This window comes from Streptococcus sp. sy010 (assembly GCF_007859175.1).
Lineage (GTDB): Bacteria > Bacillota > Bacilli > Lactobacillales > Streptococcaceae > Streptococcus.
The window spans coordinates 3,338-61,008 of sequence record NZ_VOHO01000002.1 but is presented as its reverse complement, the minus strand read 5'-3'; the positions used below and the strand labels follow the sequence as shown (position 1 = coordinate 61,008).

The 57,671-nt window shown below is 39.8% G+C and carries 62 protein-coding genes; 8 read left to right on the top strand and 54 right to left on the bottom strand.

All coding sequences use genetic code 11. The features are described 5' to 3' along the window. Positions 1 to 151: 151 nt before the first annotated feature. Positions 152 to 1,357, bottom strand: coding sequence for a serine/threonine transporter SstT (gene sstT, locus FRX51_RS02720; protein WP_146495635.1), 1,206 nt, complete (start codon positions 1,355 to 1,357; stop codon positions 152 to 154). A 196-nt stretch (positions 1,358 to 1,553) separates the two neighbouring features. On the opposite strand from sstT, the gene brnQ reads away from it, so the two are divergent. Next, positions 1,554 to 2,930, top strand: a complete 1,377-nt coding sequence (gene brnQ, locus FRX51_RS02715) for a branched-chain amino acid transport system II carrier protein (RefSeq protein WP_146495634.1) — start codon at positions 1,554 to 1,556, stop codon at positions 2,928 to 2,930. Positions 2,931 to 2,975: 45 nt separating this feature from the next. Here the strand turns inward: brnQ and FRX51_RS02710 are convergent, their stop codons facing one another. The 26 genes from FRX51_RS02710 to FRX51_RS02585 form a co-directional block, all read right to left on the bottom strand. Continuing rightward, positions 2,976 to 3,668, bottom strand: a complete 693-nt coding sequence (locus tag FRX51_RS02710) for a methionine ABC transporter permease (protein ID WP_146495632.1) — start codon at positions 3,666 to 3,668, stop codon at positions 2,976 to 2,978. After that, positions 3,669 to 4,733, bottom strand: a complete 1,065-nt coding sequence (locus FRX51_RS02705) for a methionine ABC transporter ATP-binding protein (protein WP_146460910.1) — start codon at positions 4,731 to 4,733, stop codon at positions 3,669 to 3,671. Beyond that, a complete protein-coding gene (locus FRX51_RS02700; protein WP_398587242.1) occupies positions 4,723 to 6,093 on the bottom strand; it encodes a M20/M25/M40 family metallo-hydrolase in 1,371 nt (456 codons plus the stop codon). The genes FRX51_RS02705 and FRX51_RS02700 overlap by 11 nt, the downstream gene beginning before the upstream one ends. 87 nt (positions 6,094 to 6,180) lie before the next feature. Then, on the bottom strand, positions 6,181 to 7,038 hold the full coding sequence (locus FRX51_RS02695) for a MetQ/NlpA family ABC transporter substrate-binding protein (protein WP_146495628.1): 858 nt from the start codon (positions 7,036 to 7,038) through the stop codon (positions 6,181 to 6,183). A 150-nt stretch (positions 7,039 to 7,188) separates the two neighbouring features. Beyond that, positions 7,189 to 8,010 carry an amino acid ABC transporter substrate-binding protein gene (locus FRX51_RS02690; protein WP_146460901.1) on the bottom strand — a complete coding sequence of 274 codons (822 nt, stop codon included), beginning with the start codon at positions 8,008 to 8,010 and terminating at the stop codon, positions 7,189 to 7,191. A gap of 136 nt (positions 8,011 to 8,146) precedes the next feature. Then, positions 8,147 to 8,863 (bottom strand): YebC/PmpR family DNA-binding transcriptional regulator, encoded by a 717-nt coding sequence (locus tag FRX51_RS02685; protein ID WP_146495626.1) that lies wholly within the window; start codon positions 8,861 to 8,863, stop codon positions 8,147 to 8,149. A 47-nt stretch (positions 8,864 to 8,910) separates the two neighbouring features. After that, positions 8,911 to 10,647, bottom strand: coding sequence for a hypothetical protein (locus tag FRX51_RS02680; protein WP_146495624.1), 1,737 nt, complete (start codon positions 10,645 to 10,647; stop codon positions 8,911 to 8,913). 16 nt (positions 10,648 to 10,663) lie between these two features. Continuing rightward, positions 10,664 to 11,755, bottom strand: coding sequence for a nucleotidyltransferase (locus FRX51_RS02675; protein ID WP_146495622.1), 1,092 nt, complete (start codon positions 11,753 to 11,755; stop codon positions 10,664 to 10,666). Then, positions 11,752 to 12,486 carry a class I SAM-dependent methyltransferase gene (locus FRX51_RS02670; protein ID WP_146495620.1) on the bottom strand — a complete coding sequence of 245 codons (735 nt, stop codon included), beginning with the start codon at positions 12,484 to 12,486 and terminating at the stop codon, positions 11,752 to 11,754. Before FRX51_RS02670 ends, FRX51_RS02675 begins: the two co-directional genes overlap by 4 nt. Before the next feature lie 46 nt (positions 12,487 to 12,532). Beyond that, the gene (rsfS, locus tag FRX51_RS02665; protein ID WP_146460891.1) at positions 12,533 to 12,883 is read right to left on the bottom strand and encodes a ribosome silencing factor; all 351 of its coding nucleotides are present in this window, start codon (positions 12,881 to 12,883) and stop codon (positions 12,533 to 12,535) included. Between the two features lie 11 nt (positions 12,884 to 12,894). After that, positions 12,895 to 13,479 (bottom strand): bis(5'-nucleosyl)-tetraphosphatase (symmetrical) YqeK, encoded by a 585-nt coding sequence (gene yqeK, locus FRX51_RS02660; protein WP_146495618.1) that lies wholly within the window; start codon positions 13,477 to 13,479, stop codon positions 12,895 to 12,897. Continuing rightward, positions 13,476 to 14,108 carry a nicotinate-nucleotide adenylyltransferase gene (locus tag FRX51_RS02655; protein ID WP_146495616.1) on the bottom strand — a complete coding sequence of 211 codons (633 nt, stop codon included), beginning with the start codon at positions 14,106 to 14,108 and terminating at the stop codon, positions 13,476 to 13,478. Before FRX51_RS02655 ends, yqeK begins: the two co-directional genes overlap by 4 nt. 21 nt (positions 14,109 to 14,129) lie before the next feature. After that, entirely contained in the window at positions 14,130 to 14,438 is a 309-nt protein-coding gene (gene yhbY / locus FRX51_RS02650) for a ribosome assembly RNA-binding protein YhbY (RefSeq protein ID WP_146460885.1), read from the bottom strand. A gap of 16 nt (positions 14,439 to 14,454) precedes the next feature. Next, positions 14,455 to 15,561, bottom strand: coding sequence for a ribosome biogenesis GTPase YqeH (gene yqeH / locus FRX51_RS02645; protein WP_146495614.1), 1,107 nt, complete (start codon positions 15,559 to 15,561; stop codon positions 14,455 to 14,457). Next, positions 15,562 to 16,089, bottom strand: a complete 528-nt coding sequence (locus FRX51_RS02640; protein ID WP_146495612.1) for a YqeG family HAD IIIA-type phosphatase — start codon at positions 16,087 to 16,089, stop codon at positions 15,562 to 15,564. Positions 16,090 to 16,226: 137 nt separating this feature from the next. Continuing rightward, positions 16,227 to 17,663, bottom strand: coding sequence for an Asp-tRNA(Asn)/Glu-tRNA(Gln) amidotransferase subunit GatB (gene gatB / locus FRX51_RS02635; RefSeq protein ID WP_146495610.1), 1,437 nt, complete (start codon positions 17,661 to 17,663; stop codon positions 16,227 to 16,229). Next, a complete protein-coding gene (gene gatA / locus FRX51_RS02630) occupies positions 17,663 to 19,126 on the bottom strand; it encodes an Asp-tRNA(Asn)/Glu-tRNA(Gln) amidotransferase subunit GatA (protein WP_146495608.1) in 1,464 nt (487 codons plus the stop codon). The genes gatB and gatA overlap by 1 nt, the downstream gene beginning before the upstream one ends. Beyond that, positions 19,126 to 19,428, bottom strand: a complete 303-nt coding sequence (gatC, locus tag FRX51_RS02625) for an Asp-tRNA(Asn)/Glu-tRNA(Gln) amidotransferase subunit GatC (protein ID WP_146460874.1) — start codon at positions 19,426 to 19,428, stop codon at positions 19,126 to 19,128. The genes gatA and gatC overlap by 1 nt, the downstream gene beginning before the upstream one ends. 94 nt (positions 19,429 to 19,522) lie before the next feature. Beyond that, positions 19,523 to 20,158, bottom strand: coding sequence for an NAD(P)-dependent oxidoreductase (locus FRX51_RS02620; RefSeq protein WP_146495606.1), 636 nt, complete (start codon positions 20,156 to 20,158; stop codon positions 19,523 to 19,525). Positions 20,159 to 20,267: 109 nt separating this feature from the next. Then, complete coding sequence (locus tag FRX51_RS02615; protein ID WP_146495841.1) at positions 20,268 to 20,699, bottom strand: Rrf2 family transcriptional regulator; 432 nt, start codon at positions 20,697 to 20,699, stop codon at positions 20,268 to 20,270. An 88-nt stretch (positions 20,700 to 20,787) separates the two neighbouring features. Next, complete coding sequence (locus tag FRX51_RS02610) at positions 20,788 to 21,339, bottom strand: cysteine hydrolase family protein (protein ID WP_146495839.1); 552 nt, start codon at positions 21,337 to 21,339, stop codon at positions 20,788 to 20,790. A gap of 2 nt (positions 21,340 to 21,341) precedes the next feature. After that, on the bottom strand, positions 21,342 to 22,127 hold the full coding sequence (gene codY / locus FRX51_RS02605) for a GTP-sensing pleiotropic transcriptional regulator CodY (RefSeq protein WP_146460870.1): 786 nt from the start codon (positions 22,125 to 22,127) through the stop codon (positions 21,342 to 21,344). Positions 22,128 to 22,239: 112 nt separating this feature from the next. Further along, entirely contained in the window at positions 22,240 to 23,454 is a 1,215-nt protein-coding gene (locus tag FRX51_RS02600) for a pyridoxal phosphate-dependent aminotransferase (protein ID WP_146495604.1), read from the bottom strand. A 91-nt stretch (positions 23,455 to 23,545) separates the two neighbouring features. Further along, positions 23,546 to 23,860, bottom strand: coding sequence for a thioredoxin (gene trxA / locus FRX51_RS02595; RefSeq protein ID WP_146460866.1), 315 nt, complete (start codon positions 23,858 to 23,860; stop codon positions 23,546 to 23,548). A gap of 73 nt (positions 23,861 to 23,933) precedes the next feature. Continuing rightward, the gene (locus FRX51_RS02590; RefSeq protein ID WP_146495602.1) at positions 23,934 to 26,270 is read right to left on the bottom strand and encodes an endonuclease MutS2; all 2,337 of its coding nucleotides are present in this window, start codon (positions 26,268 to 26,270) and stop codon (positions 23,934 to 23,936) included. Positions 26,271 to 26,362: 92 nt separating this feature from the next. Beyond that, positions 26,363 to 27,244 (bottom strand): sulfite exporter TauE/SafE family protein, encoded by an 882-nt coding sequence (locus FRX51_RS02585; protein ID WP_146460862.1) that lies wholly within the window; start codon positions 27,242 to 27,244, stop codon positions 26,363 to 26,365. 109 nt (positions 27,245 to 27,353) lie between these two features. Here FRX51_RS02585 and FRX51_RS02580 point away from each other — a divergent pair, with 109 nt between their 5' ends. Together FRX51_RS02580 and FRX51_RS02575 are read left to right on the top strand one after the other, a co-directional pair. After that, positions 27,354 to 28,091: a CppA N-terminal domain-containing protein gene (locus tag FRX51_RS02580; protein WP_146495600.1), complete on the top strand. Its 738-nt coding sequence runs from the start codon at positions 27,354 to 27,356 to the stop codon at positions 28,089 to 28,091. After that, entirely contained in the window at positions 28,088 to 29,008 is a 921-nt protein-coding gene (locus FRX51_RS02575) for a serine hydrolase domain-containing protein (protein ID WP_146495598.1), read from the top strand. The genes FRX51_RS02580 and FRX51_RS02575 overlap by 4 nt, the downstream gene beginning before the upstream one ends. Before the next feature lie 30 nt (positions 29,009 to 29,038). On the opposite strand, the gene gla is transcribed toward FRX51_RS02575, so the two are convergent. The 5 genes from gla to tsaB all read right to left on the bottom strand — a co-directional run bounded on the left by gla (position 29,039) and on the right by tsaB (position 33,190). Further along, positions 29,039 to 29,887, bottom strand: a complete 849-nt coding sequence (gla, locus tag FRX51_RS02570) for an aquaglyceroporin Gla (protein WP_146495596.1) — start codon at positions 29,885 to 29,887, stop codon at positions 29,039 to 29,041. 161 nt (positions 29,888 to 30,048) lie between these two features. After that, entirely contained in the window at positions 30,049 to 31,074 is a 1,026-nt protein-coding gene (locus FRX51_RS02565; protein ID WP_146495594.1) for a low specificity L-threonine aldolase, read from the bottom strand. A 9-nt stretch (positions 31,075 to 31,083) separates the two neighbouring features. Further along, entirely contained in the window at positions 31,084 to 32,088 is a 1,005-nt protein-coding gene (gene tsaD, locus FRX51_RS02560) for a tRNA (adenosine(37)-N6)-threonylcarbamoyltransferase complex transferase subunit TsaD (protein WP_146495592.1), read from the bottom strand. Positions 32,089 to 32,097: 9 nt separating this feature from the next. Further along, entirely contained in the window at positions 32,098 to 32,538 is a 441-nt protein-coding gene (gene rimI / locus FRX51_RS02555; protein WP_146495590.1) for a ribosomal protein S18-alanine N-acetyltransferase, read from the bottom strand. Continuing rightward, the gene (gene tsaB, locus FRX51_RS02550) at positions 32,504 to 33,190 is read right to left on the bottom strand and encodes a tRNA (adenosine(37)-N6)-threonylcarbamoyltransferase complex dimerization subunit type 1 TsaB (RefSeq protein ID WP_146495588.1); all 687 of its coding nucleotides are present in this window, start codon (positions 33,188 to 33,190) and stop codon (positions 32,504 to 32,506) included. The genes rimI and tsaB overlap by 35 nt, the downstream gene beginning before the upstream one ends. A 188-nt stretch (positions 33,191 to 33,378) precedes the next feature. Here tsaB and FRX51_RS02545 point away from each other — a divergent pair, with 188 nt between their 5' ends. Then, positions 33,379 to 33,609 (top strand): DNA-directed RNA polymerase subunit epsilon, encoded by a 231-nt coding sequence (locus tag FRX51_RS02545; RefSeq protein WP_146460845.1) that lies wholly within the window; start codon positions 33,379 to 33,381, stop codon positions 33,607 to 33,609. Between the two features lies 1 nt (position 33,610). Then, complete coding sequence (gene rnjA / locus FRX51_RS02540) at positions 33,611 to 35,302, top strand: ribonuclease J1 (RefSeq protein ID WP_146495586.1); 1,692 nt, start codon at positions 33,611 to 33,613, stop codon at positions 35,300 to 35,302. 39 nt (positions 35,303 to 35,341) lie between these two features. Here the strand turns inward: rnjA and FRX51_RS02535 are convergent, their stop codons facing one another. The 14 genes from FRX51_RS02535 to gltX all read right to left on the bottom strand — a co-directional run bounded on the left by FRX51_RS02535 (position 35,342) and on the right by gltX (position 47,859). Continuing rightward, a complete protein-coding gene (locus FRX51_RS02535) occupies positions 35,342 to 36,523 on the bottom strand; it encodes a DUF6287 domain-containing protein (RefSeq protein ID WP_146495584.1) in 1,182 nt (393 codons plus the stop codon). A gap of 153 nt (positions 36,524 to 36,676) precedes the next feature. Then, positions 36,677 to 38,020 carry a type I glutamate--ammonia ligase gene (gene glnA / locus FRX51_RS02530; RefSeq protein WP_146460839.1) on the bottom strand — a complete coding sequence of 448 codons (1,344 nt, stop codon included), beginning with the start codon at positions 38,018 to 38,020 and terminating at the stop codon, positions 36,677 to 36,679. 22 nt (positions 38,021 to 38,042) lie between these two features. Beyond that, on the bottom strand, positions 38,043 to 38,426 hold the full coding sequence (locus FRX51_RS02525; RefSeq protein WP_146495582.1) for a MerR family transcriptional regulator: 384 nt from the start codon (positions 38,424 to 38,426) through the stop codon (positions 38,043 to 38,045). A 72-nt stretch (positions 38,427 to 38,498) separates the two neighbouring features. Further along, on the bottom strand, positions 38,499 to 39,023 hold the full coding sequence (locus FRX51_RS02520; RefSeq protein WP_146460832.1) for an aromatic acid exporter family protein: 525 nt from the start codon (positions 39,021 to 39,023) through the stop codon (positions 38,499 to 38,501). Between the two features lie 73 nt (positions 39,024 to 39,096). Continuing rightward, on the bottom strand, positions 39,097 to 40,296 hold the full coding sequence (locus FRX51_RS02515) for a phosphoglycerate kinase (RefSeq protein WP_146495580.1): 1,200 nt from the start codon (positions 40,294 to 40,296) through the stop codon (positions 39,097 to 39,099). A 129-nt stretch (positions 40,297 to 40,425) separates the two neighbouring features. Then, positions 40,426 to 41,433 carry a type I glyceraldehyde-3-phosphate dehydrogenase gene (gap, locus tag FRX51_RS02510; protein ID WP_146495578.1) on the bottom strand — a complete coding sequence of 336 codons (1,008 nt, stop codon included), beginning with the start codon at positions 41,431 to 41,433 and terminating at the stop codon, positions 40,426 to 40,428. 202 nt (positions 41,434 to 41,635) lie between these two features. Then, complete coding sequence (gene fusA / locus FRX51_RS02505; protein WP_146495576.1) at positions 41,636 to 43,717, bottom strand: elongation factor G; 2,082 nt, start codon at positions 43,715 to 43,717, stop codon at positions 41,636 to 41,638. Positions 43,718 to 43,952: 235 nt separating this feature from the next. Continuing rightward, the gene (gene rpsG, locus FRX51_RS02500; RefSeq protein WP_146460823.1) at positions 43,953 to 44,423 is read right to left on the bottom strand and encodes a 30S ribosomal protein S7; all 471 of its coding nucleotides are present in this window, start codon (positions 44,421 to 44,423) and stop codon (positions 43,953 to 43,955) included. A 20-nt stretch (positions 44,424 to 44,443) separates the two neighbouring features. Next, entirely contained in the window at positions 44,444 to 44,857 is a 414-nt protein-coding gene (gene rpsL / locus FRX51_RS02495) for a 30S ribosomal protein S12 (RefSeq protein ID WP_009854984.1), read from the bottom strand. Positions 44,858 to 45,077: 220 nt separating this feature from the next. Continuing rightward, positions 45,078 to 45,284, bottom strand: coding sequence for a hypothetical protein (locus tag FRX51_RS02490; RefSeq protein WP_146495574.1), 207 nt, complete (start codon positions 45,282 to 45,284; stop codon positions 45,078 to 45,080). A gap of 89 nt (positions 45,285 to 45,373) precedes the next feature. Then, positions 45,374 to 45,916: a transcription termination/antitermination protein NusG gene (nusG, locus tag FRX51_RS02485; protein ID WP_146460819.1), complete on the bottom strand. Its 543-nt coding sequence runs from the start codon at positions 45,914 to 45,916 to the stop codon at positions 45,374 to 45,376. A 52-nt stretch (positions 45,917 to 45,968) separates the two neighbouring features. Then, positions 45,969 to 46,139 (bottom strand): preprotein translocase subunit SecE, encoded by a 171-nt coding sequence (secE, locus tag FRX51_RS02480; RefSeq protein WP_146460817.1) that lies wholly within the window; start codon positions 46,137 to 46,139, stop codon positions 45,969 to 45,971. A gap of 12 nt (positions 46,140 to 46,151) precedes the next feature. Next, a complete protein-coding gene (rpmG, locus tag FRX51_RS02475; RefSeq protein ID WP_146460815.1) occupies positions 46,152 to 46,304 on the bottom strand; it encodes a 50S ribosomal protein L33 in 153 nt (50 codons plus the stop codon). Between the two features lie 97 nt (positions 46,305 to 46,401). After that, a complete protein-coding gene (gltX, locus tag FRX51_RS02470; protein WP_146495572.1) occupies positions 46,402 to 47,859 on the bottom strand; it encodes a glutamate--tRNA ligase in 1,458 nt (485 codons plus the stop codon). A 233-nt stretch (positions 47,860 to 48,092) separates the two neighbouring features. Here gltX and FRX51_RS02465 point away from each other — a divergent pair, with 233 nt between their 5' ends. After that, complete coding sequence (locus FRX51_RS02465; RefSeq protein ID WP_146495570.1) at positions 48,093 to 48,905, top strand: formate/nitrite transporter family protein; 813 nt, start codon at positions 48,093 to 48,095, stop codon at positions 48,903 to 48,905. Between the two features lie 35 nt (positions 48,906 to 48,940). On the opposite strand, the gene radA is transcribed toward FRX51_RS02465, so the two are convergent. Together radA and FRX51_RS02455 are read right to left on the bottom strand one after the other, a co-directional pair. Further along, the gene (gene radA / locus FRX51_RS02460; RefSeq protein WP_146495568.1) at positions 48,941 to 50,302 is read right to left on the bottom strand and encodes a DNA repair protein RadA; all 1,362 of its coding nucleotides are present in this window, start codon (positions 50,300 to 50,302) and stop codon (positions 48,941 to 48,943) included. 19 nt (positions 50,303 to 50,321) lie between these two features. Further along, the gene (locus tag FRX51_RS02455) at positions 50,322 to 50,768 is read right to left on the bottom strand and encodes a dUTP diphosphatase (protein ID WP_146495566.1); all 447 of its coding nucleotides are present in this window, start codon (positions 50,766 to 50,768) and stop codon (positions 50,322 to 50,324) included. A gap of 136 nt (positions 50,769 to 50,904) precedes the next feature. On the opposite strand from FRX51_RS02455, the gene FRX51_RS02450 reads away from it, so the two are divergent. Together FRX51_RS02450 and galU are read left to right on the top strand one after the other, a co-directional pair. Continuing rightward, positions 50,905 to 51,918: an NAD(P)H-dependent glycerol-3-phosphate dehydrogenase gene (locus FRX51_RS02450; protein WP_146495564.1), complete on the top strand. Its 1,014-nt coding sequence runs from the start codon at positions 50,905 to 50,907 to the stop codon at positions 51,916 to 51,918. Between the two features lie 21 nt (positions 51,919 to 51,939). Next, positions 51,940 to 52,848 (top strand): UTP--glucose-1-phosphate uridylyltransferase GalU, encoded by a 909-nt coding sequence (galU, locus tag FRX51_RS02445; RefSeq protein ID WP_146460803.1) that lies wholly within the window; start codon positions 51,940 to 51,942, stop codon positions 52,846 to 52,848. Positions 52,849 to 52,956: 108 nt separating this feature from the next. Here the strand turns inward: galU and FRX51_RS02440 are convergent, their stop codons facing one another. From FRX51_RS02440 to FRX51_RS05885, 6 genes are all read right to left on the bottom strand, one after another. Further along, entirely contained in the window at positions 52,957 to 53,622 is a 666-nt protein-coding gene (locus tag FRX51_RS02440; RefSeq protein ID WP_146495562.1) for a rhomboid family intramembrane serine protease, read from the bottom strand. Further along, on the bottom strand, positions 53,612 to 54,154 hold the full coding sequence (locus FRX51_RS02435; RefSeq protein WP_261379791.1) for a 5-formyltetrahydrofolate cyclo-ligase: 543 nt from the start codon (positions 54,152 to 54,154) through the stop codon (positions 53,612 to 53,614). The genes FRX51_RS02440 and FRX51_RS02435 overlap by 11 nt, the downstream gene beginning before the upstream one ends. 5 nt (positions 54,155 to 54,159) lie before the next feature. Further along, positions 54,160 to 55,158, bottom strand: a complete 999-nt coding sequence (gene plsX, locus FRX51_RS02430) for a phosphate acyltransferase PlsX (RefSeq protein WP_146495560.1) — start codon at positions 55,156 to 55,158, stop codon at positions 54,160 to 54,162. A gap of 66 nt (positions 55,159 to 55,224) precedes the next feature. Then, positions 55,225 to 55,995: a DNA repair protein RecO gene (recO, locus tag FRX51_RS02425; protein WP_146495558.1), complete on the bottom strand. Its 771-nt coding sequence runs from the start codon at positions 55,993 to 55,995 to the stop codon at positions 55,225 to 55,227. A 50-nt stretch (positions 55,996 to 56,045) separates the two neighbouring features. Beyond that, positions 56,046 to 57,014, bottom strand: a complete 969-nt coding sequence (locus tag FRX51_RS02420; protein WP_146460793.1) for a ribose-phosphate diphosphokinase — start codon at positions 57,012 to 57,014, stop codon at positions 56,046 to 56,048. A 126-nt stretch (positions 57,015 to 57,140) separates the two neighbouring features. Further along, the coding region (locus FRX51_RS05885; protein WP_261379790.1) for a CHAP domain-containing protein at positions 57,141 to 57,671 on the bottom strand (531 nt) is incomplete at its 5' end.

Here is a 57,671-nt window from a genome sequence, read left to right as displayed (position 1 = left end):
TAGTATTTATTTTACCATAAGTTACACTATTTTTGTAGGCTATACTTAACAAGGAATATCCATAGTTACAAACTATATCAAAAAGTATAAAAACAGGTTGAAACATGATCTGTTCAACCTGTTAATTTATGAAACAACAACTCTGATGTTCTTATTTTTTACCCCAGGCTGATTTTTCAGCTACAGCAGTAAAGAGAACGTCTGTTGATGAGTTGATGGCTGTCTCACATGAATCTTGAATCACACCAATGATGAACCCAACACCAACAACCTCAGCAGCAATGTTGCCATCAATTCCAAACAAGCTACAAGCTAAAGGAATCAAAAGTAAAGAACCACCTGCAACTCCTGACGCACCACATGCTGATAAGGCAGCAATCACACTAAGTAAGAAAGCCGTTGGGAAATCTACAGAAATTCCCAAGGTATTCACTGCAGCCAAGGTTAAAACAGTGATAGTAATCGCTGCACCACCCATGTTGATCGTTGCTCCTAGTGGAATTGATACTGAATACATATCTTCATTCAAGCCAAGTTCCTTACAAAGACGCATATTAACAGGAATATTTGCTGCTGAACTACGTGTAAAGAAGGCTGAGATGCCACTTTCTTTCAAACAACGGAAAACCAGTGGATAGGGATTTTTTTTCATCACAATAAAAGCAATCAATGGGTTAACAACCAATGCGACAACAGCCATAGTGCCAACCAATACAAGTAACAAACGACCGTATGTGGTTAGAATATCTAAACCATTTTGTGAGATTGTGGCAAATACTAAGCCCATAATCCCGAATGGTGCCATCTCAATGACCCATGTTACCACTTTTGAAGTCGCATCAGAAATTTGTCCTAGACCATCTTTAATCGAATCACTCGCTTGACGCAAAGCCAAACCAAAAAGAACTGCCCAAGATAAGACACCAATGTAGTTGGCATTGGCAATGGCATTAAGCGGGTTATCAACAATGTTGGTGATAAAAGTGTTGAAAACTTCCGCAATCCCTTGTGGAGCTGATGACGTATCTGTGGCTGCTCCTGATAGGTTCAGTGTGACAGGAAAAGCAAAACTAGCCAAGACAGCTACAAAAGCTGCTGCAAAGGTCACAAGCAAATAAAGGATAATGACACTTTTCATGTTGCTTTGTTGCCCTTGTTTAGATTGTGATAAGGCATGGACAACCAAAACAAATACCAATACAGGCGCAACACCTTTTAAGGCACCTACAAAGACGGTACCAAACAAGCCAATCACTGACCATGAGGGAACAACAAGACCTAAAATCGCTCCAATAACGACACCGATAATGATTCGCTGAATCAAACTCAGTCGTTTCCAAAATTGAATTTCTTTCATTTCTTTACTCCTTTAGAAAATAATAATATTACTATAGTACCTAAAAAAAAAAAAAAATTCAAGACTATTTATGTCAATTTTCACAAGATTTCCTTGATTTATACGGCTATTGACGAATGTTTAGGACTAGGGTACAATGGTTAATTAAGATAACTAACTTATCTTTTTATCTCAATTAACCGATAAGGAAAAATAAATGAAATCTACTCAAAATAAGTATTTAATTATTGGTTTGATGCTATTTGCCATGTTTTTTGGTGCTTCAAACCTAACCTATCCTGCTTTTCTAGGTATCTACTCTGGTAGCAACCTATGGCTTGCCATTCTTGGATTTTGCTTATCAGCAGTGACACTCCCGCTATTAGCCGTTATCGCCATTTCTTATTCTGGTAGCGATAATGCCCAAGACATGATTGAAAAACGTGTTTCCAAATGGTTTGCCGTCACCTTTATGACGGTGCTTAATCTGGCAATCGGCCCTCTCTTTTCTATTTCTAGAACAGGTGCTGTTTCCTTCTCTGTTGGTGTGGCTCCATTCTTCGGCAATGACCTCATCAGCAAACTTATCTATGGTCTGATTTTCTTTGGCTTAACCTACTTAATCGCTGTTAAACCAAGTAAAATCGCTGATAATATTGGTAAATACCTCACGCCAGCACTACTCTTGGTTATTGCAACTCTAATTATTGGGTCTTATATCAGTCCGGCAGCCACTTCTCCTAGTAATAGTTATAATGCAGCCAATGATTTATCAAACGCCTTTTCTGATGTACCATTTATCGCCGGACTCCTTCAAGGCTATGGAACACTGGACGCTCTAGCTGCTTTTATGTTTATCAATGTTGTGATTAGCTCAGCCAAACAATTTGGAGCTAAATCTAAACATGATGTTGCCATCATTTCACTCAAAGCTGGTGTCATCACAACCGCCTTTCTTGCCATTATTTATATCTTTATTGCTCGTTTAGGTTCGGTATCACAAGGCTTATTTAACATGCAAGATGGGCTCTTTGTCCTTAATGGAGCAGGTGTAGATGGTGGAACTGTTCTCAGTATCGCAGCTCGCAGTTATTTTGGAACCTTTGGGCAATTAACCCTTTCACTAGCTGTCTTTCTGGCTTGTTTGTCAACATCATCAGGTTTAGTGGTGGCTAGTGCAGATTATTTCCACACTTTGTTGCCAAAACTATCTCATGCTCGCTGGTCTGCTATAATGACCTTAATTGGTACTTTTCTTTACTTTAGTGGTCTAAATGGCATCATTAAAGCTTCTCTTGCCATGCTCTTCTTCCTTTATCCTATTGCGATTAGCTTGATTGTACTGACCTTAACAGGCAAATGGTTTAAAGATAAAAAAATCGTTTATGTTTCAACTCTGATTTGGACTTCTGTTGCTGCCCTTTACGATTCATTATCTACCCTAGCTAGTCAATTAAACATGGATTTTATCCCATCTAGTATCAGTCATTTCTTTACCCAAATCCTTCCCTTAGGACAATTTCAATTAGGTTGGATTTGTTTTGCACTGGTTGGCTTTATTCTAGGTCTTATTTTAGATAAAATCAAAGCATAATAAATACGCTTAGTCATCACTAAGCGTATTTTCTTTATCTAAAAACTATTTATGACTGACCTTTTTGGTTAAGAAATCCCCTAGGAACTGAATGGCAAAAATCAAAATCAAAATCATCAGAGTTGCCACCCAAGTCACATCATTATTATAACGATTATAACCGTAGGAAATGGCCACGTTACCTAGACCACCTGCTCCGATTGCGCCTGCCATGGCTGTTTCACCAACCAAGGAAATCAAGGTCACCGTTGACACACGAATCAAATCTGGCAAACCTTCCGTCAAATATACGCCCACAATATCCCATGTGGTCGCACCAGACGCTTGAGCTGCTTCAATAATTCCCTTGTCCAACTCAGACAGAACCACCTGTACTTGACGAGCAAAAAAAGGAAATACTGCCACAGAAAGCGACACATTGGCCGCATCAGGTCCAAGCATTGTACCAACTAAAAGGAGGGCAACAGGGAACATAATAGCTAACAAGAGAATAAAGGGAATGGCACGAAAGACCGATGTCACCTTATCCAAAACCCAAAAAACTAATTTATTTTCGATCACACCACCTGGTTTAGTCATTACCAATAATAAACCGGCAACCAAGCCCAAAATGCCACCGATAACAAAAGGAATTAAGGTCATATAAAGGGTGTTAAACAGGGCGGTTCCCCAACCTGCATCACCAGACCACCCCAACGCATAGACGTTAGGCAAATAGGTTTGAATCAATTCACTCATCTAGGCACCTCTTTTCAATACAACAACAGATACCCCAGCTTTTTCTAGGGCAGTTAATGCACTAGCCAAATTGTCCGTTTGACCAGATAGGATAACGACCAATTCACCAACCGGCACATGGTCTAGAATTTCAATATTGCCATAAAGGATATTGGCACTGACATCAAATTCTTTATAAATCTGATTAAGAATCGGCTCATCGGTTGACGTTCCCGCATATTTTAACTCAACTAAAATCGAATCATCCGCTAGATTAGCTACAATATCTTGCTTTTCAATCTTGAGAAGGGCTTCATCTAAGCCAGTAGCCGTTTGGATAAATTCCTGAGTTAAGACTTGTTGTGGGTTAGAGAAGATGTCAAGAACACTGCCTTCTTCAATCAGCACACCATTTTGCATAACCGCAACACGATTACAAATGTCTTTAACTATCTGCATTTCATGGGTAATCATGACAATGGTCAAACCTAATTTTTCATTCAGATTTTGTAAAAGACTCAAAATTTGCTTGGTGGTTTTTGGATCCAAGGCACTGGTTGATTCATCTGAAATCAAAATCTTAGGATCATTAGCAAGGGCACGAGCGATGGCGACACGTTGTTTTTGTCCACCAGATAGTTGTGAGGGGTAATTGTCAGCACGATCTGCCAAGCCAACCAGACCCAAGAGTTCTGTCACTTTTTTATCTTTTTCTTCCTTACTCAAGTCAGAATGTTTCAGAGCAAAAGCAACATTTTCTCGAGCAGTTTTTTGTGACATTAGGTTAAAGTGTTGGAAAATCATGCCAATATCACGACGTTTCTCTCGCAACTGGGTCGCCGTCAAAACAGGTTTGTCATTATCAAAAATCACATCACTATCAATGACCACACGACCCTTGGTCGGTTTTTGCAACAGGTTGATGACACGAACCAAGGTTGATTTCCCAGCACCAGAATAACCAACAATACCATAAATATCCCCTTGGTTAATTGTGATACTGACATCTTTGACGGCTTCAATCACTCGTTTCTTCTGATGAAAGGTAATATCAATATGTTCTAAGTTAATAATTTCATTTGCCATAACTTCTAATTAACTCCTCTATTAGTTTTACATGACGGTAGTAATCTGCTACCGTTACATTTTCATCTCCAGCATGGTCTCGACTGTTGGGATTTCCCATTCCAAAAGCAGCAATCGGCACGCCTAAGGCATCAAAAACCGTGTGCATAGGACCTGTACCTGCTGAAGTCGGCAAGATAGCCACACCTTCTTCATAGTGAGCCTTAGCCAGTTCTATTACTCTGATAATGGCAGCATGACTCATATCACTGCGATAGCTCTTTTCGCCCAAAGTATAGGTCAATTCCACTTGAGAAAAGCCATTTTTAACCAATTGTTTTTTGACCTTGTCAAAGACATCCTGCGGACTGAGATTAGGAACTAGACGAATCTCCAATTTTGCATGGGCTTGACCTGGCAAAATCGTCTTGACACCACTTCCTTGATAGCCCGACCACAAGCCTTCAATAGCAATCGACGGTTCAAAATAAAAACGTTTCAAGAAGACTTCACGCTCTTCAACCAAAATAGGTAACTCCAAGCCATAGATAGCCTGTAATTTTTCTGGACTTAGTTGGGCATGTTTCTGAATAAGAGCCATTTCTCGCTCATTTGGTTCAAGTAACTCATCTGTCAAGCCTTCAATTAACAAGGAACCATCTGCTTCTCGTAAACTATTAAGTGCCTGAATCAAGTACCAAATACTTGATTCCACAACACCACCATAGCTAGAATGAATATCCAAATCTGCACTCTTAACATGCGCATCAAAGGTCAAAATCCCCTTGTTACCACCATAGATTTCAAGCTGTCCTAGATTATTACGATTTCCCTGTTCCCAAATCAATAAATCTGCCTTAGACAACTTGGCACTATATTTAGCTAGATACTTATCCAAGTCAACAGAAGCTGATTCTTCAGCCCCTTCCATGATAAAAATGACATTAACTGGCAGGCCTTGTCCTTCTTGCAGAACCTTCATCATAGCTGTCAAGCGAGCTGTGATATGCCCCTTGTCATCATCAACACCCCGTCCATAGATAATATCATCTCGTATGGTCATGGTAAACGGATCGCTCGTCCAGATTTGGTCAGCGTCAGCTGGAACAGTGTCATAATGGTTGTAGAAAATGATGGTCTTGGCATCTGCTTGCTCACTCTTAAACTCGGCCATTACAAAAGGAGCGGTATAACTATCATCGAGTGTCACTTGAGCACCTGCTTTACGAAAAGTTTCTGCTAAAAAGTGGGCAACTTCTAAAAGACCAATACCTTGAGCATAGATTGATTTTTTGGCAATCAAATCGCGTAAAACCATCAAATAATCTTGAACAATTGGATCTGACCAAAAGGCCTGAATATCAGCTTTTTCACTTGTCATATCTATCTTTTCCTTATATTCGTAAAGAAAGGAGCAGGAAAACTAGCAACAACCTAGCTTTTCCTCACTCCTTAATCTCATATCATTCTACCAAACTGGAACATCGACACCATCTGAAGTTTCATCAATAACTTTTTTCACATCATCTGTATGATACACTTCAATGATTTTCTTAATGGCATCTGCCTTAGCTGAAGACTCCCAGTCTTTTTGACCAGCCAAGATGTTGATCCATTGTTTAGAGTTATCGTTTACTTCTTCTTTAAGCAATGATGTTGAGTAGTCAATACCTGCTGGGACAGCGTAGCTATTGTTTACAAAGGCGGCATCAACTGATGTCAATGAACGAGCCGTTTGTGACGCGTCAACTTCCTTGATTTGTAAGTTCTTTTTGTTTTCAGTAATATTAGCTACTGTCGCAAATTCCTTACCTGAAACGTTCAATTTAATCAAGCCTGCTGATTCAAGAACGTATAGGACACGGCTTTCGTTAGTGGCATCGTTTGGTACAGCAATCGTTGCATTGTCTGGTAGTTGGCTAAGTTCTGTGTATTTAGCCTTACCTGAACTGTCAGTTCCTGAGAAGAGATGAATTGGACTGATATAAGTTTCCGCAATCGCAACCAAATCTCCCTTGTTTTCTTCATTCCAATTATCTAAGAAGTTGTAATGTTGGAAGGCATTGATATCAACCTCACCGTTAGCCAAAGCCTTGTTAGGTTGTGAGTAGTCTGTAAATTCCTTATACTCCAAAGTGATACCATCTGCTTTAAGAAGTTCTTGAATTTTACTCCAACGTGCATCATCAGATTCTGTTTTTGTCATCACACCAACGGTAACTGTTTTAGCGTCATCTGAGCTAGTTGATTTTTGACCACAAGCAGCCAAGACAAAACCTGATACAAGTGCCAAACTGGCAATACCTAAAATCTTTTTCAATTTCATCAATAAATACCTCTTTTGTTTTGATGAATTTATTATCCCATAGCCTGTTATAAAAATCAAACTGTTAAAAACTTGTCTTATGTATAGTTTTTATCTATATGTCAAGCGATAAAAAACGACCTCTAATGAGATCGTTTATTGCTATATGAATTATTTCACATCAGCACTTGCTGGTAGGTAGCTACCTTCTAGATATTCTTGTGAGATTTTTTCAAGTGTGCCGTTGTCATAAAGTTCTTTAATACGTTTATTGACAAAGGTTTGCAGGTCTGTTTGATCTTGACCAAAAATCATATACACATAAGGTTGTTGATCGCTTGGCAATTCAATCACTTCAACATTGTCCAAACCTTGGCTCTTGACAATTGAGTTCACTGCGATTTTATCAAAAATCTTGAAATCAAATTTACCTTCATTCACATTACGAAGAATGGTTGTGATGTTTTCGTTTGTATAACTCAATTCAACTGGCTTGTCTTTGTTTTCTTCGTTGTAGGTTTCTAGCTGAGCAGCCGATGTAGTTCCTTGAACGACTTGGGTTGTACGACCTGCGATATCATCATAGCTTTTAATATCACTACCTTTTTGTACCACTAAAACACTTGGATTTGAGGCGATTGGATTTGAGTACAGGTACTTATTGGCACGCTCGGCAGTGTAGCTGATGTTGTTTGCTCCGATTTGGAACTTATCGCTATCTAAACCTGTAAAAATTGATGACCATTCTGTTTTTTGATAGGTCACTTCATACTTATCGCTGCCTTCAAAAACAGCTTTTGCAACTTCAATATCATAACCTGTCAAATTTCCCTTGTCATCTTCATAAGAGAACGGACGTGTTGTACCAACCGTTGCAAGAGTAATTTTTTCTTTACCTGATGTTTCTGAGGCACTATCACTTGTTTTAGAACCACATGCTGCCAAGGTAAGAGCAGAGGCTGCTAAAAGACCTAGTGTTAATAATTTTTTCATGCTTTTATTCTCCTTTTATCTGATAAATTTATTCTATCATGATTCAAATGATTTTCCTAATACTTGGTTTTTATCGTCTTGATAGTTTACTTCTATCAAGTTAGATAAATAGAAAAAACAGAGAAAAATTCTCTGTTTACATGTCTGCCACGTTATGATAAACCTTTTGTACGTCATCATCGCTTTCAAGAGCGTCAATAAGTTTTTCAAAAGTTGCCAAATCATCTCCTTCAAGGGTCACTTCTGATTGTGGAATCATTTCTAGCTCAGTGACTTGAAACTCGTTAATGCCTGCTTGACGAAGAGCTTCTAGGCCCTTATGTAGGTCAGTTGGTGCTGTATAAACAGTAACTGTTCCTTCTTCAGCTTCCACATCATCAACTTCGACATCTGCTTCTAAAAGCAATTCAAAAATCTTGTCTGCGTCGTCACCTACAAAAACAATAACACCTTTTTTATCAAACATGTAAGAAACAGAACCTGCTGCTCCCATGTTACCACCGTTTTTACCGTAAGCTGTACGCACATTGGCTGCTGTACGGTTGACATTACTGGTTAAAGTATCTACGATAATCATTGAACCATTTGGCCCAAAGCCTTCATAGCGACCTTCTACAAAGGTTTCATCAGTATTACCCTTAGCTTTGTCAATGGCTTTGTCAATAACGTGTTTTGGCACTTGAGCTTGTTTTGCTCGATCCAAGACAAATTTTAGGGCTGAGTTAGTTTCTGGATCTGGATCGCCTTGTTTAGCAGCAACATAAATCTCAACACCAAATTTAGCATAAACTTTTGAGTTAGCACCGTCTTTAGCGGTTTTTTTGGCAACGATATTTGCCCATTTGCGTCCCATAAATGTTCTCCTTTTTATTTATCAATCTTCTATATTATAGCATTTTGTTAGGAATTGGTAAATCTTATTTTTTTAAACTGCATCAGGATAAGCATAATGCAACTGCTACTGGATAATATTAAGCTTGCCCATAGCCACCATGGTTCTTGATAGCTGAGCAAGAGTTGATTCGTTCCTTTTTGAGACAAAACGGTTGGCGTCCCAATTACATTAAGTTGGTAATCTTTAGTAGCAAGTTTTTTGCCATTTAGGGTTAATTGCGTATCTCGATAAACAACCACAGGTAAATTAAGTGACTGTTGGTTATTGGTCTGCCAAGTCACTATCAGATTTTTTCCCTCTACTGCCTTATCAAATCTCAGGTTGTCTAATATGATAAATTTCTCATAAAGATCATAGCGACTTTCCTTAATATAACGAAGACCATTTGGTGTCATTGGTTTCTTAATTTTGGGTAAATAGTCTGGCGTTGAACGATTAACTAATTCTAATAATTTTTTCAAATTCTCATCATGATAGGCTCTACGAATAGCCTCACTCTCTCCAAATAAGGTGGTATGAACCTTGGTTTGAAGAAAAGTATCGCTGCGATAATTCTTGACGACATTATCCCAACTAGCTTTCCAAGTATAAGATAAGCCAATAACTAAACAAGCCAGTAAAAACATCCGATAAGTTTTGAAGTACTTTTGTGGACTTTGGCTTAATTGTAAACCAACAACCACTAATAATAAGGGGATGGCATAAAAGAAAAAGCGAGTGGGAAATTGAATCAAATCAACAATGGCAATCTGACGTCCTGCTAGTAAAAACCAAGGGAACAAACCTGACGACAGGATGAGAAAACTTAGGTAAATCCACATCAAAGCCTTAGTGATACTTGACCAACGCTTATAATAGCAAATAAAGTGAATCACTTGAGCAACCAACAGAACTAAAAGACTCCATGGAGAGACTAGCACTGCACGATCTAAACCAGTAATGGTCTGTTCTACCATTTTTTTATTGATATAGGGTTGAATAAGCTCATTGGCTAAATTAAGTTGAATAAGCGGTAGCCAAACATTAGCGGTCATCACTAAAAAGAGAAAAACAGATCCGATAACCGTTTTGATAAAATGCCATTTATTCTTAGTCACTAGCAGTATGTAAGTTCCAACCCCCATATAAATCACAGACAAAAAAAGGGTTGATAGCACATGAATCTGTAGCATTAACCCCATAGAAGAGGCAATCAAGACTAGGTTGGCCTTACGATGTTTAAAAAGATCCACAACTCCCAAAAGCCCCAAAGGAAAAAAGGCTGCTCCCCAACTTGAAAAACCTTGTAAAATGGTCCAATATTGGATGGCATAGGTGGTCATGAAAAATAAAGATAAAAGCAGCGCATAAGGTTTAGCAACTTGCAAACGCCTCATCAAGAGATAAAGAGAAGAGCCTGCAATAAAACCTAGTAAGGTTCGTGATAAAATGTGATAACCAAACCATGTTCGACCTAGTAAAACCAAGAACCCCTGAAAATAGGCAAAATAAGGACCATATAAGGCATTAACAATCCGTCCAGACTGCTGATAACCATACAAGCTAATAAAATAGGAAAAATTATGATTTTTAATCTGCATGGCCGCTTCATAAAAGCGATTATAATGAAAAATTGAATCTGCACCCATCGTCACTTCTCTAGTTAGGGCTTGAGGCAAACAAAGAAGAAAAGAAAAACTTGCCAAAATCACTACAATCAGTAATCTTTTTTGCCAGCTAGACCAATCTTTTCTTTCTAACATGACAACATTCATCCTCCTAATAATAATAAATCGGGATTTGTCCCCAGTTTTGTTCAACAATCTCAGCGTGACCAAGTTGGTAAATCTGATCCGCTTGTTGACTCAGTGGATCCCATTTGGTTTGACCAATGCGACTAATAAGTTTGATGTCTTTTTTTAATTGAGATAGATAATCTCGACCAGCCTGAGAAAATCCCAACAGCCGAAGACCATCTGGCAAGTTCGCTTCTCTCGCATTAACTAAAATATAAGTTAAAATGCGACGTAAGCGAGCTTTGGTGTAACGTTTTGTAGCCAGGTTTTCCAATAACTCTGTAAAATTATTAGCCTTTCGAACCCCCTTTTTCAACCGACTAGCCAACTCTTCATTAACTTGATAAATCTGGGTTAGATCGTCTTGCGTTAAAATCTGATAACGTAAGAGATTAAAATAATTATCCCAACTAACCTTGGCTGACTGGATAAACAAGGCTGGATCTGGCATGGCTTGATTAACAAAGTCCAAATCAGCTTGATGTTGACGAATGGCGGTCGCGGACGCCATAAAATCAGCCTTATGTTCATCATGAAAACCTGCGCCTAGTCGTTTTACTGGACACAATCTTATTTTTTTTCCAGCAACTGCCTTGGTATAAGCCAGAGCCAGAATATGATTCGGACTACTACCAGAAAAATCAATCTGAGCAAACGCTGACCACATGGCTTGTGCCTTTTGAGGATAGGATAAAGACTTGGGAAGTTGGCTGATAAACAAGTCCATCTCTGTCTTTTTTTCTTGATAAAGATTGGCTAAATGATTATAGTCTAACACGTCTTCTGTACCAAACGTCAAATGGTCAATCCCAACTTGTTCCAAAATGTCAATCGCTCCTTTGGCAAAATAATCGGCAGACTGGACAGCCACCAAAAATGGTAACTCAAGGACAATATCAGCGCCATGAGCCAAAGCCATTTGCGTTCTTGTCCATTTATCAATAATGGCAGGCTCGCCACGCTGCATAAAATTACCTGACATGACCACAACTTTTAGACCTTGTGCCTGACTAAGCAGATAGGCATGACCATGATGAAAGGGATTAAATTCTGCAATGATACCTGTCACTGTCATTTTTTAGCCACAAAAAACCAGCGAGCAGAGCTTTCATTAGGAGATTTATCTTCAAAATCCGCATAAACCTTGACATCTGTAAAACCGGCTTGCTCTAACAAAATATCATAAGTTAAGATTTCATAGGTTCTCTCTTCATGGATTTCATCAAATCGTGTGAAACGACCATCTTCATCCTGAACAAAAAAAGTCAACTCATGCACCACTGAATACGGTGCTTCGTCCGCATAAGTATCCCAAACAAATGCAAAATCTTCACGATTTTCATGGTAGGTGTAACCTGGAAAAACTTGCTCCATCTGATAGGTCGAATGTACATCAAAAATAAAGACCCCATCATCTGCTAAACAAGCTGAAACTTGTGCAAAAACATCCCCAACTTCAACTTCATCTGCCATATAGCAAATTGAGTCTGAATAACAAGTGACGAGGTCAAACTGCCCAACTTGTGATAAATCTAGCATATTACCTTGAATAAAGGTCACTGACTGTTTGGCTGATTGAGCACGCTTTTTTGCTAAATCAAGCATGTCTTGACTAAGATCTAATCCTGTCACCTCGTAACCTGCTTGAGCAAAACGTACTGACTGGGTTCCTGTTCCACAGGCTAATTCTAATAATTTCTTTTTCCCTTTTGGAAAATGACGCAAACTAAAATCAGTCCACTTGTCATAGAGGCTATCATCCATAATGGCATCATAGACTGATGCAAAGGTTTCATAAGTTGCCATGATTTCTCCTTTATGAAAACCTTGTTCGATGAACAAGGTCTTTTTCTTATGCTAAAAATTCTTCCACATCAAGCAAGGGTGCTTCATGCCAAAGTTTTTCCAAATTGTAGTGCAAGCGTTCATCTTCTGAGAAGACGTGTAAAATTACACTGTTTAAGTCTAGTAAGACCCAACCTGCCTTGCTGTCACCTTCAACATGACTAACAATTTCTTCTTCCTTCATTTTGTCACGCACATTGTCACAAATCGCTTCTAATTGACGGCTATTAGTGCTACTGGCGATCACAAAATAATCTGTCATGGTTGTTAGCTGACGCAAGTCCATAATGACTAGGTCTTCTGCCCGTTTTTCATCACAGGCTTTTACAATCAATTTTAATAAATCTTTTTCTGTCATCATCTTTCTCTTTACAAATAATTTACATAGGCATTATAGGTTGCCAAGGTTTGTGGATAAACGGCTAGGCCTTGTCGAATCAAATGGCTAATGGTTGACGCTGTTTCATAGGCTACGGCTTGGTCAAGCGATTGATAGGCCAGTTCTCGTGCTTTTTCCACACCTGGAAAATCACGTCCACATTCGATATAATCCGCCACATAGACGACCTTATCCAAATCAGACATATCTGCACTACCTACGGTGTGAATCTCAATAGCTCTTAAAATACTGGAGTCCGTCAAACCTAAATCTTCTTGAATTTTATAAATACCGACTAGGCCGTGCCAAACATTATTGTTCCACTGTTTAAGTTGGGAATCCAACTGATAGCGTTCAATTAGATCTAGAAATTCTTGATCAGATAATTCCTTGGCATAATCATGCAACAGACCTGCCAAACCTGCTTGCTCCTTGTCAACATCATATCGCTCTGCCAATTCAATGCTGGCCTTTTCTACACCTAGACAATGGGTGAAACGTTTAGAACTAAGCTGCTCTGCCATTTTTTCCAAAAGAGTGACACGCCCTCCTGAAATGTAACGCTCATAGGTCATTGGTAAAGCCCTTCTTTCTCAATATAAGACAGTACCGATTGTGGCAAGAGGAAATTAGGTTGACGCTGTTTCTTGATAAAATCTCTAACCATACTAGACGAAATATCCATCAAGGGCACATCAACCCAGATTACTGGGTAGCTAGTCCCTGCCTTATACTTGGGACGTTGAACACCGACAAACTGCACCAATTGAAGCAATTCATCAATGCGATGCCATTTCGGCAGATACTCTACCATGTCTGCTCCAATGATAAAATAATAATCAACATCTGGATTTTGTTCAGTCAACAGCTTCATACTGTCATAAGTATAACTGATGCCTTTACGATCCAATTCCAAGGTTTCAATGGCTAGGCCTTTTATTCCTTCAATGGCTAAATCAAGCATCTTTAAGCGATGCTTCTCATCAATGGTTTCTTTTTTATCAACATGGGGAGGCAAATATTCTGGCATTAACAAAACTTGATCTAGGCCTAACTGTTGTCTAACCTGATCCGCCACTACCAGATGAGCATTGTGTACAGGATTAAAATTCCCACCTAGAATACCAATCTGGCGACGATTACGATCTTTTTGCTCAACTTCTAATTCTACCTTGGTAAAAGGAGTTAGTAGTTCAATTGCCATAGTTCCTCCTTGAATTTACTCCTAGATAGCTTTAACCTTAGGAGATAATTTACGATTTTCTTTGCGACTCGATTCTTTATATAAGATTAAGATACGACCAATCTTTAGGACTGTATCCACACCAATTTCTTCTTCTAAAATCTCTGCGACCTCATGAATATCCTCGTCAGTGTTCTGTAACAGTGTCACCTTAATCAATTCCCTAGCATCTAGCGCATGACGGACACTCGTTTTGATCTGATCATTTAAACCATTTTTACCAATCTGAATAATTGGTTTTAAGCTATGAGCCTGACTTTTCAAAAAAGCACGTTGTTTACTGGTTAACATTTTCTCTTTCCTTTACTTAAATAATGGCTTTACGCGTCACAACTGCCACACCCTTAGGTGCCCAAGCAACTACCTTGGCTGGATGACCCACTCGAATCCATCCTAGACCTGAAAAAACAAGATCCGTTTTTTCAGTGATAGTAAATTCATGAGGCACAAGGTCTGGAAAACTAGCGATTTCCTCTTGATTCGGTGGATTGAGCAAGCCACCCTTATGCTTGGCATAAAAGTCATCTGCCCCCTCTAACTTGGTACGGTGAATACTTAAATTATTATCAAAAAATCCTGTAAACCCTTGTTTGTCACCTGACACATAGTCAAAACGTGCCAAGCCAGATAAAAAGAGAGTCTGACCACTATTTAGCTGATAGGTCTTGGGTTTGATTTCTTTTTTAGGACTGACATATTTGAGATTTTTAGCTGTCAAGTAGTGGGCCATTTGATGACGATGAATAATTCCTGGCGTGTCAAAAATATAAGACCCGTCGTCTAGGGGAATCTCAATCTTATCCAAGGTTGTTCCCGGAAAGCGTGACGTGGTAATTAGATCTTTATTGCCTGTAATCTCTTGGATAATGGCATTGATCAAAGTTGATTTACCAACGTTTGTCACACCAACCACATAGACATCTCGTCCGTTGCGATAATACTCAATTTTATCAATCAAGTCTTTAATGGCTTGTTGATTTTGGGCACTGGTCAAAACAACGTCTAAGGGACGCAAACCTTCTTCATGAGCTCGTTCCACTAACCATTGATTGATTTTATTGTCTTTAACGGACTTAGGTAGAATGTCTTTTTTATTGCCAACCAGTAAAATATCATTGCCTGCCACAAAGCGTGACAAACCTGGAATAACCGATCCATTAAAGTCAAAAATATCAACCACATTGACTACCAAGGCTTGACTGTCACCAACACTATGTAACAGACTCAAAAAATCATCATCTGAGATATTGACATCTGTGATTTCATTATAGTGTCGCAAGCGAAAGCAACGTTGACAGTAAATCTGACCTACCGCCATTCCCTTGTCCAAGGCTGCTTGAGGCGTAAAACCTGCTTTATCCTTATCTTGAGTTTGAATGGCAATACCACAACCAATACAATGTAAACTTTCCACTTAAATATCCTTCTGATAATCTAACTTGCCATATTTGGTTTCAATCTTCGCCAACATGCGACGTTCTCTAGCACGGTTAAATTTAGTATTCCAAGCATCAGAATTGACCAAGGGCTTAACCAAAATTGACCGAATACCTGCCCGATGACTGGCTCTGATGTCAGTCATCAACTGATCGCCAACCATGACCACTTCTTCACGATGAAAACCATAACGTTCAATCGCTTGGTCAATGCCTTTGGTAAAGGGCTTCATGGCACGACTAACAAAATCTACCCCAAATTTTTCAACCGCTCGCTTGACTCTGGCATGTTTGTTATTGGATACCACCACTACAGGAATATCAGCAGTGGTCATTTCATCTAACCAAGCACGCAATTCTGGCGTGCCATCAGGATTATTCCAAGCAATCAAGGTATTGTCCAAATCAACCAAAACCGCCTTAATGCCATTACGACGCAAACTCTCAGGGGTCAAATCATAAACAGCCTCAACCGCAAAGGTAGGCCTATAATCTTCGATACTCACATCATTCTCCACATCTACATAGTCTTTTTTATTATAGCACAATTTCAAAAAAATGCATGAAAAATAAGCAAAGTTCCCTAGACAGACTAAGGATAAAAAGAACCCCAAGGCAAGTAACTTGCTTTGGGGAATCAAAATCAATCTAACAACTTCTGCAATTCTTGGGCGAGGAGTTGTTGTGCAACCTGTGGATTGGCCTGTCCTTTGGTCGCTTTCATAAGGAAACCTGTAAAGGCCTTATCAGCATTACGCTTGCCTGACTTGAAGTCAAGAACGGCTGCTTTATGATCTGCAAAGACTTGATGGATAATTGGAATCAAAACGTCTGGATCAGAAATCTGTACCAACCCTGCTTTTTCCACATAAGCCTTAGCTGAACCACCATTTTTAGCCAGATGAACAAAGACTTTCTTGGCGATTTTAGATGAAATCGTTCCATCAGCAATCAAACCAATCATCTCAACTAAGTTTTCAGGGCTAAGGGCAATTTGATCCAAGGTTTTGCTTTCCGTATTGAGATACTGAGCCACCTCACCTTGCAACCAGTTAGACACTTGTTTGGCATCGCCACCTAGTGCAATAGCTGCCTCAAAGAAGTCTGACGTTACCTTACTAGCTGTTAATTGCCCTGCATCATAGTCTGTCAAGCCCATGCTAACATATTTAGCACGACGCTCTTTTGGAAATTCTGGCAATTCATTTCTAACAGCTTGAATCCAAGAGTCGTCAATTTCAAAGATTGGCAAATCTGGCTCTGGGAAGTAACGGTAATCACTAGCCCCTTCTTTGACACGCATCAAAATGGTTTCACCAGTTGCCTCATCATAACGACGGGTTTCTTGTTGAATACGACCACCAGAACGTAGGATGTCTGCTTGACGTTTTTGTTCATAAGCCAAGCCCTTACGGACATAATTGAACGAGTTAAGGTTTTTCAATTCTGTCTTAGTACCAAATGCTTCTTGACCATAAGGACGCAAAGAGATATTGGCATCGACACGCATCGAACCTTCTTCCATCTTCACGTCAGAAATACCTGTATATTGGATAATTTCTTTCAAGGCAGTGAGGTAAGCATAAGCTTCTTCTGGGCTACGCATGTCTGCTTCTGACACAATCTCAATCAAAGGCACCCCTTGACGATTCAAATCGACATAAGAGTAGCCATCCGTGCCATGAGTATTTTTACCAGCATCTTCTTCTAAGTGAGCGCGTTCAATACGGATGGTCTTAGTCGAACCATCTGGCAGTTCAATCTCAATCGAACCATTATAGCCAATCGGTTCATCAAATTGAGAAATTTGATAAGCCTTGGGATTGTCTGGATAAAAATAGTTCTTGCGATCAAAGTGCATGGTTTTATGAATGTCCATATTCAAGGCTAGGGCTGCCTTAATCCCTGCGTCAATCACACCCTTGTTAATCACTGGCAAGACCCCTGGGAAAGACCAGTCAATGACATTGGTGTTAGCATTGGCTTCTTCACCAAAGTGGGCTGGAGATGGCGAGAAAATTTTAGAATTCGTTTTTAATTCGACATGGACTTCCAAGCCAATAATGGTTTCAAAATTCATTACTTAGCACCTCCAAAAATCACCGGTTGTTGTTTATGATAATCTGTTGTCGCCTCAAAAGCTGCTGCCACTTGATAAATGGTCGCTTCGCTATATTTTGGACCAATCAATTGTAAACCGACTGGCAAACCTTGAACAAAACCTGATGGGATTGAGATAGCTGGCAAACCTGCCAAATTGACTGGAATGGTCAGCAAATCACTCAAATACATAGCCACAGGGTCATGATGTTTAGAATCAAGGTCATAGGCCACCGTTGTCGTTGTTGGCCCCAAAATCAAGTCATACTTGGCAAAGACCTTGGCAAAATCATCAATAATCAAGGTTCTAACCTGACCTGCTTTTTTGAAATAAGCATCATAGTAACCAGACGACAAGCTAAAGGTTCCTAGCATGATACGACGCTTAACTTCTTCACCGAAACCTTCACTGCGTGTGTTGACATAAACGTCCTCTAGGTTATTGACATTTTCGGTACGGTAGCCATAACGAATACCGTCAAAACGTTGCAGGTTAGATGAGGCTTCTGATGAGGCGATGATATAGTACACTGCAACACCATACTTGCTATGAGGCAGGCTCACTTCTTCAACGATTGCTCCCAAACTTTCAAGATGTTTAGCTGCCGCTAAAATATTATCCTTAATCTCTGGATCGATACCTTCACCCAAGTATTCTTTAGGTAAGGCAATTTTCATCCCCTTAATCTCTTGACCAATCTTACTTGTAAAGTCCAAGGGCTGATTGGCTGATGTTGAATCTTTGGCATCATAACCAGAAATCACATCTAGTAGTTGGGCATTTTCTTTGACAGTTGGGGCAAATGGCCCAATTTGATCCAAGGAACTACCAAAGGCAATCAAGCCATAACGTGAGACACGACCATAGCTTGGTTTCATCCCCACAATGCCATTGAAGGCTGCTGGTTGACGGATTGAACCACCTGTATCAGAACCAAGTGACAGACGCACTTGACCAGCCGCCACAGCTGAGGCAGAACCACCAGATGACCCACCTGGGACTTTGCTCTGATCCCAAGCATTTTTGGTTTTCTTGAAATAAGATGTTTCTGTTGATCCACCCATGGCAAATTCATCCATGTTGGTCTTACCAATCACAATCATGTCCTTGTCATAGGCCTTGCTGACACTGGTCGCATCAAAAATTGGTGTGTAGTTGTGAAGCATTTTTGAGGCAGCAGTTGTTAAAATCCCCTTAGTTGAAATGTTATCCTTAACAGCCAAAGGAATACCGCTCATGACATTTTCTGAATCAATCCCACGTTTATCAAGGGCTTCCGCTTGAGCTAGCGCTTCATTTTCAGCCAAACTAATGAAAGAGCCAACTGCCTCTTCACGCTCTTTAATAGCCTCCAAAGTCGCCTTGGTCAACTCAAGAGCAGAAATTTCCTTTTTAACAAGAAGATGATGCAACTCATCAATGGTTTTATGATTAAAAGTCATCAGGCATCTCCTCCATCTTCTAAGATAGCTGGTACTTTGATATAGTTATTTTCATGTTCAGGTACATTTTGGAACAAGAGCTTACGATCTTCTCCTTTTTCAGCCACGTCTTCACGCATGATATTGATGGTATCTGCCATCGTTGTTGTGACGGCAACACCTGTCGTATCTACTTCATTTAAGAGTTCAATCATATCGACAATCTTGGTCAAACTCTCTGCAAATTGACTGGTTTCTTCTTCTGAAAAAGACAATTTTGAGAGATTGGCGACATGACGCACTTCGGCTTCAGAAATCTTCATCAGTTTCTCCTTAAAATTTATAGTCCCTACTATTTTACCACATTTTATAAGACTTATTAAGAAAAAGAGATGGTCATTTAACCATCTCTTTTGTCTATTGACCTAATAGGCTCACACGTTTGCCGACATGCTGACCACTTTCTAAAATATCCACTAGACCAATCGCATAATCGGCATAGCTAATCTCGCTGACCCCTTTATCATTAAGGGTAAATTCCTCACCGGCTAGGATATAGTGACCAGTTTTTGGCAAATCCACTTCAAACTCCGCAGCTGGACTAACAAAAGTCCATGCCAAATTCTTGGTTTGACGTAGGCTATTAAGTGCTTGAGCTTGCGCCTTAGCTAATGGATAAAATTCTTCTGGAAAATCTGGGGTTTCAAATAATTGTTGTTGATGACTGGCATCAACATACAAACTACCTGCCCCACCAACAACCAACAGACGCGTCTGCGTTCCAGTCAAAAGATTAGCCAAATGTTCAACCACCTTAACATGTAAGTGTAAGGTTTCAGATGAAAATGTCCCAAAAGCATCCACAACTGCTTCAAAATCTCTCAAATCTTCCTTGGTCAAGTCAAACAAATCTTTTTGAATGTAGGTTTGAGCCAGTGATTGATTGTCAAGACCACGAGCAAATCCTGTCACCTCATGACCACGCGCCACCAATTCTGCTACAATATGTTGACCTGCTTGACCGTTAGAACTAATTACTGCAATCTTTGCCATTTCTTTTCTCCTTTTGTTGTAATTTTTATTATTACATTAAAAGAATACTGCATTTCTGATGTAATGTCAACCGTTACATTTTATTTTATAAAAAAATCTTAGCTTTTTGTCAGCTAAGATAAGCACGTCCGTCTGCTAAAATTTGAGCTAGACTAATTTGGGATAATTCCTTTTCCATGGCCGTTTGTACTCGTTGTAACTTATCATCTAAAAGTAAGTGAATATTCCGACCGACAGGGCAATCCTGACTAGGTTGTTGGTGAAAATGAAAAAGTTGGCTATCTTTCACACTTTCTACAGCTTGATACAAATCAAAAAGAGAAATGTGATCATAGGGTTTTAAAATGGTAACACCACCTTGACCACGCTTAACAGCAATCAATCCAGCTTTTTTTAATTGACTAAGGATATTACGAATAATCACTGGATTGACTTGAATACTGGTTGCCAAAACGTCACTGGTAATTTTTTCTTCTTTATGATAAGTGGCAACATAAATCAAAATATGACTGGCAATGGTAAAACGACTAGAAATCTGCATGGCTAGCTCCTTCCAATACTTAATCACACTATATCTTATTTCAACTACTCTGTCAATCAAAAGAAAAAGAGAACTGACAAGCAGTTCTCTAATCTAAAATAGTAGCTCCTAAAACCGTTTGAAAATGCTCTAAGGCCCATTTTTGTCTAGCTTCTGATAAGGTGGCAACAGCGAATTTTGGTATTTCAAGCTGATAACCTAGATGATAAGCATCAATCGCCGTATGCAAGACGCAAATATCTGTCAAAACCCCAGTCAAAATCAAGGAACGAATGCCTCGCTCACGCAGACGAGCATCCAAACTCGTGCCTGCAAAGGCAGAGTAATACCGTTTATCCAACCAAAGCACACGCTGATCATCTTTAATATCTTGATAAAGCTGATCTAGTTGCCCATAGAGTTTTCGGCCACTGCTTCCCAAAAGATTATGTGGGGGAAATAAGCGACTTTCTGGATGATAAATATCTTCTTTGTCATGCCCATCAATAGCAAAAACAATCACATGCCCATCATCGTAGGCCTTTTTAGTGAGCTTGGTCAAATCTGACTCAATGGCTTGGGCTGCTGCTCCTGCGGTCAAACGCCCCTCATCTGCCACAAAGTCAACTGTATAGTCAATAGAAATTAAAGCTTTGGTCATCATTATTTACGTTGATCAACCTCGGCAAACAAACCTTCATTTAAGACACGAATGTAGGTTCCCTTCATTCCCAATGAACGACTTTCAATCACACCTGCACTCTCAAGTTTACGAAGGGCATTAACAATGACAGAGCGAGTGATTCCAATCCGATCAGCAACTGATGACGCCGTCAAGCGTCCTTCATTGCCATCTAGTTCATTTAAGATCGCATCTACTGCTTTTAATTCAGAATAAGATAAGGCACTGACAGCCATGGTCACAGCTGTTTGCTGGCGAATGGCTTCTTCTAAATTCTCTGATTGATGATTAAGGAGCTGCAAGCCAACTACTGTCGATGAAATCTCAGCCAAAATCAAATCATCATCGTGGAAGGCTTCTTCATTTTTCCAAATAATAAAGGTTCCAAGACGCATACCACCACTATAAATAGGAACAATCGTGGTTACACCATTTGGATAAACTTCATGAGATTCATAGGGAAAAATGGTTAAGTCATGACTAATTGGCAAATTAGCTTCTGTATCAAACATACGATTGATACCACTAACATAATCGGCTGGAAACTGATGGGTATTGAATAGTTTTTCCGTGCGATCATTATGGGTTTTATGCTTCATTACATATCCTAAGAAGGCACCTTTTTCATCAACAATACAGACATTGCAATCAATGATATCTGCCAGTTGTGCTGCAATCATATTATAAGGTAACTCGTTTTCCAATCGCTCAACCGTCCGTTGTAAAATAGAGGTGATTTTGCGTGTTTTTGTTAATAAGTCAACCATAAGTCCACTCTTTCTATTTTTCTAATTTTGCACGTTCTTTACTATTATACCAAAAATATAAAGCGTTTGCACCTTATTTTTGAAAACTTTTATGAAACAAAGTATTTTTAGCTTAACGACGGTATTGGTGCAAAAAGCGAGTTAATTTTTCTTCAACTTCTGCTAACTCAGAAACCCTTGGCAAATACACGATACGGAAATGATCTGGCTCCTTCCAATTAAAGCCTCGTCCATGAACCAACATGATTTTTTCTTGCTTGAGAAACTCTAAGACAAACTGCTCATCGTCCGTGATATTATACATGGTCTGATCAATCTTAGGAAACACATATAATCCTGCCTTGGGCTTAACCACTGACAAACCCGGAATATTGTCAATCGCCTTAGTGATAAATTCACGTTGTTCATAAATACGACCACCTGGTAGAAGCAATTTATCAACAGACTGATAACCGCCTAGCGACGTCTGAACAACTTGTTGAGAGAGAACATTCGAACATAGACGCATATTAGCCAACATATCAAGCCCAGCAATGTAATCTTTAACATGGGCTTTTGGCCCTGACAAGACCATCCAACCTACTCGGAAACCGGCAATCCGATGAGACTTAGACAAGCCATTCATGGTAACAACAAACACATCTGGTGCAAGGCTTGCAATCGGAATATGAGTCAGGCCATCCATCACCAAACGGTCATAAATTTCGTCAGAATAGATAATCAACTCATGCTGGCGAGCAATTTCGACAATTTCTTCCAAAACTTCTTTGGGATAGAGTGCCCCTGTAGGATTATTGGGATTGATGATGACGATAGCCTTTGTTTTTGAGGTGATTTTAGACTTGATGTCGTCTAAGTCCGGATACCATTCGGCTGCTTCATCACAAATATAATGAACAGCATGACCACCTGCCAAACTAACAGCTGCCGTCCATAAAGGATAGTCTGGCATTGGCACCAATACTTCATCACCATTGTCTAGCAAACCTTGCATGGACATGGTAATCAATTCACTGACCCCATTGCCAATATAAATATCGTCAATGGTTACGTCAGGAAAATCTTTCAGCTGGCAATATTGCATAATTGCCTTTCTGGCACTGAAAATACCCTTACTGTCTGAGTAGCCCTCACTATTTCGAGCATTGACAATCAGGTCATGAATGACCTCATCAGGTGCGGTAAAACCAAAGGCTGCTGGATTTCCTGTATTAAGCCTTAAAATTTTCTCACCATTTGCTAGCATGCGATTGGCCTCATCCAAGACTGGACCACGAATATCATAAGCCACGTCCTCTAGCTTGCTTGATTTATTAAAAACTTTCATTGATTTAACCTCTCATTTCATAACCCCTATTATAGCTTAAAAGAAAGGTATCTGACAATAAAAAAAACATTGCCTAGCAATGCCTTTTAGTTTAGCTTAATTCTGCCACAATCGCTTTAATTTGGTCTTTAGTATGAACACCAGCGACTTGTTTGACGACTTGACCGTCTTTTTTGAAAAGTAGGGTTGGAATAGACATGATGCCAAATTGCTTAGCGGTTTCTGGATTTTCATCCACATCCATTTTCACAATTTTCAATTCGTCTTCATCAAATTCTTCAGCCAGTTGTTCCAAGATAGGTGCCTGCATCAAGCATGGACCACACCATGTTGCCCAAAAATCAACCAAGACTAAACCGTCTTTTGTTTCTGTTTCAAAGTTTGCATCTGTTAGACTTTGTACCATTTTCTCTCTCCTTTTTCAAATGATGATACTTATTGTACTCCGATTGATTTGATTTGTCTAATAAAAGAATTGGTCAACCTAGATTGGCAATGGTCGCTCCTGAACCACCTGCATTTTGTGGGGCATAGCCAAAGCTCTTAACATGCTTGTTACGACGCAGGTACTTGGTCACACCATCACGAATGACCCCTGTTCCAATCCCATGAATAATATCTACCTGAGCCATATTATTAAGCAAAGCTTGATCAATAAAGGCATCCAGCTCCTGCATGGCTTCTTCATAACGTTTGCCACGCAAATCTAAACGAGCTCGTGGCCCTGATGACGTCTTAGCTTTTTTAACCACATTCACACGCTTTTGAGCAGGCTTTTGCTCGGGTTCATTTAGGCGTTGCAAACTAAACTCATCTGCTTTCAAGGTCATTTTAATCAAGCCGACTTGAGCTTCCCAACGACCATCTTTCAACTGTTTGATCAAGGTACCACGCTGCCCATAACTGCTTACCAAAATATCATCGCCAACCCTAGCTGCTCGTGCTTTTTTCGCCTTTTTCAGCACCTTATTTTTAGACAAATCTACCTGTGGAGCTAATTGTTTCAGTTTCCCTTTAGCTTCAATAATTTCATGAGGTTTCAGTTGGGCTTTTTGATGAAGATTTTTTAGAATCGCATCACTTTCAGCCAAAGCCAAATCAACAATTTCTTGAGCTTGTGTTTGAGCCTTGAGCAACTCCTTATCCTTGGCATGAGAAAATTCATTATACAAGCGTTTCACAGCACGGTTAAATTTGAGATTTTCCGTTTCCACCTCTCGAATATGCTCCAAGCGTTTACGGCTTTCCAAGGTTTGACGCTCTAATTGCTCAATCATTTGTGTCACATCACCGTTAGTGTCCGTCATGCTTTCTGCTCGAGCCACTACCTCTTCAATCAAACCTAGTCGTCTAGCAATGTCAAAGGCATTGGAACGCCCTGGTACACCTTGCATAAAACGATAGGTCGGCGACAAACTTTGACTGTCAAAGGCCATACTGGCATTTTCCACACCAGTTGTTTCTAAGCCGTAAGCCTTGAGTTCAGGGTAGTGGGTGGTCGCCATTGTCTTAATCTTGTGCAGTCGCAAGTAATCCAAAATACTAATAGCCAAACTCGCTCCTTCTTGTGGATCCGTTCCTGCTCCCAATTCATCAAATAGCAAAAGACTGTCCTGATCTGCCTCTTCTAAAATAGACACAATATGAGTCATGTGGCTAGAAAATGTTGATAGACTCTGCTCAATAGACTGCTCATCGCCAATGTCGGCAAAGATTTCTTTGAAAATTGCCACTTGACTACCGGTATCAGCTAGGATGGGAAGCCCAGACTGAGCCATGAGTTGGGTCAAGCCCAAGGTTTTAAGCATAATGGTCTTACCACCTGTATTAGGACCGGTAATCACAATAACGGATAAGTCATCCACAAAATGCAAATCATTGGCAACTGGTTTTTCCAAAAGTGGGTGACGAACTTGCAAGAGCCTTAGACCTTGATTGCTTGTCAACTCAGGCACAACCGCCTGACGATCACGCATATACAAGTGCTTGGCACGAACCAAATCCAAGTGACCAATCAGCCAAGCATTATTACGCAAACTCGCCACATGAGGACGAATTAAGGCTGACAAATCATGTAAAATTTTAGCAATTTCATGACGCTCGGCTGCCTGTAACTGTGTGATGTCTTCGTTAAGAGAAACTACTGCTCGTGGCTCAACATAGACAGTTGCACCAGAACTAGAGATGTCATGAACGACACCTGCGACACGATTACGATGAGTGTTTTTGACAGGTAAGACACTCCGACCATTACGATTGGCAATCAAAGGTTCTGATAAATAGTCTGCCTGTTTTTTTAAAATATCTTGCAAAACCTGTCGCATCTCACGTTCATTGCTAGTGATTTGACGGCGAATTTTTTCCAAGGTAGGACTGGCAAACGGTTCAACAAAACCTGCATCGTTAATGACTTGTAAGGCTCCTTGTAAGTTGGGGAAACTTTCGATATGACCAAAAATGCGGTCAAGTGCCTTTAATGTCACATTTTCTAAATCTTGATAAAAACGATTCAAGGCCGCCGATACTTGTAATAGACGCTTAATTTCCACCAATTCTGCCGTATTCAAATCCGCGGATAACTCTAAACGAGTCAGACTTTCTGATAGATCTGGTAAACTCCCCAGATTAAACTGATGATATTCCTGAAAAATTTCTTGCATATCTCGCAATTCAGCAAAGGCTCGCTCGATTTTCTCTCTTGACGTCATCGGACCTAATTCTAATAATTCACGCTGGCCCAAAGCTGTTTGTATATAGACTTCAAATTGTTTTTTGACCTTGTTAAATTCCAAGGCTTCTAAAATTTTTGTGTTCATGCTTTTATTATAGCACAAACCCTAGTCATGATTGAAATAGAGGGTTGTAAAAAATCTCAGCCCTTTACTAAGAACTGAGATGATTATGTTTATTATGCTTTGGCTTGACGTGAAGCCTTAATCATGCTGATACCAGTATAGATAACAACAAAGACTACTAGCCATTTAAGTACGGTAATTGGAATATTAGTTAGGAAGAGTACTGCGATGATAACACCGATAACCCCACCGATCACCATACCTGCAAAGCCTGTCCAGTTAACACGATCTGCCTTGATGAAAGGGATGGTTGACGTTGTCATTACCACCGCCGCATTAAGCATCATAACTGGCATGGCAACTGTTGGATTAATACCTAACATCGAGAAGAAAATCAATTCTGGTGCATAGTTACCTAGACCAATAGTCATCAAGGCACCACATAGGAAGTTAAAGATAATACCAATAATCAACCAAATACCTGTCAAACCAGTAACATTGTCAGTCAAGCCTTCACCCGGATTAGTCAATAAGCGGTAAACGGTAAAGCAAGAGGCGATAATTAAGAGTGTCCCCAAAACTAATTGCACCGTTGATGTTTTCCAATTTCTCGTGATACGCGTCCCTGCAATTGCCCCGAAAATAGAAGCTACAGCCATTGACAAAAGGGTTGTCATATCAACCTTAACGGCCAAAATAAAGCAAAGTGCTTGAACAAGAGTTGGTATAAGATGCACGGCATTCATCGTTCCAGGAATCTTGCTATCATCATCCACCAACTTTGTCATCTTAAAGAAAGTTGTGGTTGTTGCAAAAGAACCAATACCAATCGCATCTAAACAGTCTGTAACCAGACCAATCCAAAAACCTGTGCCAAAACGTTCAAACATATTGATTTTATGACGACGTGTATGTTGGATAATATAGCCTGTTACAAAAATAATAGTGACTACAAGTAAAACTTGAATTGTTCGTAAAATAAGATTATTGTCCATGCCATCTAGTTTACCGTAATTTTCTAATCTTGTAAATAAGTCATATATAAATTCTTGCGAAATGACTGAAATTTATCTAGAATAAGAGGGATAACTAAAGGAGATAAAGATGACAATATTTGATCAAATCAATTTTCAAGGAGTTGCTCTACGCGTCAAAGATAAAGATGCCAACATCACTTTTTATCAAAAGACGCTTGGACTAACACTTTTGCGTGAGGAAAATGCCCTAGCCCTCTTTGGTTCACTAAAACAGAATCGCCCTCTTTTTACCCTTGAAGAATCCCCAGATTATCGCACAAGGGAGGCTAGAGGTCATAAAAAATTAGCCAAGCTCATGATTAAAGTTCTAGACCCTCGAGAGATTGAAAGCCTTTTGGCTCAATCTATTAAAACAGAACAGGTCTTCTTAGGGGAAAAAGGCTACGCTTTTGAAGCGCGTTCACCTCAAGGCGACTTGGTTCTACTGCATTCAGAAGATGACTTAGCCAAGTTGAGTCCCATCAGTCACAGAGATTACCAAAAACAAGCTGACTTTAAGGGGTTAACCGACTATCGTATTGATGGTTTAAGCCTTCATGTGACCAATCTAGAAAACACCCGTGCTTTTTATCAACAACTACCCCTGAAGCTTGATTTGAAACAAAGTCAAGATCAAGATTTGTCAGTCAATCCTAATGAAACATGGGATTTAGAAATCATTCACTTCGAGGTGGCAAAAGATTATGACCTTAACCACCTAGCTCAATTTTTCACTGATAAGGGAATTGACTTTTTCTTAGATAAGAAAGAAACGATTCTTGTCGTTTCAGATCCAAGTAACATTGAAGTATGGTTTCAAAAATGATAGACAACATCTTAATAAAAATTCAATCACAAATTAAAGAAAACATCTACCATGGTGCCAGTCTTTCACTCTATGACGGCAAATGGACACGTCATTATCTAGGTACTCTTGACGGTATAAATCCTGTCAAGAGTGATTTAATCTATGACCTCGCGAGTGTTTCCAAAGTTGTTGGCGTCGGTACCATCATGATTTTTTTATTGCAAACTGGCCAAGTCGAACTGGATAGACCACTCAAAGACTACTATCCCGCCTTTCACAGTAATCAAGTGACAATTAGAGAGCTGTTAACCCACCATTCTGGCATCAATCCTTTTATTGCTAATCGCGATCAGCTAAACGCTAAGGAGTTGATTGAGGCCATCAATCACATTACCGTATCAACCGATAAACCTTTCCTTTATACTGACATCAACTTTATTCTTCTTGGTTTCTTAATTGAAGAACTCTATGGTCAGGACTTGGCTACCATTTTCCAAAAGGAAATTTTTAGCCCTTGGCAGATGCCCAATACATCTTTTGGCCCTATTAGTCAGGCAGTGCCTACTGTCAAAAATGTGACAGACGGTTACGTTCATGACCCAAAAGCACGAGTGCTTAAAGAACACGCAGGCAGTGCTGGATTGTTTTCAAATCTTGCTGATCTTGAGCAATTTTTAGAGCATTATTTACAGGATGAGTTTGCCAAACAATTAGATCAAAATTATAGTTTAGGCGAAAAAGAACGCTCTCTTGCTTGGGATTTACAAGGCGACTGGCTTCTCCATACAGGTTACACAGGTACCTTTATTCTCTTTAACCGCAAGCAACACAAGGCTGCTATCTTCCTAACCAATCGTACCTATGAAAAGGATGAGCGTGAACAATGGATTTTAGACCGTAACGACTTAATTGCTGTAATTAAAGACTCCTTATAAACAAAAAAAAGAGGGAATCCCTCTTTTTTCTTATCCTAGATAAAGGTATTTGAACAAGGCAACTGCCAAGACACCTGCTAGAATTGGTGCTACAACACCAACCCAAGCGTACCACCATTTTGAATCACCCTTAGCTGAACCAAGAACTGATTTTGGCAAGAAATGGTGAACCAAACGAGGTCCCAAATCACGCGCTGGGTTAAGTCCTGCTCCTGTTGGGCCACCTAGACCAGCAATAAGAGCCATCAACAAGAAACCAATCGCCATGTGAGCAACTGACAAGCTACCAGTTACAAAAGGAGCAACTTGTGTTTCAGCGACTGTTTGTTCATAGCCAGCTGTAACCAATTTACCAACCAATTCTGCACCGAAGAAATTCTTAGTCAAAGCTAGAACCCCAAAGAAAAGAACAAACGAACCAATAAATTCGCTGATAAAACCATTGCGAGTGGCAACTTTACGACTTTCGACTGTGTTATCATCTAAGTTATTGATAATAGCAAATGACCCTAAAATCGCATTAGCATCGTCAGTTTGTTTGAAAAATGGCGCATACATGCTAACAACGACCAATTGTGCAAACATCGCTCCTAAAAATTGAGCCAAGATATAAGGAGCCACATGAGCCCATGGGAAAAGCCCAGAAACTGCCAAACCGATTGTAATGGCTGGATTCACGTGATTACCTGAAACATTACCAAACATCAAGGCTGGCAACATCAAACCTAAACCATAACCAAGAGCAACCAAGGTCAAGCCTTGACCATTTCCCTTAGTTCCTTTTAAACTAACGTTAGCCACAACACCATTTCCTAGTAAAACAAGAAAAGCAGTGGCGATAAATTCTGTGATATACTTGAGTACCCAAGTCACATCCATCTTAACATCCTCCAATAAGTAAAATTTACAACAGTCTTCATTTTATCAAGTCTGACTAAAAATGTAAAGATTTTCTGAAAATAAATTTATATTTTTTCATTCCTTAACCAAAAAAGTTGAGATAAGTTTTCTCAACTTCTTTTTAATTCAAGCACCAAAGTTTACAAAATCTTTTTCAATTCATCAATATCAGCCTGTGTTGTTGACCAGCTAGTTGCCAGTCGGACAACAGTATGTTCTTCATCATATTTTTGCCAACTACTGAACACCACGTTTTTTGCCAATTCTTGTAAGTAACTATTTTCCAAAATAATAAACTGTTGATTGGTTGGGCTTTCCAGATAAAAACGGTAGCCCTTATCTGTCAAGATTTGTTTCAGTTGCTCTGCCAAATCAACGGCCTCCTGACCAATTTTCCAATACAAATCATCGGTAAAGAAGCGATCAAATTGAACACCAAATAAACGGCCTTTAGCAACCAAAGCCCCGTGATGTTTCATCACTGTTGTAAACTGTTTGGGACGATTATTTTTCGTAAAAACAACCGCTTCCCCTGCCAAAGCTCCTAACTTTGTTCCACCTATATAGAAAACATCGGTCAATTCAGCAATGGTCGGCAAATCCACATCATTCCCCTTAGCCACTAAACCATAACCTAGGCGAGCACCATCCAAAAACAATGGCAACTGATAGCGATGACAAACCTCCGCCAACTCACCAAGCTCTTGTTTCGTGTACAGAGTGCCGTATTCTGTCGGATGAGAAATGTAAACCATGCCAGGAAATACCATGTGAGCATGTGACTCATCTTGATAAAAATCAGCCAGATAACTAGCCACATCCGCTGCCTGAAGTTTTCCTTCACTAGCAGGTAAGGTTATCACCTTATGCCCAGTATATTCAATCGCCCCAGCCTCATGAACAGCAATATGACCCGTGTCTGCAGCAATCACTCCTTCATAAGAAGCTAAAAGACTAGCGATTACCACTTGATTGGTTTGAGTGCCACCTGTTAAAAAATCCACTTCTGCATGAGGGCAAGCGGTGGCTTGACGAATTTTTTCACTGGCACGCTGACAATAAAAATCTGCACCATAGCCTGCTAAATTTTCTTCATTGGTAGTTATTAAGGATTTTAAAAGTTCTGGATGAACGCCTTCATTATAATCATTTTCAAAATGTAACATCATCTACTCCTATAAACTGTCAAAAGTCAAACTAGGTTTAGCATTAAGAGTCAAATCAGCAAAATGACCTTTCTCGTATTCCACCTGAGCAGCATAAGCAATCATACCGGCATTATCTCCACATAGACGCAAAGGTGGGATAATCACCTTGGTTTCAGTTAGTTCAGCTGCCAAACGTTCACGCAAACCTTGATTGGCTGCCACTCCTCCAGCCACAACCAAACTCTTGACAGGATAGGTTGCTAGGGCTTTTTTTACCTTGGCTAATAAAATGTCTAGAACCGCTTCTTGAAAGGACGCACACAAATCTTCCAAAATCAACTCCTCGCCTTTTTGCTGAGCATTATGATGAAGATTGATAAAAGCTGATTTAAGACCAGAAAAGGAAAATTCTAGATGATCTTCCTTAATCATAGCACGAGGGAAATGATAGGTGTCCTCTCCCTGATGAGCCAACTCATCAATCAAACGACCAGCAGGATAAGGCAAGCCCATGACACGTCCCACCTTATCATAGGCTTCACCTACTGCATCGTCACGCGTTTCCCCAATAATCTTATAGTCGCCCTCTTTCGCCACATAGACCAGTTCGGTATGCCCCCCACTAACTAGCAAAGCCATCAATGGATACTGCAATGGCTCTACACTTTGAGCAGCCATCAGATGACCTGCCATGTGATTAACTGGAATCAAAGGCAAGTGATTAGCCCATGCAAAAGCCTTAGCTGCTGACAAACCAACCAACAGAGCACCAACCAAACCAGGCCCATAAGTAACCGCTACTGCTGTCAAATCCTTAGCAGTTACCTCAGCTTCAGACAAGGCTTGTTCAATACAAGTCGTAATGACCTCTACATGATGACGACTAGCCACCTCAGGCACTACCCCACCAAATCGCTTATGACTAGCCACTTGACTAGCAATCACATTGCTGACCAGTTGATCATTTTTCAAAATTGCCACGCTCGTTTCATCGCAAGATGACTCAATAGCTAAAAAAATCTTTTCTGTCATGTTTTCTTCCTATCGTTTCATGATTACAGCGTCTTCTCTTGGCTGATGATAATAATTTTTTCTCACACCAAGTTCAACAAACCCAAACTTTTTATAGAGATGTTGGGCGACTGTATTTGACTGACGCACTTCTAAAAAAATCGATCCCATTTCTTTTGGTAAATGCGCCAACAACCGACTACCTATTCCTTGACCACCGTAGGTAGTTTTCACCGCTAAATTAGTCACTTCAATCTCACCAAACAAGTCTTGCCAAGTCAAAAAACCAAGCACTTCACCTTCTTGGACTGCCACTAAATAGGTCACATCTTCTTGACGTAAATCCGCTTGAATTTGTGGCAGACTCCAAGGTGATTTGGCATACACATCGCTTAAAATCTCAAAGATGATTTCGGCAAGAATTTCTTGGTCGTACTTAGACCCATTTAATATAGTGATCGTCTGTGTCATCGTGTTCTTTCAACCAATTTTCTTCAGCTTCAACGCGTTTGAGATAATTAGGAACTAAATCATGGGTGTTAAGGGCAGGCATTTTTTGACCCAGTTGGCCTAATAAACTCGCTGATGGCAGACTGGCTTTAATCTTAGCTGTTGGCATGGTTTCTTCTATCTGTTGGCGAAAACCTTCCACCTCACCAACAAAACAGACCTCACCTTGCCAATCTTGAGCAATGGTCAAAACCGTTTCAAAACTCATATAGGCATCAGCTTGTTGACGGTTTCCGTCAAGATAAAAACCAGCATAAACATGATTGCGTCTAGCGTCAATCAAAGGAATCACTAAACCGGAAAAATCAACAGCGGTTAACGCTAACAGACTAGATAAACCAACAACATCAATCTGTAAGGCATAGGCTAAAGTCTTGGCTGTTGCCACTGCCATTCTCAAACCAGTATAAGAACCAGGCCCCTGAGCCACCACAACACGCTCTAAATCACTTGGTTGCCAACCCACTAAAGTCATCAAAAAATCGATAGTTGGCATCAAGGTCACACTATGATTTTGTTTCATATCAAGGTTAGTTTGTGCCACTATGTTTTGATTGTCTAATAAAGCAACAGATAAGGCTTGACTAGAACTATCAAACGCTAAAACTTTCATCTTTCTTACTTCCTTACTTGATTCTCCCTTTTATTTTATGATATAATTATTATAATTGCAACGAATCACGGTTAAATCTATTACACAAAAATTGAAGAAAAGAAACCTCAGGTCTAGCCCCATCTAGTGCTTATCTGATAGCTTTTTCACACCATTGATTTAACAGGATGACAAAAGAAAGGATTTTTATGATTTACAAAATTTTTTACCAAGAAACCAAGGATCGCAATCCACGTCGAGAACAAACTAAGGCACTCTACCTTGACATTGATAGTAAAGATGAACTGGCAGGGCGTATTATGGCTCGTGAATTAGTTGAACAACACACTGCCTATAACATCGAACACATTGAACGTTTATCTGAAAAGCACCTTGAATACGAAAAAGAATCTGGTGCCTTTGTCTTAACGGAGTTCTAATATGTCAAGTATCAATCTCAAATCAGAAGAAGTTGGCGTTTTCGCTATCGGCGGTCTGGGAGAAATCGGTAAAAATACCTACGGCATTGAATACCAAGATGAAATTATCATCGTTGACGCTGGGATTAAGTTTCCAGAAGACGACCTTCTCGGTATCGACTACGTTATTCCAGATTACTCTTACATCGTTGACAACATTAAGCGTGTCAAAGCCTTGGTTATCACCCATGGTCACGAAGATCATATCGGTGGGATTCCCTTTCTTCTCAAACAAGCCAATATCCCTATCTATGCTGGGCCATTAGCCTTGTCACTGATTCGTGGCAAATTGGAAGAACATGGTATCTTGCGTGAGGCTAAATTACACGAAATCAACCACAATACCGAACTGACTTTCAAAAATCTAAGTGTTACCTTCTTTCGCACGACCCACTCGATTCCAGAACCATTAGGAATCGTTATCCATACCCCACAAGGCAAGGTCGTCTGCACGGGTGACTTCAAGTTCGACTTCACACCTGTTGGTGAGCCTGCTGACCTTCACCGTATGGCTGCCTTGGGCGAAGATGGCGTCTTACTTCTTTTGTCAGATTCGACCAATGCTGAAGTGCCAACCTTTACCAACTCTGAACAAATGGTTGGGCAATCTATCATGAAGATTATCGAAGGTATCGAAGGACGCATCATTTTTGCCTCTTTTGCCTCAAATATCTTCCGTCTGCAACAGGCTGCCGAAGCTGCCGTTAAGACAGGACGTAAGATTGCCGTCTTTGGTCGTTCCATGGAAAAAGCCATTGTCAATGGTATCGAACTCGGTTATATCAAAGTGCCAAAAGGCACATTTATCGAACCTACCGAAATCAAAAACTACCACGCTAGTGAGATTTTAATCATGTGTACAGGAAGTCAGGGCGAATCGATGGCTGCCTTGGCTCGTATTGCCAACGGCACCCATCGTCAAGTGACGCTACAACCAGGCGATACCGTTATCTTCTCATCTAGTCCAATCCCTGGTAATACCACCAGTGTTAATAAATTGATTAACACCATTCAAGAAGCAGGTGTTTCTGTTATCCACGGTAAAATCAACAATATTCACACATCTGGTCACGGTGGTCAGCAAGAGCAAAAACTCATGCTCCGTCTGATGAAACCTAAATATTTCATGCCTGTTCATGGTGAATACCGTATGCAAAAGGTACATGCGAGCTTGGCAGTCGATACAGGGGTCGAAAAAGATAACATTTTCATCATGGAAAATGGTGACGTCTTGGCCTTGACCAAGGATTCGGCTCGTATTTCTGGTAAATTCAACGCCCAAGACATCTATGTTGATGGTAGTGGGGTCGGTGATATCGGAGCTGCCGTCCTTCGTGATCGTCATGACCTATCAGAAGACGGCGTCGTGCTTGCTGTAGCAACTGTTGACTTCAAATCTAAGATGATTTTGGCAGGACCTGACATTCTTAGTCGCGGCTTCATCTATATGCGAGAATCTGGCGAGCTAATCCGTGAAAGTCAACGCTTGCTCTTTAACGCCATTCGTATCGCTCTGAAAAACAAGGAAGCAACTGTTCAGTCTGTCAATGGGGCGATTGTCAATGCCCTACGACCATTCCTATATGAAAAAACTGAACGTGAACCCATTATCATCCCTATGGTCTTAACACCAGATAAAAACAATCATAAATAAGAAAAAATCCACCAAATAGGTGGATTTTTTATATTATACTTAGTCTGAAACCTTGTAGAAAAAGGCATCTGGGCCTACATAAAGTTGTTGAGCAATCACTATCCTATCTTTAGTACTATCAGATTTATCTGACCAAGTCTCATCACTTGGACCGACCACTCCTGCTGGAATAATGGCCATTCCAGCACCTGGTATGCCTCCTTCTAAATAACCTTCTCTTTCTTTTCCTGGATTAATTTGCAGTAATGAACCATTTAAAAATACCTCCGTATTGGTAAATTCAAGCACATAGCCATTTCCAGCCTTCCACGTCCCCACAATCGATGAATAATCTCTTGCCATAATAGCTTGTAAGTCCATTGAACTACCTGTTGCCGTTTCAGTTTGGCTGCTTGATGTCTGAGAATCACTATTTTGGACTGATTGCCACGTTAGAATAGTTAAGTCCAGAGCTTCTGGCAATTTTCCAAGGTCAGACTCAGACGTGCTTTCAGTAACTTTTTCTAAAGCTCCACCATCAGCACTTAAGCGATAATGAGCATAAACAGCCGACGAGGCAGACCCTGACCCTTTATAGTAGAAAGAACCATCCTGTAACGGAATCAATCGCATACGATTACCTAGCATAGCAAGATTACTATCATTGGTCAATCTAATCGCTTGGTTGTCTTTGATCGTAAAAATATCAAGAAGAGCACGGTAACCATCTTTAGCGATTAAAGAAACCGTCAACTCATCCACACCATTCTGATCAAAGTCATACAGATTGTATTCAATATCTGTATAATAAGAAATACCTCTTCTTAATTGCAGGGATTCTGCACTAATAGATGACGTTGGATTATTACCATCCACCACTTGACGATATTCTGAAATCACACTGTCATAGAGTGAATAATCCACTGCTACAGTAGAGCTAGAGTTACTTGATTCCGTTTGGCTTGAACTTGACGAGTCACTGTTTGAACTTGATTGACTTGATGTGTTAGCTTTCTTGTCTGCTGACGATGATGACTCACTCTGACTTGATGAACTACTCTCTTTCACCACGGTTGATGACGACTCTCCTGCCGAAGAAGAACTCGACGCATTCTGACTTGTACTCGACTGACTTGACGAGCCGTTTGCTGCTTCGATAATCGTCGTTGTGCTTTCTTTACTCTCTTTTACCGAACAAGCTGTCAACAACAAGAGAGAAAATAAGGTAAGATACTTTTTCATAAATACTCCGTTTCTTTTTTTATTCACTTAACTAGTTTACTCCCCCCCCCCCCCTATTTATCAAGTAATTTGCTTATATTATCTACTTTCCTTGACAAAGGCTGAGCTGATAAACAAAAGACTTGGCAGACAGACCAAGTCTTTTAGTAAGGACTAATAACTGTCCAGATAGTTGTCGATTTCCCATTGGGAAACATAGGCGGCATAGCTAGCCCACTCGATTCGCTTGGCTTCTAAGAAATTGGTATAGATGTGCTCTCCCAAAGCCTCTTTGACCACTTCATCTTTTTGCAAGGCTTTAAGGGCATTATGCAAGGTTGACGGCAAATCAATAATATCTGCTGCCTGACGTTCCTCTGGTGTCATGACATAGATATTGCTCTCAACAGGAGCGGGTGCCACAATTTTATTGCTAATACCATCCAAACCGGACGCTAAAAGTACCGCCAAAGCCAAATAAGGATTGGCCATGGGATCAACTGAACGCAACTCTAAACGCGTTCCCATCCCTCGTGAAGCCGGCACTCGAATCAAAGGCGAACGATTTTGCCCAGCCCAAGCCACATAAACAGGAGCTTCATAGCCTGGTACCAAACGTTTGTAGGAATTAACAGTTGGATTGGTGATAGCGGTATAGCCATAGGCATGTTTCATCAACCCACCCAAGAAATAATAGGCAGTTTTTGATAATTGCATTCCCCTTGGGTCATTAACATCGTAAAACACATTACCTGTTTCATCAAACAAGGACATATTGCAGTGCATACCAGACCCTGCAATACCATACTTCGGCTTGGCCATAAAGGTCGCATACAAACCGTGCTTACGAGCAATGGTCTTAACCACCAACTTAAACAGTTGAATATTATCACAGGCTCTCAAAGCGTCTGTGTATTTGAAATCAATCTCGTGTTGACCTGCTGCTACCTCGTGGTGACAGGCCTCAACTTCAAAGCCCATTTTGGTTAACACCGCAGCAATTTCTCGACGGGTATTATCAGCCAAATCCGTTGGAGCCAAATCAAAGTAGCCCCCCTTATCATTGACTTCTAGAGTTGGATTGCCTGTTTCATCTAATTTAAAGAGAAAGAACTCTGGTTCTGGTCCCAAATTAAAAGATTTGAAACCCATTTCTTCCATATTTGCCAAGGCACGCTTGAGATTGCCACGAGGATCACCTGCAAATGGTTTACCTTCAGCCGTATAAATATCACAAATCAAGCCACCAACTGCACCATGTTCATCTCCCCAAGGAAAGACCGTCCAAGTGTTCAAATCAGGATAAAGATACATGTCCGACTCATTGATACGAACAAATCCCTCAATGGAAGACCCATCAAACATAGCTTTATTAGATAGAATCTTCTCTAATTGCTCACTGGTAGCTGGAATTTCAACATTTTTCATAATTCCCATAATATCAGTAAACATGAGGCGTAAAAAGGTCACATTTTTATCACGAATATCACGACGAATATCTTCTGCAGTAATTGACATGTTGCTCTCCTTCTTGTCTAAACTATCGTCCTAAACGGTGACCACCCAAGTGCTGAGTGGGCTGATTGAAACGTCCTTGACGCAACAAATCATCGTGTAAAATTTGCCTAACATCAGCGTCAGATAAGGGTTTCTTGGACTTACTTCTAGTAGAAACGGGCTTTTCTTGGGCATAGTGAGCCTTAATAGCCGCCATATTTAAGCCCTCATCTAGAAAATCCTTAATTTCCAATAACCTATCCATATCATTCAGTGAATAAAGACGACGATTACCCTTACTTCGTTTGGGCAAAATCAAACCCTGTTCTTCATAATAGCGAATCTGTCTAGCCGTCAGGTCAGTCAAGGTCATTACCGAACCAATAGGAAAAACTGCCATATGCCGTCGTAATTCCTTCTCTCTCATCACCATTTCTCCTTTATTTCTTACATTATAAAAAGAAAAACAAGCACTGTCAAGACCAAATGTTAGATTTTGTCACATGGATTTCTTTTTTAAGCGGTTCTTAAGCCAATCCACATCAGCATTAACCATAATGGCAATAAAAACACCAACAAAGGTTTCAAAAATTCGCACGAAAACATATAAAATAGTATCCCCATCTGGGATAGATAGGGTAATGATTAGCAAGGCAGCAACCCCACCAATCACACCCGCCTTATTATTCATAGCAACATTGGTCATAATGGTCAGCATGGTCAAAATCGGTAAGGTAAAAAGCGTCAGCCAGTAAGATCCTCCCAACAAATTAGTCAAGGAAAAGAAAATAACTGCAAAAAAACCACCGATACTATTGGCTAAAATCCGAGAAATCCCAAACTGCAAGCTCGTTCCAAAATCTTCTCTCAGGCTAAAAACGGCTGTCAAGGCAGCGATTTGCGTTCCTTCCCAACCAAATAACTTAAATAATAACAAAACCAAAAAAACTGACAAGCCTGTCTTAAAAGTCCTCAACCCCAAACGAAACTGCTTCTTATCAAATTTAAATTGTCTAAAATCCATCTTGTTTTCTTTCTCAATCTCAAAGAAAAGGATATCGCCAGTTGCGATACCCTCTCCCTTCAATCATTCAGTCTTATTTTTCTGTTAGGGCAGCAAGACCTGGAAGAACTTTTCCTTCAAGCAATTCCATACTTGCTCCACCACCAGTTGAAATCCATGAGAATTTATCAGCACGACCGAGATTGATAGCTGCGGCTGCTGAGTCACCACCACCGATGATTGATTTCACATCAGGTTGTTTAACGATAGCGTCCATCACACCGATTGTACCAGCTTGGAAATCAGGATTTTCAAAGACACCCATTGGACCATTCCAAACAACTGTCTTAGCACCTGTTAGCTCAGCATCAAATTTCTCAATTGATTTTGGTCCGATATCAAGACCTAGGAAACCTTCAGAAACTGCTTCACCATCAGTATCACGAACAACATCATAACCTGCAAAAGCATTCGCCTCTTTTGAATCAACTGGCAAAATCAATTTACCATTTGATTTTTCAAGAAGAGCCTTAGCTACATCAAGTTTATCTTCTTCAACCAATGAATTACCAATCTCAATACCTTGTGCTTTATAGAAAGTATAAGTCATACCACCACCGATAAGTACCTTATCAGCTTTTTCTAAAAGGTTCTCGATAACACCAATCTTATCAGATACTTTGGAACCACCAAGAATGGCAACAAATGGACGTTCTGGTGTTTCAACTGCTTCTTGGATATAAGCAATTTCATTTTCCAAAAGGAAACCTGCCACTGCTTGCTCAACGTTTGCTGAAATACCAACGTTTGACGCATGAGCACGGTGAGCTGTACCAAAAGCATCATTAACGAAGATACCGTCACCTAGACTTGCCCAGTATTGACCAAGTTCAGCATCGTTTTTAGATTCTTTCTTACCGTCAACATCTTCAAAACGAGTGTTTTCAACTAAAAGTACTTGACCATCTTCAAGAGCATTGATTGCAGCTTCTAGTTCTGCACCACGAGTAGCTCCCGCAATAAAGACAACTTCTTGACCAAGTTTAGCTGACAAATCAGCCGCTACTGGTGCCAATGATTTCCCTTCTTTATCTGCTTCTTCTTTAACACGTCCTAAATGTGAGAACAGAATCGCACGTCCACCTTGCTCAATAATATGTTTGATTGTTGGAAGTGCAGCTGTGATACGGTTATCATTTGTAATCACACCATCTTTCAAAGGCACATTAAAATCCACACGAACAAGGACTTTTTTACCCTTTACATTCACATCTTTTACAGTTAATTTAGCCATTTTTAAGACTCCTTCTTTTTTATACTCTCTTATTATATCATAATTTTTGAAAATGTTAAGGACTTAACAAAATATCAGACCCTTATTTGACAAAAAAAGGAAGGTCAAACGACCTCCCTAATCACCTAATTATTTTGCCAATTTTGCAAAGTACTCAAGTGTACGAACAAGTTGTGCAGTGTAAGACATTTCGTTGTCATACCATGAAACAACTTTAACCAATTGCTCACCGTCAACGTCAAGAACTTTAGTTTGAGTTGCGTCAAACAATGAACCGTAAGCCATACCAACGATATCTGATGATACGATTGCATCTTCAGTATAACCGTAAGACTCGTTTGCAACTGATTTCATCATTGCGTTGATTTCGTCAGCAGTTACTTTCTTATCAAGTGTTACAACCAATTCAGTTACAGAACCTGTTGGAACTGGAACACGTTGTGCAGCACCGTCAAGTTTACCGTTCAATTCTGGGATAACAAGACCGATAGCTTTAGCAGCACCTGTTGAGTTAGGTACGATGTTTGCTGCTGCACGAGCACGACGAAGGTCACCACCACGGTGTGGACCATCAAGAACCATTTGGTCACCAGTGTAACCATGGATTGTCGTCATCAAACCTTTTTGAACACCGTATGCATCATGAAGAGCTTTAGCCATTGGTGCCAAGCAGTTTGTAGTACATGAAGCACCTGAGATAACTGTTTCGCTACCGTCAAGGATGTCATGGTTAGTGTTAAATACAACTGTTTTAACATCATTTCCACCAGGAGCTGTGATAACAACTTTTTTCGCACCATTTTCATGGATGTGTTGCTCAGCTGCTGATTTAGAAGCAAAGAAACCAGTCGCTTCAAGAACGATTTCTACACCATCTGTAGCCCAGTCAATGTTACCTGGCTCACGCTCTGCAGAAACTTTGATGAATTTACCGTTAACTTCGAATCCACCTTCTTTAACTTCCACAGTACCGTCGAAACGACCTTGAGTTGTGTCGTATTTCAACAAGTGTGCAAGCATGTTAGGATCTGTAAGGTCGTTGATACGAGTCACTTCAACACCTTCTACGTTTTGGATACGACGGAAAGCAAGACGACCGATACGTCCGAAACCGTTAATACCAACTTTAACTACCATTTGTGATTTCCTCCTTATGAAAATCAATACTTAATATTTTTAAGGGAAGTCCCTTTTGTGAAAAGATTAACTTGATTAGTTACAAGAATCCTTCAACATGTCTATTATATAACTATTTAATTTGAATTGCAAATACTTTTCGCAGCTTTGAAGTATTTTTAACAAAAAAGACAGAGCTCATCACTCTGTCTATTGAAGATAATTAGTCTTCACCTTTATTTTTTTTGATAATTTCTTCTTGAACTGACTTAGGAACATCTTCATAGTGGTCAAATACCATCATGAACGTACCACGTCCTTGAGTTGCAGAACGAAGAACTGTTGCATAACCGAACATTTCAGCCAATGGTACAAAGGCACGAACCACTTGTGTATTACCACGAGCTTCCATACCATCTACACGACCACGACGAGCAGTCACATGTCCCATAACATCTCCAAGGTTATCTTCTGGAGCAGTAATGGTTACAAGCATCATTGGCTCAAGGATAGCTGGTTGAGCTGATTTAGCAGCTTCTTTAAGGGCAAGAGAAGCCGCAATCTTGAAGGCAGTTTCAGATGAGTCAACATCATGGTATGAACCATCGTAAAGTTTAGCTTTTACGTCAACCATTGGGTAGCCAGCAAGGACACCGTTAGCCATAGACTCAATCAAACCTTTTTCAACCGCTGGGATGAATTCACGAGGAACCACACCACCGACGATAGCATTTTCAAACTCGAAACCTTTACCTTCTTCGTTTGGTGTAAATTCAATCCAAACGTCACCGAATTGACCTTTACCACCAGATTGGCGTTTGAAGAATCCACGAGCTTGAGTTGAAGCACGGAATGTTTCACGGTAAGATACTTGAGGAGCACCTACGTTAGCTTCAACCTTGAACTCACGACGCATACGGTCAACAAGGACATCCAAGTGAAGCTCACCCATACCAGAGATAACTGTTTCACCAGTTTCAACGTTAGTTTCAACACGGAATGTTGGATCTTCTTCAGCAAGTTTTTGAAGGGCGATACCCATCTTGTCTTGGTCAGCTTTAGATTTTGGCTCAACCATCAATTGGATAACTGGTTCTGGAACGTTGATTGACTCAAGGATTACTTTAGCTTTTTCATCAGTCAATGAATCACCAGTTGTTGTATCTTTCAAACCAACAGCGGCAGCGATATCTCCAGAGTAAACTGTTTGGATTTCTTCACGGCTGTTTGCGTGCATTTGAAGGATACGTCCGATACGCTCACGTTTACCTTTTGATGTATTCAAAACGTATGAACCTGAGTTAAGAACACCTGAGTACACACGGAAGAATGTCAAACGACCTACGAATGGGTCTGTCATGATTTTGAAGGCAAGGGCTGCAAATGGCTCTTCATCAGATGCTGGACGAGTTTCTTCTTCGTCAGTATCTGGGTTGATACCTTTGATTGCAGGGATATCAAGTGGGCTTGGTAGGTAGTCGATAACTGCATCAAGCATCAATTGAACACCCTTGTTTTTGAAGGCAGAACCACAAAGTACAGGGAAGAACTCAACGTTGATTGTTGCTTGACGGATTGCTTCTTTCAATTCGTCGTTAGTGATTTCTTCACCTTCAAGGTATTTCATCATCAAGTCTTCGTTTGTTTCAGCTACTGCTTCAACCAATTTTTCACGGTACTCTTCAGCTTGCTCAAGGTATTCAGCAGGAATATCTTCTTCCAAGATGTCAGTACCAAGGTCGTTAGTGTAAATCTCAGCTTTCATCTTAATCAAGTCAATGATACCACGGAAGTCATCTTCTGCACCGATTGGCAATTGAATTGGGTGAGCATTTGCTTGCAAACGATCATGAAGTGTGCTTACTGAGTAAAGGAAGTCAGCACCGATTTTATCCATTTTGTTGGCAAATACGATACGAGGAACGCCGTACTCAGTTGCTTGACGCCATACAGTTTCTGTTTGTGGCTCAACACCTGATTGTGAGTCAAGAACGGTAACTGCACCATCAAGAACACGAAGAGAACGTTGTACTTCGATTGTGAAATCCACGTGTCCTGGTGTGTCGATGATATTTACACGATGGTCGTTCCATTGAGCTGTTGTTGCTGCAGATGTGATTGTGATACCACGTTCTTGCTCTTGCTCCATCCAGTCCATTTGTGATGCACCTTCATGCGTTTCACCAATTTTATGGATTTTACCAGTGTAGTAAAGAATACGCTCAGTTGTTGTTGTCTTACCAGCATCAACGTGAGCCATGATTCCGATATTACGAGTTTTTTCAAGTGAAAATTCGCGTGCCATTAGTTTCTCCTAATAAATTTTTATTTACTTTTTTATTATAGCATAAATTTGTCAAAAACGGATAGGCAGGACCTACCCGTTCTTGCTATTTCTTAAATCTTAACTAGATGCTTCAACTCAAATGCTATTTAATTTGAGAACAAACCTCCAGCTTGAGTAAAGACTGACAATTTGAAAAAATTGGTTATTATCAACTTTTTGAAATTCTCTTTTAATCGTCTTAAAACTCTTAGTCTTACCAGCGGAAGTGTGCGAATGCACGGTTTGCTTCTGCCATTTTGTGAGTGTCTTCACGTTTTTTAACAGACGCACCAGTGTTGTTAGCAGCATCCATGATTTCTTTAGCCAAACGGTCTTTCATCGTGTGCTCACCACGCAAACGTGATGCATTGACCAACCAACGAAGACCTAATGTTGTACGACGCTCTGGACGAACTTCAACTGGAACTTGGTAGTTAGAACCACCAACACGACGTGCACGAACTTCAAGAACAGGCATGATGTTTTCCATAGCTGTTTCAAAAACTTCAAGTGCATTTTCACCAGTTGCTTCAGCGATTTGTTCAAAGGCACCGTAAACGATGCTTGCTGCTACTCCACGTTTTCCATCAAGCATAACACGGTTGATAAGACGTGTTACAAGTTGTGAATTGTACAATGGATCTGCCAATACTTCGCGCTTAGGCGCTCTATTTTTACGACTCATATTTTCTTATCTCCCTTCTATTATCCTTTAGGACGTTTTGCACCGTATTTAGAACGGCCTTGCTTACGGTCAGCAACACCTGCTGTATCAAGTGCACCACGAACGATATGGTAACGTACCCCTGGAAGGTCTTTTACACGTCCACCACGAATAAGTACCACGCTATGCTCTTGCAAGTTGTGGCCGATACCTGGGATGTAAGCAGTTACTTCGATAAGGTTGCTCAAACGTACACGGGCAAATTTACGAAGGGCAGAGTTAGGTTTTTTAGGTGTCATTGTTCCAACACGAGTTGCAACTCCACGTTTTTGTGGTGATGACACGTTAGTTTGAACTTTTTTATGGCTGTTGTAACCAACGTTCAAAGCTGGTGATTTAGATTTTTCTACTTTAGATTTACGTGGTTTACGTACCAACTGGTTAATTGTAGGCATCTACATTCTCCTGTAAGATTTTATTTTTGGTTGTTCTAGCACTTGGTGACAGCCTAGAACAGTGTGTACTTTGCAACTATTTGTCAGCACGTCTCTGTACACTTTGGAGAGACCAAAAGTAAAAAGTACTCCCATTATCTTAGCACGACGGCTCTAACTTGTCAAGGATATTTACCTAAAAATGAGTGGTATTTTTAAGCAAATAGTGATGACATCCTGACTATCTCTTTTCTGAACGGTAGTGGTCATAGGCGATATAAATAATCAGCAATAAAATCGGCATTGACAAGTAATCTGACAAAGTCATTAAATTTTGAGAACTCTTTAATGTTACGACTCCGAAATTTTTCAAGGTTTCAAGTAAGGACAAACCTACTCTTAATGCCAATAAACCAAATAAGAGTATCACTTTCTTGTTTTTTAACATAAGACATCTCCTAGACTTTATTTCTTACAACTTTAGTATAGCAAAGAAAATAAAAAATAACAGGACACCCATGTCCTGTTACTTAACCTTTAATTGATTTCAGCAATCTGATATAGGCCTAGTTCAGCTTGGGTTTCTGAACCAAACATGCTAATCATGATTTTCACTTTGTTGTTTTCAATCTCGATAACTCGACCTTCTTGTCCCATAAAGGCACCATCAATGATTTGTACGGTATCTCCTACCTTGATATTGGTATCAATCACATCAATCGTTTGACCCATTGACAAGAGAATTGAACGAATCTCTTCTTCCAATAATGGTGTTGGTTTTGAACGGTTACCATGTGACCCTACAAAACCTGTAACGTTTGGTGTGTTACGCACCACAAACCATGCCTCGTCTGTCATGACCATCTCAACCAAAACATAACCTGGAAAGCGATTTTCTTCCACTTCCTTGGTTTGACCATTTTTTTCAACATTCACTGTCTGCGTTGGAATCTCAACACGCAAGATGTTTTCCAACATATTATAAGTTTGAGCTCGCTGAATTAGGTTTTCTTTTACCTTATTTTCATAACCTGAATAGGTCTGTAAAACAAACCAGCCCTTATCAAAACTATCTAACATTTTTTATCCTTTCATCAGAAAAAGTCAGATTAACTTTTTACTGTCCCTTTGATTAAAATCGTTTAATTAAATCAAGAATACCCAATGATAATAACTTATCAAAGATAAAAATAATCAAAGCAAAAAACGCTGTGTATTCAATGACTGACAAGAAATCCTTCCAACGTTGTTTGCGATCTGGCCAGCTGGTATCTTTCAAAACCTTAAAAATACTGAATTTCACACCATTCTCCTTTTATCTTGTTTCCTTGTGTAAGGTGTACTTTTTACAATGTTTACAGAATTTATTAACTTCTAACCGTGTCATCTTAGGATTACTACTTAAACCAATCGAATAGTTTCGACTACCGCAATCAACACAGGCTAAACTCGCTTTTTTTTGTGCCATAACGCCTCCGTAACCTACATTTTACCATGACTTATCCTTTTTAGCAAGTCAGATTATGCGTCAAAAAAGGACACTTCCTTTGGAAGTGTCTCTAAAACTAGCTAATTTTTGCTAGCATTTGTTCTAGGTGTTGGATTGATTTCTCTTGACCCAACAAATAGATCGTATTTGGTAGGTCTGGACCATGCATTTCACCTGAAACTGCAATACGAATTGGCATGAAGAGATTTTTCCCTTTGATTCCTGTTTCTTTTTGAACTGCCTTGATTTGTGGAGCAATATTGTCTGCCAAAAATTCTTCTGATGACAACTGACTTAGTTTTTCCTTAAAGCTAGTTAGAACTGTTGGAACTGTTTCAGCTGCCATCACCTCTTTTGCTTCCTCCGATAGACTTGGAAAATCTGTAAAGAAAAGATCCGTCAAACCAACAATTTCATCAACAGAATTTAATTGTGGTTGATAAAGAGCCACCATATCAGCTGCTTTATCTGTCAAACGATCTACCTCTTCAAGATAAGGCTTAGCCATATCAAAAATCTTAGCTGAATCAGCTTTTTTGATGTAGTCATTGCTCATCCAATCCATTTTTTTCTGATCAAAAGCTGCTGGTGACTTGCTCAAACGATTTTCATCAAATAGCTCAATCAACTCTTGACGAGAGAAGATTTCTTCTTCACCACCTGGGTTCCAACCTAATAGCGAGATAAAGTTAAAGACTGCTTCAGGCAGATACCCTTTCTTACGATAGTCCTCAATAAACTGTAGGGTATTGGTATCACGTTTTGACAATTTTTTACCGGTTTCAGAGTTGATAATCAAGGTCATGTGCCCAAATTCTGGAGCTTCCCAACCCAAAGCCTCATAAATCATCAACTGCTTAGGTGTATTAGCGATATGGTCATCTCCTCGGATAACATGAGAAATTTCCATCAGATGATCATCAACAACCACGGCAAAATTATAAGTTGGGTAACCATCTTTTTTCTGAATCACCCAATCACCACCGATGTTGCCACCTTCAAACTCAATTTCACCCTTGACCATATCTGTCCATTTATAAATACCAGATTCATTGACAGCCAAACGAACGGTTGGGATAATTCCCTTAGCTTCACGTTCAGCAATGTAGGCTGCTTTTTCCGTTTCCGTCATGCCTAAAAACTCATTGACGTAACGCGGGGTTTCTCCAGCGGCCTCTTGACGCTCACGCTCAGCAGCCAGTTCTTCTTCAGTCACATAAGATTTGTAAGCCAATCCCTTTTCTAAAAGCTCATCTACATATTGCTGATAGATTGCTAGGCGTTCTGATTGACGGTATTGTTCATGAGTTTCTGGGCTTTCATCCCAATCAATCCCCAACCAGCGTAGATTTTCTAGCTGCGAGCGTTCACCATCTTCAACATGACGTTTACGATCTGTGTCTTCAATACGAATGATAAATTGACCACCATGATGACGGGCATAGAGATAATTAAACAAAGCAGTACGGGCATTACCAATATGAAGCAAACCCGTTGGACTTGGTGCGTAACGCACACGAATTGGTTTTGACATTTTACTCTCCTGTTATTGAGGGGCTAACACCTCTAATAGTTCAATCCATTTTATTATATCATAAATGACGAAAAACGAACCTTTCTAATCCCTCTTTAATTGAGACTTTTTCATTTTTTCTATGAAAACGTTAACTTTATAAAAATGTGAAGTTTTTTACTAAATCATCTTTTTCTCCTTAGCAAATATGTTATAATAGCTATGCTTTATCAAAATAAAATAGGAGAATAGAGATGAAAAACAACTACACTGGTTATAACAGTGAATTGATTAACAACCTCGCTAAAAGCATTGAAAAAAAAGACGACTTGTCACGTCATAATTACCTCAAATATGCTGTGAGGTCTATGCTAGCAACCATGTTTTTAACCTTGGGGACAGCTGTTGCCTTTTATATCGCCTCATATAGCGATAATCTCGTGCCGCATTCTGGTAAATTCCTTTTTGCCTTTATGTTTAGCTGGTCACTCGTTATGATTGTCTATATGAATGCTGAGTTGGGTACTTCTAACATGATGTATATGACCAGTGCTGTTTACAATAAAAAATTACGTCTTTTAACAGCAGGGAAAATCCTTGTAACCTGTATCTTCTTTAACTTAGTTGGGGCTCTTTTGTTTTCTTGGCTCATGTCAAAAACAACACCGTTTAACCACCTTACTCCTGACAACTATCTCTTTGAAGCTGTTAGTGCTAAACTAGCTAAATCTCCGATGACTCAATTGATTGAAGGAATTTTTGCCAATATCGTGGTTAATACTGCCGTTTTTGTTGCCCTACGAATGAAAGATGATATTGGCAAGGTCTTTTCAATGATTTTTATCATTTACATCTTTGCCTTTCTTGGTTTTGAACACGTTATCGCCAACTTCGTTTCTTTCCCACTAGCCTTCTTTGCCAACGGTGGACCTGTTGAGGGCATGACCGTTGTTAGCGTCATCTCAAATCTATTCTTTGCTGGATTAGGTAACTATATCGGTGGTGGTCTCATTATTGGCTTACTTTATAGCTGGCTTAATAACTCATCAGAAATCTACGTAGATTAACAAAAAAATCTGTTGGAAAATACCAACAGATTTTTTTAATTAAACACTTGGGTCAAAACGTCCTTGACTCTTGCCACTCCAACTACTTGAATCCCTTTGGGAATTTCAATACCTGTTAATGAATTTTTCGGAGCATAAATCTTTGTAAAACCTAGTTTAGCTGCTTCATTGATACGTTGTTCGATACGTGTCACTCGACGAATCTCACCTGTCAGACCAATTTCTCCAATAAAAGCTTCTTGAGGATTAGTTGGTTGTTCCTTATAACTCGAAGCAATCGCTACTGCAACAGCTAAGTCAATGGCTGGTTCATCTAGTTTGACACCACCTGCTGACTTTAGATAGGCATCTTGATTTTGTAGTAACAAGCCACAACGTTTTTCCAAAACTGCCATAATTAAACTCACACGATTGAAATCCAAACCAGTAGTGGTTCGTTTGGCATTGCCAAAAACTGTCGGTGTCACCAAGGCTTGAACCTCAGCCAATATCGGACGAGTGCCCTCCATGGTCACAACAATGGCTGAACCAGTTGCTCCGTCTAAACGTTCTTCCAAAAACACTTGACTGGGATTTAACACCTCAACCAACCCACTTGATTGCATTTCAAAAATTCCAATTTCATTTGTCGAACCAAAACGATTTTTAACTGCTCGTAGAATTCTAAAAGTATGATGGCGCTCTCCTTCAAAATAAAGCACCGTATCCACCATGTGTTCCAGCATCCGAGGACCTGCCAAAGTGCCTTCTTTAGTGACATGGCCAACAATAAAAATGGCAAGATTATTTGTTTTCGCCAGCTGCATCAGCTCTGCCGTCACTTCTCGAACTTGACTAACAGAACCCTGAACCCCTGAAATTTCTGGGCTCATAATGGTCTGAATGGAATCAATAACCAAGAAATCTGGCTTCAATTTTTCAATTTCTGCTCGCACACTCTGCATATTGGTTTCAGCGTAAAGGTAAAAATCATTGTCAATCTTACCTAGTCGCTCACTACGCAATTTGATTTGCTGGGCAGACTCTTCCCCAGAAACATACAGTACTATGCCTTGATCAGCTAGTTGAGCAGACACTTGTAGGAGTAGGGTAGATTTACCAATACCTGGATCTCCCCCAATTAAAACCAAACTACCTGGAACAACGCCACCACCAAGCACACGGTTAAATTCATCCATTTCAGTTTTCGTTCGTTTGACCCGAATGGAATCTACTTCATTTAACTTCATAGGCTTAGTTTTTTCGCCAGTTAAAGACACACGCGCATTTTTAACTTCAGCTACTTCAACTTCTTCAACAAAAGACGACCATTCCGAACAATTAGGACAACGACCTAAGTACTTGGGCGAATGGTAGCCACATTCTTGACAAATAAATGTCGTTTTTTTCTTAGCCATAGCCTATCTCCTTAAACAACTAAGAGCCTGTACTACCAAAGCCACCTGTTCGAACACCAGTCGCCACATCACCATCAGCCAATAAAAAGGGAGCAAAAACAGCTTGCACCAAGCGTTCACCCTCTATCAACTCGACTGGTCGATCACTTATATTTTTCATTTGGGCAAAAATATGACCCTCATTAGCAGGATTATTATAGTAATCGCCGTCAATGACTCCTACTGAATTGATTAACACCAAGCCTTTTTTACGAGGATTGGAAGAGCGGTCATAGAGATAGAGTACTTCGTTTGACTGCATATAAGCTTTCACTCCTGTTGGAACTAGCTGGATTTCTCCAGGAAGAATCACCATCTCCTTAGCAACTTTCAAATCATAGCCTGCGGCTTGCGCCGTTTCTCTTTTAGGCAATAACTCTATATTTGTGAAAGACGATACCAACTCAAAACCACGTATTTTTGTCATATTAACCTCTTTTCTAGTCTTTTTATTATACACAAGAATGACTTGAATTTCAAAACTTATCAAAGCATCATTCAATAGTAAATTCGCTTACTTTATGATATAATTAAAAAGACAATATGTTCTCAAAGGAGAAACTATGACTAAGCAACGTATCGCTGTTCTAGGGCCAGGCTCATGGGGAACAGCTCTTGCCCAAGTCTTAAATGACAATGGGCACGACGTCAGAATTTGGGGAAACATTCCTGAGCAAATTGACGAAATCAATCAAAACCACACCAATACTCGTTATTTTAAGGATGTGGTTCTAGATGATAACATCAAAGCCTATAAGGATTTGAAAGAGGCTTTAGATCAAGTGACGGCAGTTCTTTTTGTTGTACCAACCAAGGTTACCCGTTTGGTTGCCAAACAAGTGGCTCAAGTTCTTGATCATCAAGTGACAATCATGCATGCTTCCAAAGGATTAGAGCCAGATACCCACAAACGCCTGTCTGAGATTCTAGAAGAAGAAATTCCTGAAAATCTTCGTCACGACATTGTTGTCGTATCTGGTCCTAGTCATGCTGAAGAAACCATTGTGCGTGATATCACCTTAATCACATCAGCCTCTAAAGATTTAACACAGGCCAAATATGTGCAAAAACTTTTCAGTAATCACTACTTCCGTCTTTACACCAATACCGATGTCATTGGCGTAGAGACGGCAGGTGCCTTAAAAAATATTATTGCCGTTGGTGCTGGTATTTTACATGGCTTAGGCTATGGTGATAATGCTAAGGCTGCTATCATTACTAGGGGACTAGCTGAAATCACACGATTAGGTGTTAAGCTAGGAGCTGATCCTCTAACCTATAGTGGCCTATCTGGTGTTGGAGATTTAATCGTCACAGGTACCTCTGTTCACTCGCGTAACTGGCGAGCAGGACATGCCCTTGGTAAAGGTCAAGACCTAGCTAGTATCGAGCAAGACATGGGGATGGTGATTGAAGGTCTTTCAACCACTAAAGTCGCCTATGAACTGGCTCAAGAACTTGGTGTCTATATGCCAATCACCACAGCCATCTATCGTGTTATCTATGAACATGCTGATATCAAAACGTCTATTCTCAATATGATGTCTAATGAATTCCGCCCTGAAAACGAGTGGTAAACTAAATTAAAGGAGTTAATCATGAAAAAAGTAAGAAAAGCCGTTATCCCTGCTGCTGGTTTAGGAACACGTTTCCTTCCAGCAACCAAAGCCTTAGCCAAAGAAATGCTTCCTATCGTTGATAAACCAACCATTCAGTTTATCGTTGAAGAAGCCCTAAAATCAGGAATTGAAGACATTCTTGTTGTAACTGGTAAGGCTAAGCGTTCAATCGAAGACCACTTTGATTCAAACTTTGAGTTGGAGTATAACCTTAAAGAAAAAGGGAAAAATGACCTTCTAAAATTGGTTGATGAAACAACTGGGATTCGCTTGCACTTTATCCGCCAAAGCCATCCTCGTGGTCTTGGAGATGCCGTTCTACAAGCTAAAGCCTTTGTTGGTAACGAACCATTCGTTGTTATGCTTGGCGATGATTTGATGGACATTACAGACGAAAAAGCTGTGCCATTAACCAAACAATTGATGGATGACTATGAAACAACACACGCTTCAACCATTGCAGTTATGCCTGTACCACACGAAGAAGTTTCTGCCTACGGTGTGATTGCCCCTCATGGCGAAGCAACTAACGGTCTGTACAGTGTTGATACCTTTGTCGAAAAACCAGCACCAGAAGATGCTCCAAGTGATTTAGCGATCATCGGACGTTACCTTTTGACACCAGAAATTTTTGACATCCTAGAAAACCAAGCACCTGGAGCTGGAAATGAAATCCAACTGACTGATGCCATTGACACTCTTAACAAAACGCAACGTGTTTTTGCACGCGTCTTTACTGGTAATCGCTATGATGTTGGGGATAAGTTCGGCTTCATGACAACTTCTATTGATTATGCCCTTAAACACCCACAAGTCAAAGATAACCTAAAACAATACATCATTGATCTTGGTAAAAAATTAGAAAAATCTGATAAAAAAAGCAAATAATCAAAACACCTGAGTTAACCTCAGGTGTTTTTTTAACAACAGTACTACGTTATTTTGTTACTGAAACATAAAAAATCTGAGCAAAACTCAGATTTTGTGGGCGTATTATTAAGCATAAAATAAAACTAAAAACAGCACGACTAAACTTAGATAAGTTAGAGCAGCTAGCCAGCGACTTTTCAAGCTAAAAACAGGCTCTGGTAATGAGATAAATACACTAGCCAAGGCTCCACCAATTAACCCACCCAGATGACCAACCAAGCTAACATCTGGCATAAAAAGATTAAATAAAAGATTCAAGACCAATAAACTTTGGTAGGAGCGTCCTAATTGTTTGAGATAAGGATTTTTGCTAGCATAACCAACCACAACTACAGCTGCAAACAGACCAAACAAGGACGTTGAGGCTCCAGCAGCCAGTACACTTGGAGTGACAAACATGGTTAGTAAATTACCAAAGCCACCAGCTAACAAATACAAGATTAAGAAAGATTTTGACCCCCATAACTTTTCTACTAAATGACCTAAAAAATAAAGGGTAACGCTATTCATTATAAAATGTTGCCAGCCAATATGCACAAAAATCGGCATGATCAAACGCCAAAGCTGACTGGGTCGAATTTTAACCCAATCACCGTACATGCCACCAAAATCAAATACAGCTTGGCCTGAACTAGCCTGCCCTAAATAACGCAACTGCATCAATAAAAAGACTAGTACCGTTACTGCTAATAAAAAATTGGTTGCTGGATAGGTTCGCCATTCAGCCTTCATCAATCACTACCTCTTTCACTCTTACATCATGTTTTTCTGGTAAAAATTCTTGTAACTGGCAAGTATAAGCTGTCACCAAAGTATGACCAGAAAAATCAGCTAAATAACAGTCATAATAACCTCCACCAAAACCAATACGATAACCTTGGTAGTTAATTACTAATGCTGGAACATGAATTAAATCAATCTTAACTTCTGCCACTGGTTTATCCATTCTCGGCTCTAACAAGCCAAAACTTGTTCGCACTAGATTAGCTTCATCATAAGGCAAAAATATCATTTTACCATCAGCAAACGTCTTTGGCACGAGCACTTGCTTTCCTGCCGCCTGAGCTGATTTGATCAAATCTCTCGTATCATATTCAAAATCAAAAGATAGGTACGTTGCTAAACAATCAGCCTTTTGATAAACAGGATGAGCCAAGAAAGCATCTAGTAATCTTCGATTGGCTTGCCTCTTTTGTTCAACAGGCATTTGTTTCAAACCTTTAATCATGCTCTGTCGCAAGAATTGTTTTGTTACGTTAATCACTATACTTATTGACGATTTTGGTCAAAATTACGAACCAATTCCTTAACCACTTCAGTTTCCAACATCTTTCTAATCTGCCTGATAGTATGATAAATCGCCTTACTATCACTAGAACCATGTGCCTTGATGACAGGTGCCTTTACTCCAAAAAGAACCGCACCACCAGCACTTGAGTAATCTAAACTGTCTTTCATGCCACGCAAACTATCTTTAATCATTAAGGCACCTAGTTTTGTTTTAACACCACCTGTTGTCAAGGCTGATTTTAATTGCCCCATAATCGCCATGGCTGTCCCTTCCATGGTTTTCAGCACTGCATTACCAGTAAAACCATCTGCCACGACCACATCCACTACACCAGTCATTAAGTCACGAGCCTCAACATTACCAACAAAAGTCAACTGATCATCATTGGACAAAAGCTCATAGGTTTCCTTACGCAAAGGATCCCCCTTACTAACCTCTGTTCCGTTATTCAACAAGCCCACACGAGGTTTGTCAATATTGCGCACAAACTTAGCATAAAAACTCCCCAAAACCGCATATTGATGTAAGTGCTTAGCGGTATTTTCAGCATTTGCTCCCAAATCCAACATATCAAAACCCTTGCCATCTACGGTTGGTAGAGTAGATAATAAACCTGGACGATCAATCCCTTTAATTCGACCAACCACAAAAAGACCTGCCGCCAAAAGAGCTCCCGTATTTCCAGCAGATAGGACAGCATCCGCTTGACCTTCTTTAACCGCCTTAGCAGCCAAAACCATACTGGCTTTCTTTTTTTGTCGAATCGCCTTAGCTGGTTCATCATCTGAAGCAATTTTTTCAGTGGTATGAATGATACTAACACGTTCTGTCACTGTCAAATGAGGTCGAATAGCGGCTTCATCACCATATAGTTGAATCTCAAGATCTTGAAACTCAGCTAAAGCTTGATTAACACCTTCAACTAAAGCTTGTGGGGCATAATCTCCACCCATAGCATCTACTGCAATACGTTTCATTTTTTCTCCTTTTTAATAGATAACAATACTGCTATTATAACATGATTCCGTCAGTTTTTCAGTTCCTCACCCATTGTCTGATTCTCGCATGATTTGGCCCCAATTCTCCAATTGATCAAGAAATTTCTTACTTTTTAGTTGAATTCCGACATATTCTTCATAAAGCTGATCGATAAACAAACGCAATTTCGACTTAATCTCTTTCTTAAGAGAAATACTCTGTAACTCAGAAAAATTAACTGCCTGAAACTTATTTAATAAAAAAGGGACATTGGGATCTAAATGGCTACGACGCTGATCTTCATGATAATGTTTTGGACACAATACACCTGCATATTTAAAAGAAAAATCAAATGCTTGCTCTTTCCTTCGACAAATCACACATTCACTAAAATTTAAGTCAATACCAAAACGAGATAGAATTTGTATCTCAAAAATATTGGTTAATATTTCATAATCAATCCCGTCATCCATCAACTCCAAAGTCTTCGTCAAAAAGGCAAAAAGATGAGGATCATGAGTACCATCACTAATGGCAGCGTCAGATAAAGCTACAATATAACTAGCATAAGACAGACCAAAAATATCACTATTGATTTGCGAAAAAACTTTAATTTCATGATAATCTCTAATATAAGACAAACCTTGTGTATTGATATTAAGAATAAATTCAGCCAAGGTCAAGGGTTGAATAACAGGAGCTAGTTTAGAACGACTAGCATGCTTCACAAAAAACATGCGTTTGCCTGCTTGCTCAGTAAAAATCTTAACCAGCTTATCATCTTCACGAAAATTTTGATTATAAAGAATTAAACCTCTTGTTTCTTGAAGTACCATAAAAATATTATACCAAAATCAAAAATCGTTAGCCTAGGCTAACGATTATTTTATTTTCTTTTATCTAATTCAAATAAGGGAGAAAGTGGGCGTTTTTCATGAATACGGATAATCGCATCTGCTATTAACTGACTAATCGAAATTTGTTCAATCTTATCAATTAAACGCTCTTCTGGTAGGTAAATCGTATCCAAAACCACCAATTTTTTAATGGCTGAATTTTGGATATTATCAAGGGCTGGACCAGATAAGACTGGGTGAGTACATGAAGCATAAACACAAGTTGCTCCTGCTTCTGCCAAGGCATCAGCTGCATGGGCAATCGTACCTGCTGTATCAATCATGTCATCAATCAAAATACAAGTCTTACCAGAAACATTTCCGATGATATTCATCACTTCACTGGTGTTCATCTTATCGACACTACGACGTTTATCAATAATCGCAATTGGCGTTTTCAAAAATTGAGCTAATTTACGAGCACGCGTCACGCCCCCATGGTCAGGACTCACCACGACGTAATCGTCACCAGTCATCTCACGACGAACAAAATAATCCGCAATCAAAGGAGCTCCCATTAAGTGATCCACAGGGATATCAAAGAAACCTTGAATTTGTGCGGCATGCAAATCAACCGTCAACAAACGATCAACACCAGCTACCTGTAACATATTAGCCACTAATTTTGATGTAATCGGCTCACGAGAACGTGCTTTACGATCCTGACGAGCATAACCATAATAAGGCATAACCACGCTAACAGACTCTGCACTCGCTCGCTTCAGCGCATCAACCATTATCAAAATTTCCATCAAATTATCATTAACTGGTGAGCTAGTCGATTGTAAAATAAAGACATGATGACCACGAATTGATTCTTCAATATTAACCTGCAATTCACCATCTGAAAACTGACGTACACTTGATTTACCCAAAGAAATTCCAATAGTATCTGCTACTCTTTTGGCTAGTTCCTGATTAGACGACAAAGCGAATAATTTTAGGTTTGAAAACGACATGACTTCCTCCAAAGTTTTAATCCACTACTATTTTAGCTTTTTTTCCTTACTTTTTCAATCAAAACCATAAGACTAAATAAAAGAAAAGTCTTTAGAATAAAATCTAAAGACTGTCATTCATTTATTTTAAGGATAAATATACATTACTGTACCACCCCAATAACTTTCATAAGGGTTGAATGTACCACGGTAGTTACCGATTGTTTGATTACCATTATAATTTGATTCCATTACTTGAATACTTGTTGGGCTATTAACGGCTGTTACCAAGGCAACGTGACCATAACCACCACCATCGTAAGGCCATACTGCAATAGAACCCACTGTTGGTGTTGTTCCAACTGAATAACCTGCTGCTTGAGCACTTGCAATCCACTGGTTACCATTACCCCAATAGTTACCAACCCAAGGAGCCAAAGCCTTAACTCCCCATGTACATTGACCAACAGGGTAAGTATTAGTTGCATCATAAGTTTCCTTAACTGTCGTTGATGTTGCAACAACTTCTTCTACCACTGGAGTTGACTCCACTACTGGTGCTGAAACTTCTTCTACCACTGGAGTTGATTCAACTACTGGTGCTGAAACTTCTTCTACCACTGGAGTTGATTCAACTACTGGTGCTGAAACTTCTTCTACCACTGGAGTTGATTCAAC

Bases quoted from the DNA above. Each gene is read 5' to 3' on its own strand.
- FRX51_RS02575 (WP_146495598.1), top strand. From the start codon at position 28,088: ATGATAGACAACATCTTAATAAAAATTCAATCACAAATTAAAGAAAAC.
- FRX51_RS02615 (WP_146495841.1), bottom strand. From the start codon at position 20,699: ATGCAGATTTCTAGTCGTTTTACCATTGCCAGTCATATTTTGATTTAT.
- FRX51_RS02565 (WP_146495594.1), bottom strand. From the start codon at position 31,074: ATGTTACATTTTGAAAATGATTATAATGAAGGCGTTCATCCAGAACTT.
- gla (WP_146495596.1), bottom strand. From the start codon at position 29,887: ATGGATGTGACTTGGGTACTCAAGTATATCACAGAATTTATCGCCACT.
- FRX51_RS02585 (WP_146460862.1), bottom strand. From the start codon at position 27,244: ATGGACAATAATCTTATTTTACGAACAATTCAAGTTTTACTTGTAGTC.
- trxA (WP_146460866.1), bottom strand. From the start codon at position 23,860: ATGGTACAAAGTCTAACAGATGCAAACTTTGAAACAGAAACAAAAGAC.
- tsaD (WP_146495592.1), bottom strand. From the start codon at position 32,088: ATGACAGAAAAGATTTTTTTAGCTATTGAGTCATCTTGCGATGAAACG.
- gatB (WP_146495610.1), bottom strand. From the start codon at position 17,663: ATGAATTTTGAAACCATTATTGGCTTGGAAGTCCATGTCGAATTAAAA.
- FRX51_RS02675 (WP_146495622.1), bottom strand. From the start codon at position 11,755: ATGACAGTGACAGGTATCATTGCAGAATTTAATCCCTTTCATCATGGT.
- gatA (WP_146495608.1), bottom strand. From the start codon at position 19,126: ATGACTTTTAATCATAAAACCATTGATGAGTTGCATCATCTTCTTGTT.
- FRX51_RS02535 (WP_146495584.1), bottom strand. From the start codon at position 36,523: ATGAAAAAGTATCTTACCTTATTTTCTCTCTTGTTGTTGACAGCTTGT.
- codY (WP_146460870.1), bottom strand. From the start codon at position 22,127: ATGGTTGACTTATTAACAAAAACACGCAAAATCACCTCTATTTTACAA.
- rpsL (WP_009854984.1), bottom strand. From the start codon at position 44,857: ATGCCTACAATTAACCAGTTGGTACGTAAACCACGTAAATCTAAAGTA.
- FRX51_RS02525 (WP_146495582.1), bottom strand. From the start codon at position 38,426: ATGAGAGAGAAGGAATTACGACGGCATATGGCAGTTTTTCCTATTGGT.
- rimI (WP_146495590.1), bottom strand. From the start codon at position 32,538: ATGACACAGACGATCACTATATTAAATGGGTCTAAGTACGACCAAGAA.
- FRX51_RS02545 (WP_146460845.1), top strand. From the start codon at position 33,379: ATGATTTACAAAATTTTTTACCAAGAAACCAAGGATCGCAATCCACGT.
- brnQ (WP_146495634.1), top strand. From the start codon at position 1,554: ATGAAATCTACTCAAAATAAGTATTTAATTATTGGTTTGATGCTATTT.
- rnjA (WP_146495586.1), top strand. From the start codon at position 33,611: ATGTCAAGTATCAATCTCAAATCAGAAGAAGTTGGCGTTTTCGCTATC.
- FRX51_RS02490 (WP_146495574.1), bottom strand. From the start codon at position 45,284: ATGTTAAAAAACAAGAAAGTGATACTCTTATTTGGTTTATTGGCATTA.
- galU (WP_146460803.1), top strand. From the start codon at position 51,940: ATGAAAAAAGTAAGAAAAGCCGTTATCCCTGCTGCTGGTTTAGGAACA.
- yhbY (WP_146460885.1), bottom strand. From the start codon at position 14,438: ATGTTAACCAGTAAACAACGTGCTTTTTTGAAAAGTCAGGCTCATAGC.
- FRX51_RS02700 (WP_398587242.1), bottom strand. From the start codon at position 6,093: ATGACAAGTGAAAAAGCTGATATTCAGGCCTTTTGGTCAGATCCAATT.
- sstT (WP_146495635.1), bottom strand. From the start codon at position 1,357: ATGAAAGAAATTCAATTTTGGAAACGACTGAGTTTGATTCAGCGAATC.
- rpmG (WP_146460815.1), bottom strand. From the start codon at position 46,304: ATGGCACAAAAAAAAGCGAGTTTAGCCTGTGTTGATTGCGGTAGTCGA.
- glnA (WP_146460839.1), bottom strand. From the start codon at position 38,020: ATGTCAATTACTGCAGAAGATATTCGTCGTGATATTCGTGATAAAAAT.
- FRX51_RS02695 (WP_146495628.1), bottom strand. From the start codon at position 7,038: ATGAAATTGAAAAAGATTTTAGGTATTGCCAGTTTGGCACTTGTATCA.
- tsaB (WP_146495588.1), bottom strand. From the start codon at position 33,190: ATGAAAGTTTTAGCGTTTGATAGTTCTAGTCAAGCCTTATCTGTTGCT.
- FRX51_RS02515 (WP_146495580.1), bottom strand. From the start codon at position 40,296: ATGGCTAAATTAACTGTAAAAGATGTGAATGTAAAGGGTAAAAAAGTC.
- FRX51_RS02455 (WP_146495566.1), bottom strand. From the start codon at position 50,768: ATGACAAAAATACGTGGTTTTGAGTTGGTATCGTCTTTCACAAATATA.
- gap (WP_146495578.1), bottom strand. From the start codon at position 41,433: ATGGTAGTTAAAGTTGGTATTAACGGTTTCGGACGTATCGGTCGTCTT.
- FRX51_RS02440 (WP_146495562.1), bottom strand. From the start codon at position 53,622: ATGAAGGCTGAATGGCGAACCTATCCAGCAACCAATTTTTTATTAGCA.
- FRX51_RS02520 (WP_146460832.1), bottom strand. From the start codon at position 39,023: ATGGATTTTAGACAATTTAAATTTGATAAGAAGCAGTTTCGTTTGGGG.
- gltX (WP_146495572.1), bottom strand. From the start codon at position 47,859: ATGTCAAAACCAATTCGTGTGCGTTACGCACCAAGTCCAACGGGTTTG.
- FRX51_RS02580 (WP_146495600.1), top strand. From the start codon at position 27,354: ATGACAATATTTGATCAAATCAATTTTCAAGGAGTTGCTCTACGCGTC.
- FRX51_RS02420 (WP_146460793.1), bottom strand. From the start codon at position 57,014: ATGTCGTTTTCAAACCTAAAATTATTCGCTTTGTCGTCTAATCAGGAA.
- FRX51_RS02685 (WP_146495626.1), bottom strand. From the start codon at position 8,863: ATGGGACGCAAATGGGCAAATATCGTTGCCAAAAAAACCGCTAAAGAC.
- FRX51_RS02620 (WP_146495606.1), bottom strand. From the start codon at position 20,158: ATGGCAAAGATTGCAGTAATTAGTTCTAACGGTCAAGCAGGTCAACAT.
- fusA (WP_146495576.1), bottom strand. From the start codon at position 43,717: ATGGCACGCGAATTTTCACTTGAAAAAACTCGTAATATCGGAATCATG.
- FRX51_RS02670 (WP_146495620.1), bottom strand. From the start codon at position 12,486: ATGGCAACTTATGAAACCTTTGCATCAGTCTATGATGCCATTATGGAT.
- nusG (WP_146460819.1), bottom strand. From the start codon at position 45,916: ATGTTAGATAGTTTTGATAAGGGCTGGTTTGTTTTACAGACCTATTCA.
- plsX (WP_146495560.1), bottom strand. From the start codon at position 55,158: ATGAAACGTATTGCAGTAGATGCTATGGGTGGAGATTATGCCCCACAA.
- gatC (WP_146460874.1), bottom strand. From the start codon at position 19,428: ATGAAGATTTCTGAAGCCGAAGTGCGTCATGTCGCCAATCTCTCAAAA.
- rsfS (WP_146460891.1), bottom strand. From the start codon at position 12,883: ATGACAGAAAAAGATTTATTAAAATTGATTGTAAAAGCCTGTGATGAA.
- FRX51_RS02705 (WP_146460910.1), bottom strand. From the start codon at position 4,733: ATGGCAAATGAAATTATTAACTTAGAACATATTGATATTACCTTTCAT.
- FRX51_RS02680 (WP_146495624.1), bottom strand. From the start codon at position 10,647: ATGTTAGAAAGAAAAGATTGGTCTAGCTGGCAAAAAAGATTACTGATT.
- FRX51_RS02690 (WP_146460901.1), bottom strand. From the start codon at position 8,010: ATGAAAAAATTATTAACACTAGGTCTTTTAGCAGCCTCTGCTCTTACC.
- FRX51_RS02600 (WP_146495604.1), bottom strand. From the start codon at position 23,454: ATGAAAGTTTTTAATAAATCAAGCAAGCTAGAGGACGTGGCTTATGAT.
- rpsG (WP_146460823.1), bottom strand. From the start codon at position 44,423: ATGAGTCGTAAAAATAGAGCGCCTAAGCGCGAAGTATTGGCAGATCCA.
- yqeK (WP_146495618.1), bottom strand. From the start codon at position 13,479: ATGACCTATGAGCGTTACATTTCAGGAGGGCGTGTCACTCTTTTGGAA.
- FRX51_RS02465 (WP_146495570.1), top strand. From the start codon at position 48,093: ATGAAAAACAACTACACTGGTTATAACAGTGAATTGATTAACAACCTC.
- FRX51_RS02710 (WP_146495632.1), bottom strand. From the start codon at position 3,668: ATGAGTGAATTGATTCAAACCTATTTGCCTAACGTCTATGCGTTGGGG.
- FRX51_RS02655 (WP_146495616.1), bottom strand. From the start codon at position 14,108: ATGGCAATTGAACTACTAACTCCTTTTACCAAGGTAGAATTAGAAGTT.
- FRX51_RS02450 (WP_146495564.1), top strand. From the start codon at position 50,905: ATGACTAAGCAACGTATCGCTGTTCTAGGGCCAGGCTCATGGGGAACA.
- recO (WP_146495558.1), bottom strand. From the start codon at position 55,995: ATGGTACTTCAAGAAACAAGAGGTTTAATTCTTTATAATCAAAATTTT.
- FRX51_RS02610 (WP_146495839.1), bottom strand. From the start codon at position 21,339: ATGACCAAAGCTTTAATTTCTATTGACTATACAGTTGACTTTGTGGCA.
- radA (WP_146495568.1), bottom strand. From the start codon at position 50,302: ATGGCTAAGAAAAAAACGACATTTATTTGTCAAGAATGTGGCTACCAT.
- FRX51_RS02590 (WP_146495602.1), bottom strand. From the start codon at position 26,270: ATGAACACAAAAATTTTAGAAGCCTTGGAATTTAACAAGGTCAAAAAA.